At 43.4% G+C, this 57,671-nt stretch carries 36 protein-coding genes and 1 pseudogene (1 of these 37 only partly in view); 15 read left to right on the top strand and 22 right to left on the bottom strand.

All coding sequences use genetic code 11. The features are described from left to right. On the top strand, window positions 1-3,850 hold the 3' portion of the coding sequence (locus HUW51_RS19810; RefSeq protein ID WP_185271353.1) for an Ig-like domain-containing protein. It extends 491 nt beyond the left edge of the window; 3,850 of the gene's 4,341 nt are visible here — the last part of the coding sequence; the start codon falls outside the window, past its left edge; its stop codon occupies window positions 3,848-3,850. A gap of 160 nt (window positions 3,851-4,010) precedes the next feature. Here HUW51_RS19810 and mce read toward each other — a convergent pair whose 3' ends face one another. Continuing rightward, on the bottom strand, window positions 4,011-4,412 hold the full coding sequence (gene mce / locus HUW51_RS19805) for a methylmalonyl-CoA epimerase (protein ID WP_185271352.1): 402 nt from the start codon (window positions 4,410-4,412) through the stop codon (window positions 4,011-4,013). An 84-nt stretch (window positions 4,413-4,496) separates the two neighbouring features. Here mce and HUW51_RS19800 point away from each other — a divergent pair, with 84 nt between their 5' ends. After that, window positions 4,497-5,657 carry an IscS subfamily cysteine desulfurase gene (locus tag HUW51_RS19800; RefSeq protein ID WP_185271351.1) on the top strand — a complete coding sequence of 387 codons (1,161 nt, stop codon included), beginning with the start codon at window positions 4,497-4,499 and terminating at the stop codon, window positions 5,655-5,657. Window positions 5,658-5,682: 25 nt separating this feature from the next. Here the strand turns inward: HUW51_RS19800 and HUW51_RS19795 are convergent, their stop codons facing one another. Beyond that, window positions 5,683-6,495, bottom strand: coding sequence for a M48 family metallopeptidase (locus HUW51_RS19795; protein WP_185271350.1), 813 nt, complete (start codon window positions 6,493-6,495; stop codon window positions 5,683-5,685). Window positions 6,496-6,984: 489 nt separating this feature from the next. After that, complete coding sequence (locus HUW51_RS19790; protein ID WP_228466770.1) at window positions 6,985-7,776, bottom strand: murein L,D-transpeptidase catalytic domain family protein; 792 nt, start codon at window positions 7,774-7,776, stop codon at window positions 6,985-6,987. Window positions 7,777-7,933: 157 nt separating this feature from the next. On the opposite strand from HUW51_RS19790, the gene HUW51_RS19785 reads away from it, so the two are divergent. Then, a complete protein-coding gene (locus tag HUW51_RS19785; protein WP_185271349.1) occupies window positions 7,934-8,302 on the top strand; it encodes a hypothetical protein in 369 nt (122 codons plus the stop codon). 57 nt (window positions 8,303-8,359) lie between these two features. Here the strand turns inward: HUW51_RS19785 and HUW51_RS19780 are convergent, their stop codons facing one another. Further along, entirely contained in the window at window positions 8,360-8,827 is a 468-nt protein-coding gene (locus tag HUW51_RS19780; protein WP_185271348.1) for a DUF4199 domain-containing protein, read from the bottom strand. Between the two features lie 346 nt (window positions 8,828-9,173). On the opposite strand from HUW51_RS19780, the gene HUW51_RS19775 reads away from it, so the two are divergent. Both HUW51_RS19775 and HUW51_RS19770 read left to right on the top strand, forming a co-directional pair. Beyond that, window positions 9,174-10,790: an ABC-F family ATP-binding cassette domain-containing protein gene (locus tag HUW51_RS19775; RefSeq protein WP_185271347.1), complete on the top strand. Its 1,617-nt coding sequence runs from the start codon at window positions 9,174-9,176 to the stop codon at window positions 10,788-10,790. A gap of 79 nt (window positions 10,791-10,869) precedes the next feature. Continuing rightward, on the top strand, window positions 10,870-11,706 hold the full coding sequence (locus tag HUW51_RS19770) for a hypothetical protein (protein ID WP_185271346.1): 837 nt from the start codon (window positions 10,870-10,872) through the stop codon (window positions 11,704-11,706). Window positions 11,707-11,778: 72 nt separating this feature from the next. On the opposite strand, the gene HUW51_RS19765 is transcribed toward HUW51_RS19770, so the two are convergent. Together HUW51_RS19765 and HUW51_RS19760 are read right to left on the bottom strand one after the other, a co-directional pair. Next, complete coding sequence (locus HUW51_RS19765) at window positions 11,779-11,931, bottom strand: lmo0937 family membrane protein (protein WP_115372857.1); 153 nt, start codon at window positions 11,929-11,931, stop codon at window positions 11,779-11,781. Window positions 11,932-11,972: 41 nt separating this feature from the next. Then, the gene (locus HUW51_RS19760; RefSeq protein WP_185271345.1) at window positions 11,973-12,125 is read right to left on the bottom strand and encodes a lmo0937 family membrane protein; all 153 of its coding nucleotides are present in this window, start codon (window positions 12,123-12,125) and stop codon (window positions 11,973-11,975) included. Between the two features lie 398 nt (window positions 12,126-12,523). On the opposite strand from HUW51_RS19760, the gene HUW51_RS19755 reads away from it, so the two are divergent. Next, the gene (locus tag HUW51_RS19755) at window positions 12,524-13,411 is read left to right on the top strand and encodes a 3-hydroxyacyl-CoA dehydrogenase family protein (RefSeq protein WP_185274598.1); all 888 of its coding nucleotides are present in this window, start codon (window positions 12,524-12,526) and stop codon (window positions 13,409-13,411) included. Window positions 13,412-13,604: 193 nt separating this feature from the next. On the opposite strand, the gene HUW51_RS19750 is transcribed toward HUW51_RS19755, so the two are convergent. After that, window positions 13,605-14,420, bottom strand: a complete 816-nt coding sequence (locus tag HUW51_RS19750; RefSeq protein WP_185271344.1) for a 2,3,4,5-tetrahydropyridine-2,6-dicarboxylate N-succinyltransferase — start codon at window positions 14,418-14,420, stop codon at window positions 13,605-13,607. 53 nt (window positions 14,421-14,473) lie between these two features. On the opposite strand from HUW51_RS19750, the gene HUW51_RS19745 reads away from it, so the two are divergent. The 6 genes from HUW51_RS19745 to mnmE all read left to right on the top strand — a co-directional run bounded on the left by HUW51_RS19745 (window position 14,474) and on the right by mnmE (window position 21,570). Continuing rightward, a complete protein-coding gene (locus HUW51_RS19745) occupies window positions 14,474-15,610 on the top strand; it encodes a glycosyltransferase (RefSeq protein WP_185271343.1) in 1,137 nt (378 codons plus the stop codon). 90 nt (window positions 15,611-15,700) lie between these two features. Then, window positions 15,701-16,702, top strand: coding sequence for a 3-oxoacyl-ACP synthase III family protein (locus tag HUW51_RS19740; RefSeq protein ID WP_185271342.1), 1,002 nt, complete (start codon window positions 15,701-15,703; stop codon window positions 16,700-16,702). Between the two features lie 166 nt (window positions 16,703-16,868). Further along, a complete protein-coding gene (locus tag HUW51_RS19735; protein ID WP_185271341.1) occupies window positions 16,869-17,525 on the top strand; it encodes a metal-dependent transcriptional regulator in 657 nt (218 codons plus the stop codon). Between the two features lie 26 nt (window positions 17,526-17,551). Continuing rightward, on the top strand, window positions 17,552-19,438 hold the full coding sequence (locus tag HUW51_RS19730) for an Nramp family divalent metal transporter (protein ID WP_228466768.1): 1,887 nt from the start codon (window positions 17,552-17,554) through the stop codon (window positions 19,436-19,438). A gap of 140 nt (window positions 19,439-19,578) precedes the next feature. Beyond that, the gene (locus HUW51_RS19725; RefSeq protein WP_228466766.1) at window positions 19,579-20,169 is read left to right on the top strand and encodes a thioredoxin family protein; all 591 of its coding nucleotides are present in this window, start codon (window positions 19,579-19,581) and stop codon (window positions 20,167-20,169) included. A gap of 15 nt (window positions 20,170-20,184) precedes the next feature. Then, window positions 20,185-21,570, top strand: coding sequence for a tRNA uridine-5-carboxymethylaminomethyl(34) synthesis GTPase MnmE (gene mnmE, locus HUW51_RS19720; RefSeq protein WP_185271340.1), 1,386 nt, complete (start codon window positions 20,185-20,187; stop codon window positions 21,568-21,570). 230 nt (window positions 21,571-21,800) lie between these two features. On the opposite strand, the gene HUW51_RS19715 is transcribed toward mnmE, so the two are convergent. The 11 genes and pseudogenes from HUW51_RS19715 to HUW51_RS24950 all read right to left on the bottom strand — a co-directional run bounded on the left by HUW51_RS19715 (window position 21,801) and on the right by HUW51_RS24950 (window position 39,475). Beyond that, on the bottom strand, window positions 21,801-22,928 hold the full coding sequence (locus HUW51_RS19715) for a DUF3387 domain-containing protein (RefSeq protein ID WP_185271339.1): 1,128 nt from the start codon (window positions 22,926-22,928) through the stop codon (window positions 21,801-21,803). Between the two features lie 21 nt (window positions 22,929-22,949). After that, window positions 22,950-24,740: pseudogene (locus HUW51_RS19710) on the bottom strand (type I restriction endonuclease subunit R); the annotation flags it as partial. Between the two features lie 102 nt (window positions 24,741-24,842). Continuing rightward, window positions 24,843-28,322 (bottom strand): NACHT domain-containing protein, encoded by a 3,480-nt coding sequence (locus HUW51_RS19705; protein WP_185271338.1) that lies wholly within the window; start codon window positions 28,320-28,322, stop codon window positions 24,843-24,845. A gap of 36 nt (window positions 28,323-28,358) precedes the next feature. Beyond that, complete coding sequence (locus HUW51_RS24800; protein WP_262891339.1) at window positions 28,359-28,511, bottom strand: SAM-dependent methyltransferase; 153 nt, start codon at window positions 28,509-28,511, stop codon at window positions 28,359-28,361. Window positions 28,512-28,558: 47 nt separating this feature from the next. Continuing rightward, on the bottom strand, window positions 28,559-29,908 hold the full coding sequence (locus HUW51_RS19700; RefSeq protein ID WP_262891296.1) for a type I restriction-modification system subunit M: 1,350 nt from the start codon (window positions 29,906-29,908) through the stop codon (window positions 28,559-28,561). Between the two features lie 595 nt (window positions 29,909-30,503). Beyond that, window positions 30,504-32,513, bottom strand: coding sequence for a heavy metal translocating P-type ATPase (locus HUW51_RS19695; protein ID WP_228466764.1), 2,010 nt, complete (start codon window positions 32,511-32,513; stop codon window positions 30,504-30,506). After that, entirely contained in the window at window positions 32,510-32,896 is a 387-nt protein-coding gene (locus HUW51_RS19690) for a DUF3703 domain-containing protein (RefSeq protein WP_185271337.1), read from the bottom strand. Before HUW51_RS19690 ends, HUW51_RS19695 begins: the two co-directional genes overlap by 4 nt. A 57-nt stretch (window positions 32,897-32,953) precedes the next feature. Then, the gene (locus tag HUW51_RS19685; RefSeq protein WP_185271336.1) at window positions 32,954-33,373 is read right to left on the bottom strand and encodes a Fur family transcriptional regulator; all 420 of its coding nucleotides are present in this window, start codon (window positions 33,371-33,373) and stop codon (window positions 32,954-32,956) included. 11 nt (window positions 33,374-33,384) lie between these two features. After that, window positions 33,385-34,593, bottom strand: a complete 1,209-nt coding sequence (locus HUW51_RS19680; RefSeq protein WP_185271335.1) for an efflux RND transporter periplasmic adaptor subunit — start codon at window positions 34,591-34,593, stop codon at window positions 33,385-33,387. 25 nt (window positions 34,594-34,618) lie between these two features. Further along, complete coding sequence (locus HUW51_RS19675) at window positions 34,619-39,013, bottom strand: CusA/CzcA family heavy metal efflux RND transporter (protein WP_185271334.1); 4,395 nt, start codon at window positions 39,011-39,013, stop codon at window positions 34,619-34,621. Window positions 39,014-39,160: 147 nt separating this feature from the next. Continuing rightward, window positions 39,161-39,475 carry a DUF6660 family protein gene (locus HUW51_RS24950; protein WP_394353941.1) on the bottom strand — a complete coding sequence of 105 codons (315 nt, stop codon included), beginning with the start codon at window positions 39,473-39,475 and terminating at the stop codon, window positions 39,161-39,163. A 389-nt stretch (window positions 39,476-39,864) separates the two neighbouring features. Between HUW51_RS24950 and HUW51_RS19670 the strand changes: the two genes are divergently transcribed. Further along, complete coding sequence (locus HUW51_RS19670) at window positions 39,865-40,722, top strand: DUF2306 domain-containing protein (RefSeq protein WP_185271333.1); 858 nt, start codon at window positions 39,865-39,867, stop codon at window positions 40,720-40,722. Window positions 40,723-40,789: 67 nt separating this feature from the next. On the opposite strand, the gene HUW51_RS19665 is transcribed toward HUW51_RS19670, so the two are convergent. The 3 genes from HUW51_RS19665 to HUW51_RS19655 all read right to left on the bottom strand — a co-directional run bounded on the left by HUW51_RS19665 (window position 40,790) and on the right by HUW51_RS19655 (window position 52,304). Further along, window positions 40,790-42,472, bottom strand: a complete 1,683-nt coding sequence (locus HUW51_RS19665) for an ATP-binding protein (protein ID WP_185271332.1) — start codon at window positions 42,470-42,472, stop codon at window positions 40,790-40,792. A 446-nt stretch (window positions 42,473-42,918) separates the two neighbouring features. Continuing rightward, on the bottom strand, window positions 42,919-51,036 hold the full coding sequence (locus HUW51_RS19660; protein WP_185271331.1) for a PAS domain S-box protein: 8,118 nt from the start codon (window positions 51,034-51,036) through the stop codon (window positions 42,919-42,921). A gap of 221 nt (window positions 51,037-51,257) precedes the next feature. Then, window positions 51,258-52,304 carry a chemotaxis protein CheB gene (locus tag HUW51_RS19655; RefSeq protein ID WP_185271330.1) on the bottom strand — a complete coding sequence of 349 codons (1,047 nt, stop codon included), beginning with the start codon at window positions 52,302-52,304 and terminating at the stop codon, window positions 51,258-51,260. Window positions 52,305-52,510: 206 nt separating this feature from the next. On the opposite strand from HUW51_RS19655, the gene HUW51_RS19650 reads away from it, so the two are divergent. Continuing rightward, window positions 52,511-52,915, top strand: a complete 405-nt coding sequence (locus HUW51_RS19650; protein WP_185271329.1) for a hypothetical protein — start codon at window positions 52,511-52,513, stop codon at window positions 52,913-52,915. Window positions 52,916-53,242: 327 nt separating this feature from the next. Here the strand turns inward: HUW51_RS19650 and HUW51_RS19645 are convergent, their stop codons facing one another. Further along, window positions 53,243-55,411, bottom strand: coding sequence for a malectin domain-containing carbohydrate-binding protein (locus tag HUW51_RS19645; RefSeq protein ID WP_185271328.1), 2,169 nt, complete (start codon window positions 55,409-55,411; stop codon window positions 53,243-53,245). 765 nt (window positions 55,412-56,176) lie between these two features. On the opposite strand from HUW51_RS19645, the gene HUW51_RS19640 reads away from it, so the two are divergent. Further along, window positions 56,177-57,058, top strand: coding sequence for an SMP-30/gluconolactonase/LRE family protein (locus HUW51_RS19640; protein ID WP_228466762.1), 882 nt, complete (start codon window positions 56,177-56,179; stop codon window positions 57,056-57,058). The last annotated feature ends 613 nt before the right edge of the window (window positions 57,059-57,671 follow it).

Raw genomic sequence — 57,671 nt, 5'->3', positions numbered from 1 at the left:
TGTTAGATCCGACGCAAATGGTGGCATAATATCGGTAGCAACTGCCAATGGCAACGGAGTCTGGTCTATTGATATGTCTTTATATGGTTTTACACTAAATGATGTAGTAACTGTGAAAGCCAAGGAACCAGGGGACCCTGCTACTTATTCTTCTGGTTTTAAAGGCCTTTCTGCTCCTTCAAATGGTGTTACTATTGGATCAACTTGCGGCGTACCTTCTATGGCCCCAGCTATCACTGGTAATTATTGTACATCTACTTCTATTATTTCTGTTACAGGTACTTCCTCCGAAGCGGCCGGAACTACTATTACTATTTATAAAACTGGGGTAAGCACTGCTTTAGCTACTGCAACGGTTAGTTCCGCTGGTTATTGGACGGCGACCATTCCAGCAAATCAATTAACTGGTGGCTCTACTTTTTATGCTACGGCAACGGCACCCAACAAAACGGTTAGCAGTAATTCGACTACTACAAGTGTATCAAGCAAGCCTAGTGGCAGTGCTATTACGATAAATGCAGTTACGGAAGGAGCAACTTCTATCACTGGATTCATTACAGGAACGGTTACTAACCCCAGCACTATCCGGATATATATTGATGGAACTCCTATCAGCCAAACTGCCACAGTTGCCGCAGCAGGAAACTGGACAGTATCGGGTATTCCGGCCAGCGAGGTGGCAGCTGGATTGCGGGTAACTGCAACCATTGCGGCTAATGCGAATACGGGTTGTTTAGAAAGTGACCCATCTACGGCTGTAACAATTTCCTGTACCCCCCCAAGTACAACTATCCCGTCCACCACTCTAACTTCGGCTAATACTTTTTGCAGCAATGGCGCTGCTAAAATATCTGTTGCTAATTCTGAAAATGGAGTGGTTTACGAAATGTACAATGTCAATACAAACATGGTAAGTGGTTCATCAGTTTTGGGAACAGGTGGTACTATTATTTTAACCTCCGCTGATTTAACTTCCAGTGCAACCCTTACGGTGAGAGCTTATAAAATAGGGGCTTCTTGCGGAAATGTAACTATAGCAAACAGTACGTATTCTATCACCGTTAATTTTCCACCGACTGTTTTTAATGTTTCGCCTTCTACTCAATCTACTTGTAATGGAGGCACGGCAACATTAACCTTATCTGGCTCTCAGTCCGGAGTTAATTATCAGCTCTATAATGGCAGTACACCCACCGGAAATCAGGTAACTGGGAATGGGGGAATCTTAACCCTGATTTCCGGCCCTTTAACTACCAATGCTACTCTTACGGTGCGGGCCATAGCACCCAGCGCTTGCAGCGACGTTACCATGAATGGATCTTCGACAGTAACTCTTTTTACCCCACCATCTGTTTTTAATGTAACACCATTAAGCCAAACAATTTGTACCGGCGGTACAGTCCAACTTTCCTTATCTGGTTCACAAAGTGGAATTAAATATCAAATATATAATGGCACCACTCCGAGCGGAGCCCAAGTAACAGGTACAGGAAATGCAATTACCTTAACTTCTGAAACACTGAGTTCTACCTCAACTTTAACGGTGCGGGCTATAGATCCAAATGGCTGTAACAATGTTGCTATGAATGGCTCTGCAACAATTACCGTAAATATTCCTCCAACCAAATTTGATTTAACTCCATCCAGCTTAACCATTTGTAAGGGCGGCACAGCCCAACTTTCCTTATCCGGGTCCCAATCTGGAGTTCAATATCAAATTTACGACGGTAGTACAGCAACTGGAAATTCAGTCACTGGGACAGGCAATGCCATCACAATTACTTCTGGAAATTTAAACACCAGCACCACTTTAACCGTGCAGGCGACAGCTCCTACTGGTTGTACCAATGTGACTATGGCGGGCTCCACTGTTGTAACCGTAAATAACCCACCCAATGTTTTCAGTATTACCTCTGGTAATAAAACTATATGCAGTGGAGGCACGGCCCAAATTACTATATCTGGTTCCCAGTCCGGTATTCAATATCAAATCTTTAATGGCAGTACGCCAACGGGAAATCCTGTAAATGGCACCGGAAACGCTATTACCCTTAACTCAGCCGCTTTATCGGCTAGTACAACATTAACGGTTCAAGCTATAGCTCTTGCTGGATGCAGCAATGTAACCATGACTGGATCAGCAGTTATTACCGTAAACTCTCCTCCTATTGCTTACAATGTATTAACCAGCAATTTAACAATTTGTAGCAGCAGCTCAGCAACTATAAATATTGCAAACTCCCAGTCTGGAGTTCAATATCAAATTTTTAACGGAAGTTCCCCTACCGGATCGGCAGTATTAAGTTCTGGAGGCGCAATAAACCTTATTTCAGGCCCTTTAACCGCCAACACAACTTTAACCGTTCAGGCAATTGCTCCTGGTGGGTGTAACAATGTTACCATGAATGGCTCTACTGCTGTTACAGTTAATAAACCTGCTTCGCTATTTAATATTTCTCCTAATAACCAAACCATTTGCAGTGGGAGCACCGCTCAGCTTACTTTAACTGGTTCTCAGTCCGGTGTTCAATACCAAATTTTTAATGGAACTACGCCCACAGGAAATCCGGTAAATGGTACTGGAAATAGTATAACTTTAACATCCGGAAGTTTAAGTGAAAACACCAGCTTAACGGTACAAGCTGTTGGTCCTACAGGTTGCAGCAATGTTACAATGTCTGGCACATCAATTATTACGGTTATAAAACCTGTTGTGCCTACCATTTCCAGTACACCAGCTTCTTTTTGCGGAAGTGGTTCTACGGTAATTTCAGTCACTAACCCACAAACCAATTATACCTATCAGTTATTCCGCAATAACAGTACTACACCCGAAGTTACCTGGGGAACTTATAATGGTTCAGGACTCCTGGATTTTTACGTTAACCTTAATCAAAATGCGTCCTTCACTGTTAAAGCATTCATTGGTACTTGTGCTGTTGTTACTTCTAATTCGGTTTCTTTGGCAGTTACTAATTGTGCCATTAATTACACAGTAAGCCCGGCTTATGCCCGGAGCGAATACGTTTTTAAAGAAATAATTGCTACACCTAAATTACAAAATGGTAAACAATATACTTTTACCGGTACTAATTTTTTACCAGGTACCAGTGTAGATCTTACAACCGGTAAAATTTATGTTTCGGATTTATCTACCTTAACTTCCGGAACCCGAACCGTTAATATTACCGCTACTGAAGCTGGTACCGGAATTATTACGGAAATTCCGGTTACGTATAGTGTAAGTCCGGATGGTAATCCTACGGCTGCCACACGTTTTAATCCACCAGTTGTTTTGCCGGTTTCTTTGTTGTATTTTAAGGGTACTCTTCAAAATGGCAAGGTCCATTTAACCTGGGCTACTGCTACGGAAAGAAACAACCAGTACTTCGTCGTTGAAAGAAGTTTAGATGCCATAACTTTTAACCATATTGGCCAGGTTGAAGGTGCCGGAAATAGTAATGCTTTACTTACATATTCTTTTGAGGATACCTATGCAACAACCTCAGCAATTTATTATCGCTTAAAGCAAGTTGATTTTGATGGTAAATTCAAATATAGCCAAATTATAGTCCTGAATAGCCATGGTGGAGCAAAAGTTGAAAAAGTATTTGCTTATCCGAACCCGACCCAAAAGGATGTAAGAATTTATGTACCTGAAAAGCTGAATTTTAAAACAACTATCCAGATTTGGGATGTTGCCGGCCAATTAATAAAAACTGAGTCGAGAAATGACGTAGCTGGCCGGCAGTATATTGATCTGGACTTACAAAGCTTTGCAGTTGGTACTTATATTGTTTCGATACAAACCGGATCAGAAAATTTCATTCTCCGGATTATCCGGCAATAATTCCATAGGAGAAAGGACTAATTTTTAGTCCATAGAAGATTAAAATCAAGCTAAATTCTAAGTAAAATAATAACTTAACTGAACCTATTTTTAAATTTTTCGGAAGCAAAAATGGAGTAGTGTGCCTTTTAGTTAATAGTTAATGTAAGGGTTAGTATTTTCAGGTTCTCTCCTGGCATAACTCAATAAGCACGCCGTTGGTTTCTTTAGGATGAACAAAGCAGATTAACTTATTGTCTGCTCCTTCCTTAGGCGTTTCATTTAGCAAGGTAAAACCGGCTTGCTTTAAGCGTTGCATTTCGGATTGTATATCGTCTACAGCAAAAGCAATGTGGTGGAGCCCTTCGCCTTTTTTTTGAAGAAACTTAGCAATAACGCTGGTTTCGTCGGTAGCCGCCAATAGCTCGATTTTGGTTTCTCCGGTTTTAAAAAAAGAAGTAATTACTTTTTCCGATGGTACTTCCTCGGTTTTGTAAGGTTGGGTGTTCAGCAGTTGCGCGTACAATTCGTTAGCCCGGGCCAAATCCTTAACCGCAATACCAATATGTTCTACTTTTTCCATTTTTACTTAATTTTAAAGCAAGTTAAAACTAAAACCGGCTAATGGTGTTTTTTTAGCGGCCAGTAAATTCTAGAATACACTTTGATGTTAAAATTTCCAATTTATTTAGATAATAACGCGACTACGCCGGTAGATCCCCGGGTGCTGGATGCGTTGTTGCCTTATTTTACGGAACACTTTGGTAATGCCGCTTCTCGGAATCATGCATTTGGCTGGGCCGCCGAAGAAGCTGTGGATTTCGCCCGGGAACAAGTAGCCGCTTTAATTAATTGTAAACCCAAAGATATTGTTTTTACCTCGGGAGCTACCGAATCGGTGAACCTGGCCCTAAAGGGCGTATTTGAAACCTACGCCTCTAAAGGGAATCATATTATAACGGCAGTAACGGAGCATAAAGCCGTGCTGGATACTTGCAAACACCTTGAAAAACTGGGCGCTCAGGTTACCTATTTACCAGTAAATTCCGAAGGGTTAATTGATTTACAAGAACTGGAAACCGCCATTACCCCGAAAACCATTTTAATAGCGGTAATGTATGCGAACAACGAAACAGGTGTTATCCAGCCGATCCGTGAAATTTCTACTATTGCCCATCAACACGGCATTTTGTTTATGACCGATGCTACCCAGGCTGTAGGTAAAATTCCGGTGGATGTAGAAGCTGATCAAATTGATTTATTGGCTTTTACCGGGCATAAAATTTACGGACCAAAAGGCGTGGGCGCTTTGTACGTGCGGCGAAAAAATCAGCTGGTTAAAATTACCGCGCAAATGGACGGGGGCGGCCACGAACGCGGCCTGCGCTCGGGCACCTTAAATGTACCGGGCATTGTGGGTCTGGGCAAAGCCTGCGAATTGTGCCTGCTGGAGATGCCCAACGACCACACCCGTTTAAAAACCCTCCGCGACCACCTGGAATCCGAACTACTACAGATTACTGATACCCAACTCAATGGCTCTAAGATGTACCGCTTACCCCACGTAACCAACCTTACATTTAAACACCTGGAAGGCGAAAGTTTAATGCTGGGCTTAAAAGATTTGGCAGTATCTTCAGGATCAGCGTGTACTTCGGCGGCCATCGAGCCCTCTTATGTGCTAAAAGCCTTGGGTTTAAGCGATGATTTTGCTTATTCTTCTTTGCGATTTGGTTTAAGCCGTTTTACAACGGCTGAAGAAATAGAATATGCCATTACGCACGTGCGCAACGTAGTAGATAAATTGCGGCAAATAGCGGCGCATTAAACCTATTTTTTAAAAATTTTAAATTCTACGGCGTTAAACCACCCGGTAAACCCTGCGGAAATTCCTGGTTAATGGCTTGTTCGATTTTGGTAATCCGGTTTTCCGGGTTAGGGTGCGTTTGGAAAAATTCGGGCGTGCTGGAAGCCCCGCCCCGCGAGGCCGCCAGAATTTCCATTACCTGCACCATGGCCCGAGGGTCGTAACCCGCTGCCGTGGTAAATCTTACCGCCAGATTATCCGACTGCAATTCATCGTCGCGGCCGTATTTTAAGGTCATTAGTTTTGCAATGGCCGCCGCCGCAATAGGACCGGCTACGCTGCGTGGGTTATCAGGGTCGTAGGTGGCAACACCGGCGGCTCCCGCTAATCCTTGAGTTAGTTTAGCTTTGGCTAATTGCTGTGCGGAGTGGCGGGCAACTACGTGGCCAATTTCGTGGCCCAAAACTCCCGCTAATTGCCCTTCAGTTTTTAGTTTGTTTAAAAGGCCAGCCGTAATAAATACCTGACCGCCCGGCAACGCAAAAGCATTTATAGTTTCTTCGTCGGCGAGTAAATGAAAATCAAACTGGTACGGGGTTTTACCGGCATCGGTTTGTTGCACAATACGCTGGCCTACTTCTTTTACCATAGATGCTTTTTGTTGATCAGGATGTAATCCGCCGTATTGCGCGGCCATTTGTGGAGCCGCTTGCAAGCCCAGGGCAATTTCCTGGTCTACGGTCATATCAATGTGTTGCACCTCGCCGGTAATGGTGTTTTCTTCCCGCTTACACCAATACGTAACCAGCGAAAAGCCCGCAATCAGCAAGGCAATAATGTATTTTAAAGCATTTCCCATAATAGTGCTGTAATCAGAATAAATTATTGGTTAAACCAACCTTGTACGCAAGAATTGTAACCACAGATTGAAAAGATTTAAGGCAGAGAGGTGGGTACTCCCGGTACAACCAATACAGACATGAGGAAGTGGCTTCTCGCCTATCTTCCTACATCAACGGCTAAAAATGCCGGATAGTTACACCGCACCTTCAGAGAATTTATGCTGCGTAATCCGGCTTATGAAAAGGGTTTTTAATTTTAAGTTGGTAGTTTACTTTCAATGATTTATATAGCTACACAACAAAAATACTTTAGATATTTTATCAATGCTTGTACCGCCCCAGTTGCTGTTGTTTTGAGTAAGAGTAAAGCCAATAAGCCGCCTTAAAATGGATTTTTTAAAAAATTTCTTTTCCAGCAACAAGATTATCTTCAAAAAAATATGGTAAATAAAAAAAGCCGTTCCAGGCGGTGCAGGAGCGGCTTCAAAATAAATTTTATTTCTAATTCAGGATGTAGCTTTCATCGGAAAAAACTGGGCGGCAAAAGTATCTATGGCTAATGCTTCGGTGAGGTACGGGGAAGCGTAATTTTTATCGGCACCGTAAATGTACAAACACGAATTATTTTTTATGGCACCTATAATGGCCTGGGTTTCTTTTACCGGCAAAGCCGGGCAGCCTAAACTGCGGCCCAACCTACCGTATTGTTTAATAAATCGCTCGCTCACGTAATCGGCTCCGTGAATAACTACGGCCCGCGAAAGCGCATTGGTATTAAAATTTTTATCGAGGCCGTTTAATTTTAATGACAAACCGTGTTTGCCCTGGTAAGTTTGGGCGGTTAAGTAAAATCCCAGGCTGCTTTTAAAAGAATTAGGCTTATTCGAAAAAAAGCGGGCATATTCATCGCCGGTGCCTTTGCCGTGCGCTACATAGGTGTAATACAATAATTTCTGATTTTTTAAATCCAGTACCCACAAGCGTTTCTGCCGGCTCGACCGGCTGAAATCCACAATAGTGACAATGGGCTTAATAGCAGTTCCGGCTTTGGCTCGCAAGTTATAATAACCCACCAGGGCTTTGCGGTAAACCGCTAAATTTAAACTGGTTTTAGCTAGCCCGGCTTTTTGGTATACCTGCCATAAATGCGTTTCGAAAGCCTGGGTTTTAACCGCCGTTGATATTGCGCCGGAGCCCGATTTAAGTTTGTTACCAGAAGAAACAGCCGCATAGCTAGTGGCCATATAGGCACCTAAAATACAAAAGAAAAAAGCCGCCCAACCTAATTTTTTATGCATACCCCTTTATAAAATGGTAAATTATGAACGACCAACAGTCTTTTTTATTTAATTTGTTCCAGTAAATAAAAGCGGGCAGTACATAAAACCGCTTTAAAACAAATTTTTATCCAGGTCCGGACCGCGCATGTTTTATAAATTTAAAATAATCATTTTTTTGATTTTCCTTTTAAGTCAGGTTATTACGATTAGTTGCCGGACAAAGAAAACCATTCCGGATTTTGATTCCCAAGCCTGGAAAAACGATGCGTTTGCCTGCCAGGATATCCGGAGTAAAATGGTGCCGAAGTTAAAAATTATCCGGCGCGATTTACGGGGATTAACGATACGGGAGTTGATGGATGTGCTGGGTAAACCAGATCTGGAAACTTTGCTGGCGGGCAATCAACGGATTTACCATTATTATTTATTTCCGGGCGATCAATGCCAGAATAAACGAAAAATGTCATCGGCTAATAAGTTAACGGTGCGCTTTAATGCCTTAGAACAAGTAAGCGAAGTGCTTTTTGAACAACCATTGCCCTAAAACAAAAAGGCCAAAACTTTGCAGTTTTGGCCCAGAAATTAGTAGCAACTGTAATTTTTAAAAATCTTTAGATTCGTGGCGGCTCCGGTCGAAATACATCATGGTAATATAACCGGTAAAGGTACCTATTATAATACCCAATAAAGAGTTAGCACCAAAAATCATTAAAGGCGAATAGTTAGAGCCAAAAAAGTCCATTAATCGCAAAGAAGACAAAAAGCTTTGGTCGATGAAGTAAGAATATACAAATAAGAATATCCCGAAAAACACGGACCCAACCAGCCCTACCAAAAAGCCAATACCTAAGCCGTTGAGGTAAAACATGCCCTTGGTTTTATGTTTCGAGAAATAAAAGATAGCCATAGCCGAAGCAATAACCACAAAAATCATGGATAAAAAGCGCACGGTATCGTTTTTATCTAAGCCTATTATTTTTAAAATTATAAAGTAAATAACCATGGCAATACCTCCGTAAATACCATAACGGAGCCCGGTTTTTTCAACTGAAGGATTAATAGCGTTCATATTCTAAATATTTTAATTTTTTTAAGTTAAATCTTTTTGCTTAACACCTGATAGCAAAATATCATTAAACCCATATACTTAAAACAAGCGCCATGCGTTGTGTTTCACCGGAAAAAATTCTTGTTTTTTATTTAAGTAAATTGTTAATCAAGGAAATAAAAATTTTAATTTAAGCTTTATAGAGGCTATACCTTAAAATTAACCTTATAAAATTTAGAGGAAGCAATTGCAATTTTTCCGCCCGATAGAGCTATTAAATAGCACCAAAATTTGCATTTAGCTGGACAAACCCGAATAAATTTTGTATTTTTGCACCCAAATTCAGAAATAATAAGCAACCAGATATATGATTAGTACTTCCAATGTAAGCTTGTCTTACGGTAAGCGGACATTATTTGAAGATGTTACCATTAAGTTTGTTCCGGGTAATTGCTACGGATTAATTGGGGCAAATGGCGCTGGGAAATCTACTTTTTTAAAAATTTTGTCGGGCGAGATTGAACCGCGCACGGGCAAGGTAGAAATACCGGCCAACCAGCGGATGGCCGTGTTACGCCAGAACCACTTTGAGTTCGATGAGTTTCCGGTAATTCAAACGGTAATTATGGGTCATAAACGTCTTTACGATATAATGCAGGAGAAAGACGCCATTTATGCCAAACCAGATTTCAGCGAAGAAGACGGTATCCGGGCTTCGGAGTTGGAAGGTGAATTTGCCGATCTGGAAGGTTGGAACGCCGAAAACGATGCCGCCACTTTGCTCAGCGGTTTAGGTATTGGCGAAGATTTGCATTATGCTTTGGTGAAGGATTTAAGTGGTAGCGAAAAAGTACGGGTTTTACTGGCTCAGGCTTTGTTTGGCAACCCTGATATATTGCTGCTCGATGAGCCTACCAACCACTTGGACTCTGAATCTATTTTGTGGTTAGAGAACTTCTTGGACCAGTTTAACAATACTGTAATTGTAGTATCCCACGACCGCCACTTTCTGGATTCGGTTTGTACGCATGTAGCCGATATTGATTTTGGTAAAATTAGCTTGTTTGCCGGTAACTACACGTTCTGGTATCAATCGAGCCAGTTAGCTTTAAAACAACGCTCCGAGGCTAACAAGAAAACCGAAGATAAACGCAAAGAACTCGAAGAATTTATTCGGCGGTTTAGCGCCAATGCTTCTAAATCCAAGCAGGCTACTAGCCGCCAGAAGTTATTAAATAAGTTAACCCTCGACGATATTAAACCATCGTCGCGGAAATACCCGCACGTGCAGTTTAAACAAGAGCGCGAAGCCGGTAACCAGCTTTTAACCGTAGAAGACCTGCAAAAATCGACGGAAGACGGTACGGTATTGTTTAAAGATGTATCCTTTACGGTAGATAAGAAAGACAAGATTGCAATTCTGGGACGCAATGATTTATCGGCATCTACGTTCTTTAAAATATTAATGGAAGAAACGCAGCCCGATAAAGGTACTTTTAAATGGGGAACTACAACCAACGTGGCCTTTTTCCCGAAAGACAATGCCGAATATTTTGATACCGATTTAAACCTGGTAGACTGGCTGCGGCAATATTCCGAAGAAAAAGACGAAAGCTTTATCCGCGGTTTCTTGGGTCGTATGTTATTCTCGGGTGAGGAATCGCTGAAAAAAGCCAATGTGTTATCCGGAGGCGAAAAAGTACGTTGCATGTTATCGCGCATGATGCTGCAAAGCGGAAACGTTTTAATACTCGACGAACCAACCAACCACCTGGACCTGGAATCGATTACAGCTTTAAACAACGGATTAAAAGATTTTGCCGGTACAGTTTTATTTGCTTCGCACGACTTACAATTTGTTGATACCATTGCCAACCGCATTATTGAATTAACGCCCAAAGGCATTATCGACAAACGCATGAGTTACGAAGAGTATCTGGCCGACGAAGCCATTAAAGATTTAAGACAAAAAATGTATGCCTAATGGCTTGTGGTTAATGCAACCATTTTGTTTAAAATGGCATCTTTACTAAATCATTGTAACATAATACAAAAACTATAAAATGAATTTCCTTTATATAAATAAAAAAGCTTTCGGTATTTTACTGGGAGCTTTCTTTTTTTACTCGGCAACCGGGGTGCAAGCGCAGGTAACGGATTCTACGAACCAAAAACCAGCGCTAAACAATGAGTTGCCCGGTGCCCCGGTGCCCATGCCTACCCAGCCGCGCCAAACCGCACCGGCTACGCAGCCGGCACCTCCGGTGCAACAACCCGCACCGCAGAAACAACCAACTCCCAGAACTACCCAGCCGCAGCAAGATGACCAGGGAGCGCCCGTGTACCAAACCGATCCTAACTTGGAACCGTTGCATCGGAAACCTGCCTCCGAATTAAACCAAGCCGGGGAAGATGGCCCGCAAACTTTTCTGGATCGCACCTTTATTGGTAGCACCGGCGGTTTAGGTTTTGGTTCTAATTCTTATTCGGGCACGTATTTTAACGTGAGCTTATCGCCGTTTATTGGGTATCGTATTTTAAACCGCTGGGCGGTAGGCCCGGGTGTTACTTACGAATACGTGGGCAGTAACGGCTACCATTTAAGTACTTACGGTGGCAAAATATTTACCCAGATAGATTTATTTAAAGGCATTTTGTTGCACGCCGAACACGAAATTTTAAGTGTAGCCGACCTGGAAATAAACCCGAGTAACCAGATTGTAGAAGTACGGCGCGGCATCAGTTCTACTTTGGCAGGTGGCGGTTACCGGCAAATGAGCGGTAATTTCGGCATGGACTTGTACATATTATTTAATTTAAATACCGGCTTGTACCAATACCGGTCTAACCCGGTAGTACGGGTAGGTTTTATTTATAACCTGCACTCCCGTAGAAAATAAAAAATTTTAAAAAATGAAAAACCACCTGCGCTAACAGGTGGTTTTTTTATGCAAAATAGTTTTTTAATTAAATCAGGCGCCTCTAATTAAACGAAGCAAAATGGCTATAACGGCAATTACCAGCAGAATATGAATTAATCCACCTACCGCATCCGGAAAGCCCAGAAAACCAATTAACCACAAAATTATTAGTACAACGGCGATAAGATACAAGGTATTTCCCATAGTTTTATTGATTTTTGATTAAGGTGATGTTGATGAATAAATTAGGCTCCTCGGATAAGCCGTAGTAGAACCGCAATAATGGCAATAACTAAAAGAATATGAATAAATCCCCCGACAGCGTCAGGGAAACCTAAAAAGCCGATTAGCCACAAAATGACTAATACCACAGCAATAATATAAAGCAAATTTCCCATAGTTTTATTTTGTTAGATTGGTTGGTTTTTATGAAAGTAGCTGGTTTATTAAACAGCTACTTTCCTTGTATAATGGTAAGTACGTACAAGCATCAGAAAAGATTTATATAGGACTATTTTCTTAATTAAAATTTATTTCAAACTCAATACAATATACAAAAATGGTATTCTTGCAAAATTTTGAACAAATATTTTCTTAATTTAAATTATATAGGAAGAATAAACCATTGATAAACTTATTTTATTGAAAATTTTTTAAAATATTATTTTTCTTATTGTAAAACTACTTTTTCACAATTTTAATAATCTGGTAAAAACCAGCATTTAAAATTTAGCGCAATAATCCGGAAAACGATTAAAGCAATGCTGCTTATATTTACAAAAAATATAGTGGTATGATAAAAAAAGTAGCCGTTATCGGATCAGGTACCATGGGCAATGGCATTGCTCATGTGTTTGCTCAACACAACTACCAAGTAAACTTAATTGATATATCGCCAGAAGCTTTACAGAAAGCTCAGCAAACCATTACGAAAAACCTGGATCGGATGTTGGCGAAACAACAAATTACCGAAGAACAAAAAAACGCGACCATTAAAAATATTACCCCCTTTACTGCATTAGCGGAAGGAGTAAGTGCCGTTGACCTGGTAGTAGAAGCGGCCACGGAGAATAAAGCAGTAAAACTGCAACTGTTCCGGGAATTAGATCAGCATTGTGCTCCCGAAGCTATTCTGGCTACGAATACTTCCTCTATTTCCATCACCGAAATAGCCGCGGTTACCAACCGGCCGGACAAAGTGATTGGCATGCACTTTATGAACCCGGTTCCCATAATGCCATTAGTAGAAATTATAAATGGCTACAATACAGCCGCCGCGGTTACCCAAACGATCTTGGAAATAGCCCGAAATTTAAAAAAAACGCCCACCGCAGTAAACGATTATCCGGGCTTTGTGGCTAACCGCATTTTAATGCCCATGATCAACGAAGCCATCTACAGCTTATACGAAGGAGTAGCTGGTGTAGCAGAAATTGATACGGTAATGAAGTTGGGCATGGCGCACCCGATGGGCCCTTTACAACTCGCCGATTTTATAGGCTTAGATGTGTGCCTGTCTATTTTAAGAGTATTGCACGAAGGTTTTGGCAACCCCAAATATGCTCCCTGCCCTTTATTAGTAAACATGGTACAAGCTGGCCACAAAGGCGTAAAATCCGGCACCGGCTTTTATGTTTACACCCCCGGCAGCAAAGATTTAGTAGTAGCCGAGCGGTTTAGGTAGTTGGTTGGAAGGTTGGAAGGTTTAAAAGTTGGAAGATTGGAAAGTTGGAAGGTTGATAATTTTTAAATTTATAAGTGCTTTAAGGGATACATCTTTTAAAGCACTTTTTCAATTATTAGCTTAATGTAAGATTTATATTATAGCTATTTAAATATAACTTTTCAACCTTCCAACCTTCTAACTTTCAACTAGATTACACCGCCACGCCGTTGTCGCGGAGGGCTTCGTTGAGGGAAGTTTTTAGATCGGTGCTTTCTTTGCGCTGACCGATGATTAAGGCGCAGGGCACCTGGTAATCGCCGGCCGGGAAGTTTTTGGTATAAGAACCCGGTATTACCACCGAACGAGGCGGTACGTAGCCGTTGTAAATAACCGGCTCGGGTTGCGTTACGTCAATAATTTTAGATGAACCGGTAATACACACGTTCGCGCCAATAACGGCCTCTTTACCAATGTGGCAACCTTCTACCAATATACAACGCGAACCAATAAAAGCGCCGTCTTCCACAATAACCGGCGAAGCCTGCACTGGTTCCAATACGCCCCCTAAACCTACTCCCCCACTTAAATGCACATTTTTACCAACCTGCGCGCAAGAACCTACGGTAGCCCAGGTATCCACCATGGTTCCTTCGTCTACGTAAGCGCCAATGTTAATGTACGATGGCATCATAATAACGCCTTTAGCTACGTAGGCGCCATAACGCGCAATCGCGTGCGGCACCACCCGTACTCCTAATTGTTCGTAGTTTTGTTTTAAAGCCATTTTATCATGGAACTCAAAGGGACCCACTTTAATGGTTTCCATTTTTTGTATTGGAAAATACATTAAAACCGCTTTTTTTATCCACTGGTTTACCTGCCATTTGCCATCAGCAAGCGGTTCGGCCACCCGCAGTTTGCCTTTTTCGAGCTGTTCTATTACTTCCCGTATGGCATCGGTGGTAGCGTTTTCATGCAATTTTGCCCGGTCTTCCCAAGCTTGTTCAATTAGTTCTTGCAACATCATGTTAGTCGTATATAAAAGTATATTCGTAGCGTAAAAGTAGCAGAATATACCTAATGAAGAAAACCCGAATTTTAATTGCCTCGGTTCTAAAGCCCGTAAACGATACCCGCATGTTCGAAAAAATCGGATCGTCATTGGCTCATTTACCCTATACCGATGTGCATATTGCTGGTTATGCGGGAGTTCTGCCCAAAACCAACTTACCCATTACTTTTCACCCTTTTAAAGAATTTAAGCGCTTAAGTTGGGGACGGGTAAAAACGCAATGGGAAATGTGGCAACTGCTGCGCCGGATCAAACCCGACTTACTTATTGTGAGTACCCACGAATTGTTGCTTGTAGCTTTAGTATTTAAGCTTTTTTTTAAAAAAAAGATCTGGTACGATGTCCGGGAAAATTATTTTTTAAATTTAACTACCCAGCAGTTTTACGGCGGCCTAAGCAAACGCATTTTAGCTTACACCATCCGCCTGATAGAAAGATTAAGCGCGCCATTTATTTCGCAGTTTTTACTGGCCGAGCAATCGTATGCCCAAGAGCTTTCTTTTGTACAGCACCGGTTTGTTATTCTGGAAAATAAATTTATTCCTCCGGCAAATAACTTTGCAGCCAGAAAAACTTACCCCGTAAAAATTAATAATAACCCGATAAAGTTGTTGTACTCCGGCACCATTTCGGAAATGCACGGCATTTTTGAGGCCATCGAGCTTTGCCGCCAACTGCACCAGGAGCATGCCAGCGTAACTTTAACCATTATGGGGTACTGTGCTATTCCCGAAACACTAGTCCAAATACGCGATCAAATAAAATCAAAACCCTACATAACCTTAATCGGTGGCGACAAATTAGTACCGCACTCGCAGATTGTAAACGAAATTAGTACCAGTCAGGTCGGACTGTTGCCTTACCAGCCGCATCCGAGCACTTTTAGGTGCATCCCCACGAAATTGTTTGAATACCTGGCCAATGGATTACCCGTACTGGTGCAAGAAAATCCGTATTGGGTGGAACGGGTTAATTCCAATCAGGCCGGTATTATGTTACATTTTAAAAATTTTAACGCTGCCGAAATTTTAAAAAAATTAAAAAGCCAGGAGTTCTACCCAGCCGGTCCACCCGAAGAAGCTTTCTGGAAAACCGAAGAAATTAAGCTAATCAGCTTATTTCGGCAAGAATTTAAACATCTTTAATCTATTAAACCCGTATACTACAAACTATTTTTAGACTAATCTAAATTTTTATTTTTAAATTATTATATTTGCTAAGGCTACCATAATGCTATGAGAAACTCGAAAATTGCCGGTGTGGGCCACTACGTACCCGAGAAAGTAGTTACCAACTTTGATTTGGAAAAGCTGATGGATACCTCCAACGAATGGATCCTGGAGCGAACCGGAATTGAAGAAAGGCGTTATTTTGAACCCGGCAAAGATACTACCGCCAACATGGGCGCTAAAGCCAGTTTAAAAGCTTTAGCCATGGCGGGTTTGCAAGCCTCGGATGTAGATTTAATTGTATTTGCCACCCTTAGTCCGGATTACGTGTTTCCGGGTTCGGGGGTGTTGCTGCAACGCGAGTTAAACATAAAAGAAATTCCGGCTTTAGATGTACGTAACCAATGTTCGGGGTTTATTTACGCCTTATCGGTAGCCGATCAGTTTATTAAAACGGGCATGTACAACAACGTACTGGTGGTTGGTTCCGAAATCCATTCATCGGGTTTAGATATGAGTAACCGGGGGCGGGCGGTTTCGGTAATTTTTGGCGATGGTGCCGGGGCCGTGGTCCTTACTCCAGCCGAAAGCCCGGAGACCGGTATTTTGTCGACGCATTTACACGCCGATGGCGAACTGGCCGAAGAGCTGGCTTGCCTTACTCCTACCAGCAACCAGCCCGAACGCCTGACGCACGCCATGATTGATGATGGGTCTATTTACCCCGTTATGAACGGTCAAACCGTATTTAAAAATGCCGTTGTCCGTTTTCCGGAGGTGATTATGGAAGCATTAGCCCGGAATAATTATAAACCCGAAGATCTGGACATGCTTATTCCGCACCAGGCCAACTTACGGATTACCACATTTATTCAGCAAAAGATAGGCTTACCCGCCGAAAAAGTTTTCAGTAACATTCAGCGCTACGGCAACACTACGGCCGCCTCGGTGCCTATTGCTTTAAGCGAAGCCGTGGAACAAGGCAAGATAAAAGCGGATGATCTGGTATGTTTAGCCGCCTTTGGTAGCGGTTTCACCTGGGCATCGGCCTTAATCCGGTGGAGTTAGGTTTAGTTGATGGTAGATGGTCGATAGTCTACAGACCATTGTCATTAGTTCGTAGTCAAATTTAAAATTATGGTAGGGAAAAAGAAGTTTAGGGCTACACACTTTTCATAATCCTAAACTTTATAACTTTTCAACTTTTCAACTCTCTAACTTTCCAACCAAAACAGTGCTTAGTTACACCGAAGAAAATTATATCAAAACTATTTACAAGCTATCGCAAAATGGGACGAAAGAAGTAAATACCAACGCTATTGCCGAAACCCTTCAGACCAAAGCGGCATCGGTGAGTGATATGCTCCGGAAATTAAGCAGTAAAAATATTATCTCTTATGTTAAATACCGGGGTGTTTCGTTGTCGCCGGAAGGCAAGCAAATGGCCTTGCAGATTATCCGCAAGCACCGGCTTTGGGAAGTTTTTTTAGTGGAGAAATTACGTTTTAACTGGGACGAAGTACACGAAGTAGCCGAAGAGTTGGAACACATTAGTTCGCCGTTATTAGTGCAACGCCTGGATGAATTTCTGGGCTATCCGCAAACCGATCCGCACGGCGACCCTATCCCTTCGGCTGATGGCATCATGCCCAATCCTGAAAAAGTACTGGCCGCCGACTTAGCGGTAAATGCCTCCGGCGTAGTGAGTGGGGTAAATGACACGCAGCCTTTGTTTCTGCAGCATTTAGATAAAATTGGCTTACGTCTGGGCATGAAAATCACCGTACTGGAGCAGATCGCTTACGACAAATCCCTGGAAATAAAATTAGAGAATAACAAAACGCTGATTATTTCGCACGAAGTAGCCCGCAATTTACTTGTTTCGGTTTAAAATTTTAAAAAAATCAAGTTCGGCGTATGATAAAACAAGACTCCATGCCTATGGGTAAATCTTTAGAAGAAGTAAATGCCTCCGTAGACACTACCCAGCAAACGGGTTTCTGGCGCAAGTTACTTTCTTTTATGGGTCCCGCTTATCTGGTAAGCGTCGGGTACATGGACCCCGGCAACTGGGCCACCGACCTGGCCGGAGGTAGTCAGTTTGGCTATAAACTGCTGTGGGTTTTGTTAATGTCCAACTTAATGGCTTTGTTGCTGCAAAGCTTAAGCGCCCGCCTGGGAGTAGTGCGCGGCAAAGATTTGGCCCAGGCCTCCCGCGAAACCTATCCCCGGGCGATAAACGTGCCTTTGTACATTTTAGCCGAAATTGCCATTGCGGCCTGCGATTTAGCCGAAGTATTGGGGATGGCGATTGGTTTGCAATTATTGTTTGACATACCGCTGATCTGGGGCGTAAGCATTACGGTACTCGATACCTTTTTGCTGTTATTTTTGATAAACCAGGGCATGCGTAAAATGGAAGCCTTTATTCTGGTATTAGTAAGCATTATCGGGGGGGCTTTTGTGCTCGAAATGTTTTTTGCGAAACCAGGTTTAAACGAAGTTGCTTCGGGCCTGGTACCTTCTATCCCCAATAACGAAGCCTTGTACATTGCCATCGGGATAATTGGGGCAACGGTAATGCCGCATAACTTATACTTGCATTCATCGCTGGTGCAAACCCGTAAATTTGAGCGTAGCGTAGCAGGCATCCGGCGGGCCATTAAGTTTAATTTTATCGATTCGGCGGTAGCTTTAAACCTGGCTTTTTTTGTAAACGCGGCCATTTTAATTTTAGCGGCGGCTACGTTTTATAAAAATGGCATGCACCACGTGGCCGAAATTAAAGATGCGCATAAGTTTTTAGCGCCCTTACTCGGTAGTAAATGGGCGCCCATTTTGTTTGCCGTAGCTTTAATTGCGGCAGGCCAAAGTTCTACCCTTACCGGCACCCTGGCCGGGCAAATTGTAATGGAAGGTTATTTAAATTTCCGGATACAACCCTGGCTCCGGCGCATGATTACCCGTTTACTGGCGGTAGGCCCGGCCTTGTTCGTGATTATTTACTTCGGCGAAGAATATACCGGTAAGTTATTGGTATTTAGTCAGGTAGTACTTAGTATGCAACTAGGTTTTGCCATTATTCCTTTAATTCATTTTGTGAGTAGTAAAACCCGGATGGGCGATTTTGTCATTGGCAAATGGCTTAAAGTATCCGCGTGGTTGGTGGCCAGTACCATTGTTATCCTCAATATAAAACTGGTTTACGAAGAATTATCCGGTTGGCTGGCTTCCTCCTCCTACCCTACGGTAATCTGGTTAACCGCGGTTCCGGTAGCGGTAGCTTGTTTGTTTTTACTTTTGTATATCACCTTTCAACCGTTGGTGGTAAAAGCCCTGCAGCACCATCCGGTAGGTTCCCATTTTCAGCCGGTAGAATACCAACCGCTGGCAAAACCCATTTACACGCGGGTGGCCATTGCCCTGGATTTTAGCGAAGTAGATAAACACGTTATCAATAATGCCTTGGCCATTGGTAACCAGGCCGCCGAGTACGTAATTATTCATATCGTGGAAACGGCCGGCGCTTTGGTGATGGGGCCCGACATTAAAGATTACGAAACCAGCTCAGATCAGCTAAACCTGGACCGGTACGCCAAAGATTTACGGGGAAAAGGATATAAAGTCACTGTGAAATTAGGCTATGGTAATCCTAAAAAGTGCATCCCTAAAATCGTAAAAGAATTTAATGCCGAGCTTTTGGTAATGGGTTCGCATGGCCACCAGCTCATGAAAGATTTAATTCTGGGTACTACCATCGATTCGGTACGGCATTCCGTTAAAATTCCGGTTCTGATTGTTTAGGGTTTTGTTCCGAGGGCTTCCGAAAATCAAATTTTTTAAAAATTTATCTTTTAACCAGCTTTTTAAAGCCGGAACGAATACCGTTTAGTCCGATGTTCTGTTAAAAATTAATATCTTATTTTTGCTGTAAAGCTTAAAATTTGAAATCATTGTTACGGATGCGCCTTTTTCGTTTTGCTGTTATTTTGTTTTTAGCGCTTATGTGCGCCGGCGGCCAATCTATGGCGGCAAATACCACTGCTTATAATCCACCCGTAAAAGCCAAGAAAGGTGCCATTAAGTGGTTGACTTTTGAACAGGCTATTGCCCAATCTAAAAAAGAACCTCGCAAAATTTTTATCGATGTGTACACCGATTGGTGCGGTTGGTGCCGGAAAATGGAGAAAGGTACTTTTACCGACCCGGCTTTGGCCGAGTACGTGAACAAAAATTTTTATGCCGTACGTTTAAATGCCGAAGGCAAAGAGCCCATTACCTACGAGGGAAAAACGTTTACCTATAATGCGCAGAAAAGAGCCCACGAGTTAGCATTTGTTTTACTGCAAGGCCAGCTTAGCTTCCCCACTACAGTGTACCTCGACGAAAATTTAAAAATGCTGGCTCCCGTACCCGGCTACCTCGACGTACCCGCTTTCCGGGAAATAATTACCTTTTTCGGCGACAACCATTATAAAAAATTAACTTTCCCGCAGTATACGGCTAGCTTAAAACCTGCTAAAAAAGCAAAATAAAACTTTTTCTCTCTCTTGGTTCATTCATCCTTACTTCATTCTACCGATACCATTGTGGCTTTAGCTACTGCCGCGGGTAAAGGTGCTATTTCGGTCATCCGGTTATCTGGTCCGCGGGCCATCCACATTTGCCAATCGGTTTTTCATGGTAAAAACTTATTAGAGCAAGCATCGCATACCATTCATTTTGGTACCATCCGCGACGGCTCGCGGGTAGTAGACGAGGTATTGGTTTCGTTGTTTGTGGCGCCCCACTCCTACACCAAAGAAAACGTGGTGGAGATTTCCTGCCATGGTTCCGATTTTATTGTTCAGGAGATTATTAAATTATTACTTCAAAAAGGTGCCCGGTTAGCTTCAGCCGGCGAATTTACCAAGCGGGCTTTCTTAAACGGCAAGTTTGACCTGGCTCAAGCCGAAGCCGTGGCCGACTTGATTGCCGCGGATTCATCTAAAGCGCACGAAGTAGCCATGAACCAGATGCGGGGCGGTTTTTCAGCGGAAATTAAAGCCTTACGTACGCAACTCATTCATTTTGCTTCGCTGATTGAACTGGAACTGGATTTTGGCGAAGAAGATGTGGAGTTTGCCGATCGTTTGGCCCTCGAAAATTTGATACTGGAATTGCAAAGACTCATCCGTAATTTATTGCAGTCGTTTGCTTTGGGTAACGTGATTAAAAATGGGGTACCAACCGTTATTGCGGGCAAACCCAACGCCGGAAAATCTACTTTACTCAACGTTTTACTAAACGAAGAAAAAGCCATTGTGTCGGATATTCCGGGTACTACCCGCGATTTTATTGAAGACGAAATTTCCATTGAAGGCATTTTATTCCGGTTTATTGACACCGCCGGTTTACGCGAAACTCAGGATAAGGTAGAAGCCATTGGGGTGGAACGCTCGCGCCAAAAAATAGAAGAAGCCGCCCTGATTCTGTATTTATTCGACGTAAACGAATTGAGCCCGGAGGCATTAGCCCTGGAAATTCAAAGCTTAAAAGCCGGCTATAAACCCGTGCTGGCCGTAGCCAACAAAGTAGACTTAGCCGCCACTATCGATAGAACGGCTTATGAGGCCGTAGCGCCGGTGTTGTTTATTGCCGCAACAGATAAAACCGGAATAAACGAGCTAAAACAAGAATTATTAAAAACGGTAAACCAAGGTAACCTGAATACCGGTTCCGGCACCATTGTAACCAACCTGCGCCATTATGCCAGCTTAGAGCAAACCTACCAGGCCCTCGACTCAGTCTTAGTGGGCCTCTCGTCCGGCATTACCGGCGATTTTTTAGCCGCCGATATCCGCCGCGCTTTGTACGCTCTGGGCGAAATAACCGGCGACATCACGACGGATGATTTGCTGGATAATATTTTTAGCAAGTTTTGCATTGGCAAGTAACCCCGATAAATAAACGAATACCAAACTAGTAATAATTAGCCTTTAGCATATTGTTAAAGGCTTTTTTGTGCATTTTTAATAATATATATTTATTGTCACTATTGGTTTATTTTGTTGTTTATGTACCTAGGTTGTACCTTAATCCATTGGCATTCTATGAGATACTTATTATTAGGTAACAGTGGTATCTTCATTGTAATTAGTACTTTCTACTACTTTAATTAAAATTCCTACGCCACCGAAAATGACCACTCCCGGTACCGCGACTCGGCTTGTTCCATAATCTCCGCTAAGATTTCCTGAAGTTCCTCGGTGATACCTTTGCGGCGCAGGATACTTTTTACAGAAAGCATAATTTGCGCTTTGGTATCGGTTTTTTTGTACCAATCGGGTTGTTGAGCGTTTTTCCGGATAACTTTAGTAACATCCTTAACCACTTCTTTTATCAACTCAAAATCTTGAACGGCGTTTGGGTGTTTGGCCAGGATTTCGTAAAATGCTTCTTCGTCTTCTGTAAGGCCAAGTTGCTTCCGGCGAAGGTCTTCTTCCTGCATGTCGCGGGCTACATCGCGTACTTTTTGCAGGGCAATTAAGCTATCGAAGAAGTGGTCGTGGTAATCCCGGATAATCTTTTCTAGTTCTTCTTTTAGTTTGCGGTACTTTACCAGGTTCTTGCTGGAGCGCACTTTAATTTCATCGTTCAGGATTTGGCGCAAGAGCTCGAGTTTAAGCTCATTACCGCTTTTCTGTTCTTTGGCGGTGGCCAGGAAATCGTCGTTGATGATGGAAATATCGAAGCGGTCGATACCGGCCATCTGGAACACATCTACCACCTCTTCGCTTTCGATGCTGCGGTGGATCAGGTCTTTTATCTGGCTTTCTTTTTTCTTGATGTTGTTTTGCGGGTATTTTACTTTGCGTACCGCTGCTCCTACGTGCTGAAAAAACAAAATATCCACGGCAATGTCGCTAACGGCTTGATGGTTTTTGATAATGGGTACTAAGGCGCTTAGCTTCTTTTCATTTTGCATGAACGCTTTGGAGTCTTCCTCATCGGCCACAATAATGTTTACCGCCCGCGTTACCAGCTTAAACTTATCGCCTTCCTTTAAATAAGGCCAGCTGTAATAACTCCACCCAAACTGTTCCAGTAATGATGCACCATTTAGAACCACATAGGCCGGGGTTGCCGATTGTCCCCCTTCGGAGGGGGTTGGAGGAGGATTTTTCCTTTCAGTACCTGTGTTCGCAAATTCCGAAGAAGAAGTATAATTCGCCAGCGATTCTGCTGCCGATGACAGGGTAGTTAGTTCTTCGGGGGTGATTGTCCTCCCCCTACCCCCTCCGAAGGGGGACATTTCGAGTGATTTGTAAAAATATCAGGGCAAATGGACTTTTAAGGCCTGGATAACTTCTTTAGTTAGCTCAAATGCTTCTTCTACGTCGATGGTTACGGCACTCTGACCACCGGAGCCGGTGTATTTTTTGGTGGCATCGCGGAGTTTGTCGCCGATGCCGATGTAGTCTACAATCAGGCCGCTAGGTTTGTCGCGGAAAACGGTGGCGACGCGGTTTACGGCCTGGATGAGGTTGTGGCCGCTCATGACTTTATCGACGTACAGCGTGTGAAGGGCCGGATTATCGAAGCCGGTGAGCCACATATCCCGCACAATTACTATTTGCAGTTCATCATCGGGGTTTTTGAAGCGGGTTTTTACTTCTTCCATGGCCTCCTTGGTGCGCACGTGCGGGTTCCACTCCTTCGGGTCTTTGGCAATGTTGGTGGTCATAATCACGGCAACTTCGGGGCAATTGGGCAGGGCCGTAAGTGCATCGTACATTTTCACGCAGTTGCGGCGGCTCATGCACACTACCATGGCTTTACCGGGCAGGTTAGCGGTGCGGTTCAGGTAGTGGCTGAGGATATCGCGGGCAATGGCTTCTACGCGTTCTTTGGCCCCGGCGGCATCTTCCATGGCCGCCCACATAATTTGGTTTTTATCGCTTTCTTCCAGGCCGGTAGTAATTTCTTCGGCTTCTTCTTCTATCTGCTCGTTGCCCAGGTGCAGTTTGGCCAGGCGGGGCTCGTAGTAAATCGGCACCACGGCTTTATCGGCGGTGGCTTGTTTAATATCATAGGTATGAATAATTTCCCCGAAAACGGCTACCGTATCGGCGTCTTTGCTATCGACGGGGGTGCCGGTGAAACCAATAAAGGAGGCGTTGGGCAAAGCTTTGCGTAGGTTGTTGGCAAAGCCGGTTATCAGGCCGTACTGGGTGCGGTGGCACTCATCGGCAATCACAATAATATTTTCGCGCTGACTCAGGATAGGGTGTTCGGCTTCCCGTAGCCCATCAGTGGTATCTTTTAACCGGAATTTCTCGATGGTACTGAACACCACGCCGCCACCTTCGCCGCCCAGGAGCTGGCGTAACTCGTCGGTGGTTTGGGCCAGGGCTACATCCCCGACCAAGTCTTTGGCGGCCACAAAATCATCGTAGAGCTGCTTGTTTAAATCAAAGCGGTCTACCTGCACCACAATGGTGGGGTTTTTTAGCTCGGGTAGCTGGCGCAGAATACCGGCATAAATGGCCATGGTAATGCTTTTGCCCGAACGGGTGGTATGCCAGATAACACCAATGCGGCCATCGCCGAGCGGACGAATGGATTTTTTGGTTTCGGCGAGCGCGTATTGGATGCCGAAAAACTGGTGGTATTTGGCGCCCTTTTTTATAAGCCGGCCGTTATCCAGCTCGTGGAAAATATAAAACCGGATGTAGGCCAGCAGGCGCTCCGGCACCAGTAAACCTTTTATGAGGGTTTCGAGGGCAAAATCGTCTGTAACAACTTCGCCCCCGTCGGTGCTTTTCCAGGCAGCAAACCACTCCAGGCCGCTGCTGAACATGCCGTGCAGGGTGGTAAAGCCATCGCTGATAATACACAGGGCATTGGTTTCGAATACCCGCGGAATATCCTGGATGTAATGCTGCACCTGGTTAAAAGCGGCTTCTACGGTGGTATCCTGGTCGAAAGGGTTTTTAAACTCGAACAGCACCAGGGGCAAACCGTTGATGAAAATAATTAAATCGGGACGGCGGTTATTTTTGCCTTGTACGGTAAACTGGTTTACGACCAGGAAGCTGTTTTGCGCGACGTCTTCGTAGTTGAGGGCGTAGAAATGCTCGAACTGCGGTTGGCCTTGCTCGTTTTCTAATTAATTTTTTAAAAAGACCTTCTTTTTTGATCAAAGAAGGTCTTTTCAAATTTCTTATTACATTTTTTTTATTAATCTCTTATCATGACTAATCGTGTTTATGTCATCATTGATTTCTGAAGGTTTAATCCAATGCCAATTAATTTCTCTAAACATTGCAACGAATTCAGGGTTATCAGAAATTATCATTGAAATTATTTCATCTGATTTAGAATCACTACTATAAATTAAATCAAAAATATTTACGACCAATTTAACAGGTGCTAAATCAGATTTCCTTGCATTTTCTACCAAATCAAGAAAATTAGAATTTTCAATTACTGAAGGGTTTCCAAAAATGCTAATCCATAAATTAACCAATATTAATAATGCCTCATGATATCCGTTATTTGAAAAAGAAGATGCAGTATTTGAATATAGTATCTTGTCTTCTAAAATATAATCATTTGAGAACAAGTTTGTTTCAGGAATTTTAGGCAAAAATCCAACCCTTAAAGCTTCAAACCATAATGCCCTAGGTTCTAATTCAAAACCATCACATAGAATATTTAACAACGGGGTGATTAATTTAATATTTGATTGGAAAAGCTTCCAAGTATCATCCATATTTGAATCACGGATAATTGCAATTTCTCTATCAAATAGTCTTGACGAGTTACCTAGTCCTAATAAGTTGTCTTTTTTTAAACCAGAATTTAAAATCTCATTATGTAAAATCTTTCTAAAATAACTTGAATCAGAAGGATGTACCCTATTTGTTTTCTTTTTACCTTCACTATTTTCGCCTTTCATGTGATCAAAGGCAGATTGCAAAGTCTTATCTATTTTTGAAAATAAGTTTGGTCTTAATTTGTTTTTATTTGTCCGAGATAATAGCCTCTGATCCGTTATAAATTTTAATTTTGTTTTACCATCTAAATTTTTATTCTGGTTTGAAATAATCAAAGAATTGTAGGTAAAATCCTCAAAAGGCCCATATGCTGCACCTGTTCGCAAGGGTGATAAGAATTGGTTAAAAGCGTTTTTGTAACCAAATTCTTTATTAAAATAAAAAAATATTGAATGCAAGGTGGCAGCAATAAAGTTTGAATAAGGAGAGGTTATGGAATAATAAGATTGAACTTTGCTGAGTAAATTCATTTGAGACTTAACAATATTGGAAAATCCACCTTTGTGTTCATTGTGATTTAGGAAAAATAACTTTAAATACTCGTTAGAATCATTTTTAATATAAGAAACTATTTTTTCTGTAATTATGTCATTTTCCAATCCCGTAGAAATGAAAAATAGAATTAATCGTAATATTTGCTCATTATTCTTTTCATTTTCCCATAATTCAAGAAATACTTGGCTAATAATCTCAGCATTTGATTTTTCCTTGGCTACATAACTTCTTATTATTGAAATTAGGGGCCTTAGTTCATTAGGTCGGGAGGCTTTTGTACTACATAAAATAATATTAGAAAGAATTTCCTCTTTACGATCTTCAGCGGATAATACTCCATCAAGTAATAACCCTCCTAACAATATTGGACTTTTTACATATCTCTTTTTGTCTCTTTCTACTAATATTTTATCTATTAGAAATTCTTGGCTTTCGTTTGATTTTAAACCTGCAATTAATAATCTAATTACTTCATACCATCTAGGATCTCGTGCGTATGCTTCTAAAGTTTTCCAAATATTAACTAATCCTTCCTTTTCACTGCTCGTAATAATGTAAGTTGAAGTAAGATATTCTTGGAATGTTAAATGGACAAAACTGTATTTCTGATCCCCAACCTCAATTAATAATCCTGCTCGCTTTTTAATGAAATCAATAAAATTATTCGCAAGGTCTTGAGGATCATCTTCCGATTCACTAGGTTTTTCTACTTCGCTTATATGTTCTGTTAAAAATTTTAGAAGTTCATTATATGGGACTATTGATCTTTGGGTTCTACCCGTACCTGTACTTTGGTTATGCATCCAATTTGCAATAACTTCCATTCGTAGTCGGTTTCGCCTCTCAATTTTTCCTTTATTTTTAATTTCAGAATCTTTAAATTTCCAAGTTTGCCAAGTATTTAATAAAGTTTCGGTACATTTTTGATACAATACTACTCTTTCATCAGGTAAAACTGCATCTATTCTATGGACTAAAGTCACTATAGTTAATAGTAAAGGGTTTTCAGCTAATTCTTTTATAGCTGTATGATTTTCATCCCTTACAATTCGAATCAAGTCATTGATATTTGCATTTCGTTCTTTATCACTTTCAATTCGTACGGAATACCAATCTTTTACGAATTGTTCAATCTCAGGAAGTTGTAGTTTAGATACTTTTGTATGATTAAATTCTTTATCATCAAAACGGAAAGGATTATCATAACCAACAACTCTTGAAGTTACAATAACAGTATTACCCGGAAATGTAGTAATTAATGACCTAATTCTATCTCTAACAATATGTTTAAAGTTTGAATCTGGTAATTCATCTAAACCATCAAAAAGTAAAATAGCTTGACCACTTTCTAAATAATACTCAAAAAAATCAGAATCAGCACCCCTAAGATTAAAATCAGCCTGTACTGTTTCAAGAATATAATCGATTAAGGATAAATTAAGTTTAGACTTAAGTTCATCTGCATAGCTTCGTAATACAACAAAGATTGGTAACCTTACATCTTGTTTAGTATTATATCTCTTTTGAACGGGTTTAGAAATGCCACACAATGATAGGAACCTTAATAATGTAGATTTTCCAGAGCCTGGATCTCCAAGAATTACTGATTTAGCTCCTGGATTTAGCAAATAAACAGGATCCATAAAAATATTATTACCACTGTGATCATCCGCAGCTTCAGGTATTAATTTAACAGGGATATAAATATTCTCCATTGGAATACCTTTTGTTGCTTCCTGTTTATAAATTGACATTCCTACAAATTCAATGTTTTTATATAATGAGAGTAGATTATCATTATATCTAGCCCTTGTTTCATTAATAGTATTTTTTAACTTGAATCCTTCATTTATTAATTCAGGATAATAAAACAAGCAAATAGATGGTGTTTCAAGAAATAAAGCTAGTAATTGCTGATGTCCCCAATGTTCAATTTCAAAGTTAATATTCAACTCAGTTCTTAAATTTTCAAACCAAGTAACGTCTCCAAAATCTTTTCTTGTACTTGATTCTGTTAAATTTTCAGGTGTAACTAAAATCCATTTTTTTATTTTACTTTCTTTATGTTTTTCTGCAGCCTTCCTTAGACTATTGGCTATTTCCTTACGGTGGGAAGCACTTAACGGAGAAGGGAAATATTTATATTGATAACCTGTATGACCTTCTTTTCTAAAACCGTCTCCTTCGAAACTATCTAATCCCATGTAATCTCCAGCTGCATCACTAAATATTGTAAATTTTTTATTACTTCTTCTACTATCATGAAAAAGTAATAAATCAACAATACGAGCAAACTCTTTTCCTCCTGCAGTTCCCTTAGGAAGAATAGAAGCTAAGGTTTTTACCTCTGGGAGACGTTTGGATATAGACATATAATTTTAGATTTATATTAGGAAAATAATTAAAAACTATGCTGCAGCATTAAAAATAACATTTGATTGAACCCTCAAAGGAACGCCATTGGTTTCTTTGGCTTCGGAACCCACGTAACGGCCCGGCGAAAGCACAAAATTATTGGCTTCTATTTCCGGGAGGGTAGCGGCTTTGCAGAATCCATCAATATCGGTATAGTTGCCGTTCAGGTTACGCCACTGGTGGTAGGTATCGGCTATACTTTGGCAATATCTTCGTCGTGGAATACGCGCAGGCGGCGGCTGGCCAACTGGCCCAGTTTGCGGGCATCAATAAACAAAACTTCCTGCTGGCGCTGGCGGTGTTCGCCGTCGCGGCCGTCGCGGTTTTTACTTAAGATAAACAAGCAGGCGGGTATGCCGGTGGTCAGGAATAATTTATCGGGCATTTGTACAATGCAATCTACCATTTGGTGGCGGAGCATGTATTCGCGCACGTTTTTTTCGCCAGCCCTCCCGGAGGTCATGGCACCGTTGGCCATTACCACCCCACCCGTGCCGCGCGAACTTAAATGGTGCCAGATGGTCAGGAACCACATGTAGTTGGCGTTGCCGGGGGTGGTAAACAGGTCTTTGGCCCCAAACAAGCGCGGGTCGTTTTCGGGCAACAGTTCAGGATGCCAGTTCGAAATATTAAACGGCGGGTTCATGAGGGCGTAATCGGCCTTCAGGTCGGGGAACCTATCGTTCAGGAGCGAGTCGCCGAGCTTTACCTCAAAGGAGAGGTTGCGCAAAAGCAAGTTCATATTGCAGAGGCGCAGGGTGCCTTCGTAGCGTTCCTGGCCGTAAATAGAAATATCGTTTTTGTTGCCGCCGTGGGCCAGCCCAAATTTTAAGCTTTGCACAAACATGCCGCCGCTACCGCAGGCCAAATCCAGGATGCGGCCGCGCAGGGGTTCTATCATTTCTACGAGCAGGCGCACCACCGAGCCCGGCGTAAAAAACTGCCCGGCACTGGAGCCTTCGGCCATGGCGAATTTGCCAATGTAATATTCGTACACCCGGCCGTAAATATCGCTTTCGGGATTATTTACCTCCGAGAACTTTTCCTGTGAAAATAAATTAATCAGGCCCGCCACCTGGGTAGGCGATAACTGGCTTTTTACAAAAATGGGTTCCAGCACGCCGGTGTAATCGGGGTTACGAACACTCAGAATGTCGTTTATGGCTACAAAGGCTTTATCAACCTTTACTTTTATATCGTCTTGTTCGGCGTTTACGCGCAGGTAGGTCCAGGTAGCTTCCCGGGGCAAGCGGTACACGTTTTTAACCTGGTATTCCAGTTCATCGTCCAGCACGTAGCTTTGCTCTCTGGCGTCTATGTTATAATAATCGCTTTCGGGGTCCTGGAAAGATAATTGGATTTCCTGCTTCCGGATTTCGTAGCGCTCCGACAAATGCTTCAGGAACAGCAACGAAAGCACGTAATCTTTATACTGGTTTTCAGCTACAGCACCGCGCAATTCGTTAGCGGCATTCCATAACTCGTTTTCAAAATCTATATCGGCTTTGGGTTTGGTAGTAGTAGCGGTATTCTTTTTGGCCATTCGGTTCTTGGGTGTTTTTTAAGCGGTGCTTTGGGTAAGGAGTACTTCGGCACGTTAAGTATAAGCAGAAGTTAGCAAATAGTAACCTCTGGTAGTAAATAGTAGATTAACTTTTCTGAAATATAAGAAAAGAATAATATAACAAGATACCACCCGAATGAATTTTGTTACCAGTATTGGGAAATTTTTAAATTTTTAAAATTCAGGATACGATACTTGTTTTACGTGAGTTCGAGATAGGCCATTTAGCCTTTTGTACGTCATCCTGCAGAATCTAATGGAAAGAAAAACCTGACACTTACCTAAATACAAGTCACGGAAGTAAATCCGCGCGATAGTAAAAATGTTAAATGAGTACTTATCACGAACTTCTGTTATTTAGCCTTCGTCTATGTAGCTGCCGCTAACAACACACCCTACGAAATTGGTCGTTTTAGTAGGCTATGGATAAATATATTTTCGGGCCAAGCATTTTCTCTAATTAGCATTGATATATCTAAGAAGAAGCACAATGGAAAGAGAAATCCGCAATACTAGAGTTATAATCAGAAAATATAAAACCAAAGGCTACCATTACTGGCCGCCTTTACCTTGCTTAAAACTTCATCCGCTGAATGCGAATGGCGTTGAGAATAGCTAGAAAGGCAACTCCTACATCGGCAAAAACTGCTTCCCACATGGATGCCACTCCAAAGGCACCTAACCCCAATACAATAGCTTTTACGCCAAAAGCTAAACCGATATTTTGCCAAACAATTTGATTGGTTTTCTTCCCTAGGTTAATAGCCGTCGCAATTTTAGATGGTTGATCGTTTTGGATCACGACATCGGCTGTTTCAATAGCTGCATCCGATCCTAAACCACCCATCGCCAATCCTACATCGGCTAAGGCAATAACCGGAGCATCGTTGATACCATCACCCACAAACGCTACAGTTTTACCCTGTTTCTTTAAAGCTTCTACTTGGTTTACTTTATCTTCCGGCAACAAGCCGCCAAAAGCCTGATCTATTTGCAAGAAAGCTGCCACTTTTTGCACGATGCTATCCTTATCACCCGATAGCATTACAATCGTTTTAATGCCTAACTGGTGCAGCTTCGCTATTGCTGCTTGGGCATCAGCTTTAATTTTATCGGCAATGGTAATGTAACCGGCGTATTGATTATTAATAGCTACCAAAACAATGCTTTCTAAAATAGAATCAATTTTAACAGGATAAGCAACTTTAAATTTTTTTAAAAGTTTACCATTTCCGACTAACAGCATTTTGTCATCTACCGTGCCTTTTAAACCATGTCCGGATATTTCTTCCACGTGGGTTACCTGCCTCTGCTGGTAGCTTTCGCCCGCATATGCGACTACGGCTAAGGCCATAGGGTGCGTCGATTTGCTTTCCAGGGCGGCGGTTAAGGATAAAAACTCTGCTTTATCTAAACCATTTACTTGCACTTCCTGCACCTGAAAAACACCTTCGGTTAAGGTGCCCGTTTTATCCATTACCACGGTATCTACCTTGGTCATTAAGTCCAGGTAATTAGATCCTTTAAAAAGAATTCCGTTTTTAGAAGCGGCCCCAATACCACCAAAGTACCCCAAAGGAATAGAAATTACCAGTGCGCAGGGGCACGAAATCACCAAGAAAATTAAAGCCCGGTAAAGCCAATCATTAAACACGTATTCCGCGACAAAAAAGTAAGGTAACAGCGTGAGGGCAATAGCTAAAAACACGACTACCGGCGTGTAAATACTTGCGAAACGAGTAATAAATTGCTGCGTTTTTGCTTTGCGGCTACTCGCTTGTTCTACTAATTGCAAGATCTTAGAAAGGGCACTGTTTTCGTAAGTGGAAGTTACTTCCAACTGAATTACCTGGTCCAGATTAATCATGCCCGCTAATACTTTTTCCCCCTTGGTTTTAGTATCCGGTTTAGATTCCCCGGTCAGGGCGGCGGTATTAAAAGAAGACCGTTCGGTGAGCAGTATTCCATCTAAAGCTACTTTCTCGCCAGGTTTAACCTGAATGGTATCTCCTACTGTAACCTGTTGCGGATTAACGGGGCTTATATGCCCTGGTTGTACCAGGTTCACGATTTCCGGCCGGTTATCAATTAAAGCCTTAATTGATTTGCGGGATCGCGCCACGGCTGCTTCCTGGAAGTGCTCGCCAATTACGTAAAATAACATTACTGCTACGCCTTCCGCATATTCGCCAATGTAAAAAGCGCCAAGCGTAGCCATACCCATCAGCAGAAATTCATTAAAAATACTGCCTTTTGCCATGTTTTTAGCTGCGTGCAGTAATACTTTACCCCCTACAAGGATATAGGCAAAGCTATAGAAAGCTAACCGGGTATAATCCGTAAACCAGCTCCCTTTAAAATAATCGAAAGCAATACCGGCTAGTAATAGAACCAGGCTGATGATCGTGGGTAAGTAAGAAGTTTCTTCGTGTTCTTCGTGTTCAACCGTATCTGCATCTGGTGTTACGTCACAACAGCCTTTCGCATCCGTTTTCGTCGGACCTGGTTGCTCCGCGGTACGGGGAGAAGTAATCTCCATGGGCTTTAAGGGAGCACTCGGGTTACTATCTTCGTTTGTTTTCATTGTATCGATCTAACTTTAGAATTTGCTTGCCGAATAATCTCCTGCAAGTCGTCCGGAATGGGCATCGGTTTCCAGGCCGCTACATTCGCCCCACCGGTATTCCCGACGGGTATGGTACCCGCCCAGGATTTTATCCCGCCCACCAGCAGCCGGGGTAACTGCCCTACTACTTCTTTGGTATTACGGGATTTAATGCCAAAAGCCAGCATCTTGCCGTGTACAACGGTATGTTCTACTGGGTAAGGCTGCCCTAAAATATGAGCTCGTTCCAAATGGTACCAGGCCTTTACCAGTTGCTGCTTTTGCTCATTTTGCTGATATTCCTTTAATTCCTGTTCGTAATAAGGCCGAAGCGTACGGGGCATTTTCCAATTAAACCACATCGTTTTACTTTTTTAACAGAACAAAAGTAGCACGGGGTGGTCTGCAACTGCATTGCATTATTTACCACTACAACTACCGCACGTACCTTTTACTACCAGGTTAATTTCTTCGGTTTTAAACTGGCTAGGTAAGGCAATTTCCGGAATATGAGATTTAGGTAAGCAAAAGGTTTCCCGGCATTGATTACAAACAAAATGCACGTGTAAGTCGTGATGCTCCTGGGTAGAACAATCCTCCGGACATAAGGCATACTTCACCGAGCCGCTACCGTCATCAATGTGATGCACCAAGCCTTTTTCCTCAAAAGTTTTTAAGGTCCGGTACATTGTAATCCGGTCGGAACGTAGAAAATATGATTCTAAATTACTTAAAGAAACGGCTACGGTTTGCTGAAGCAAATAATCCAGCACTAATAAGCGCATGGCTGTTGGCCGGATTCCTTTTTGCAACAACGTTTTATCTAATTCTGGTAACATAGCTATAAAAATTAGTGGCCGTGTTCTTCGCCTTCTTCTTCGGTATTTTTCATTTTAGCCAGTAAGGAATAAGCTCCTTTTACCGCAATTGGGGCTTTAATAGTAGCGGGCTCTACTATTTCCGTAAAGCCGCTTTCCGTTACCCCTTTTCGTACTTCTACCATCTCAAAATTGCGCATTTTATTTCCGGCTTCCTGGCGTTCGCCTTTATAAACAAAGATGTAATCCTTTCCTTCCGATTGCACCAGGGCTTCCTGTGGCAAGGCAGGCACCGTGTTCTTATTTAGTTCAATAAAAGCCTTTACGTACATGCCGGGTATGAACTGCGGCTCTTCTTTATCTAAGTGCGCGTGCACGCGAACAGTGCGCTCGGTACTAATCTCCCGGCCAATCAGGTGTACGGTTGCGGTGCGTTCTTTTCCCGATTCATTAGGAAGGTAAAACCGCACTTTCTGACCAACTTTCAGCTTGGTAATATCTTTTTCAAACACGGTTAATTCCACGTGTAAGTGCTCGGTATCAACAATTTTAAAAAGAACATCCGTGGGCGTTACGTAGCTGCCGCGGTTGGTATTTACCTCCGTAACGTAGCCGTTGATCGGGGAATGAATGGGTAAGGTCCGGGTAATATTGCCAGGTTGGAGCTGACTGGCCGAAATACCCAAATGCGCTAATTGTTGTTTTAACCCGTTTACCCGGCTTTGCATGGCTTTATATTGCGCCGTTACTTGTTGCAAGTTTTTAACCGGACCTACTTTTTCGGAGGCTAATTCTTTTTGCCGTTCGTACTCCAGCGTTAAATACTCCAACTGACTGGTACTTTCCAGGTAGTCCTGCTGTATCGTTACAAATTCCGGGTTTTCAATAATGGCTACTAGCCGCCCTTTTTTAATGCGCATACCTTGCAGTAAATCTGTACTTTGCACAAACCCACCCAAAGGAACACTCACCGATACTAAATTTTGGGGCGGCACATCCAGGAGACCGTTTACCGCTATAACATTGCTTAAGTTTTTAGGGGTTATTTTTCCAAGCTCTACTTTCCCAATGATAAATTGCTCCGGGGTAAGTTCAACCAAAGTTTGGCTTTCTTCGTGCGTGTCTCCTTTTTTGGTTGTTTCCACCACCTCGGATTTTTCTTTTTCTGCTCCCGTATTTTCCTGCGCGCAGGCGCTTAACAGAAAAAGGCTGCTAATAACTATATATAAACTAAATTTCATTTTCTTGCGATATGATACATTAAAATTACTGGCCCGAGATAAATTCTAGTTCCACGACTTCTTCGTTATATTTTTGTAAGGCTTCTAAATGATTCGCTTTAATGGCTAAGGCCCGACGGATACTTTGCACGTATTCCTGATAATCGATCACGCCATTCTGAAAACCTTTTTCCGCGTGTTTAATTAATAACTCTGCCAGCGGCAACCCTGTTTTTTCGTAATAGTCCAGGTTTGCTTCTTGTTTGCCGAGGCGCTGAATCGCTAATTTTAGTTGTGTGGCGAGCTGGGCCTGCTGAAACTGATAAGTAGCTTCCGCTAGTTTTTCCTGGTATTGGGCCGCTTGGATACGAGCTGCACCAGCCCGAAACCATAAGGGAAAAGAGATTCCTACCTGAATACCGGTAAACCGGTCGCCGCTGGTAAAGATTTGTTCCACCCCATTTACATTTTGCGGTCCGATCAGGGATTGATTAAAATAGCCCAGGTTAAATTCCGGCAGTAACCGGGCTCTTTCTAACTTTGTTTGGATGCGAGCTACTTCCTTTTGCTGCTGGAACAGCGCCACTTGGGGTTGACCAAACAGTATGCTGGTATCCGGCACCGCTACGTGTAGCCGCGTAAACACCGTAGTAGCAATAGTAAGGGGTACCTGGTTGTGTAGTAAATGCTGTAATTGGGTGCGAGACAATTCCTGATCTGCCTGAGTTTGCTCCATCGCATTTTTTACTTCTACCTGCTCTGCCTGGGCGGTAGCTTGCTCCAGTAAATTAGTTTCACCGGTACGTAAGCGAATGGAACTAGCCCGTAAGAAATTGGTATACAAGCTATCCTGGTATTGCAAGAGTCGCAATCTGGCTTGCTGATAGACCAAGCTGTAGTAAGCACTTTTAACTTCCCGTACCAGTTCCCGCTGCCGAACCGATAAATTGAGCTCACTACCCCGGATATTGGCTTTGGCTAAGCGCACCTGGTTAGCGTAAACCGATGGAAAAGCAAATGATTGCGTAATCGTAAAATTATTATCCTGATTGACGGAATTTAGCTGGCCGTATACTGCTTCGATGTTCGTTTTGCTAATATCTACGGCGGCCCCACGCAAGCTTTTATGCATTGAAATTTGAATATTAGCCGCCTGGATGCTTTTGTTTTGGGTTAATGCCAGGTCTATAGTTTGTGATAAGGTTAATCCGGGTTCTGTTGCCTGACCTTTGGTGTGAATAGGCAAAAAGATGCCCGTACCTAACAGTAAAAGAATGAAAGATGCCGTACCCAGGCGAGAAGCATTAGGCTGACCACTAGACATTCTGCTCTCCAGGAAACGCTCTAATAAAATATACAGGATGGGCAAAACCACTAACGTTAGTAAAGTGGCTGATACCAGCCCCCCAATTACCACGGTAGCCAAGGGCTTTTGTACTTCGGCTCCCGCGGTATTAGACAAAGCCATGGGTAAGAAACCTAAGGAAGCTACCAGAGCCGTCATAATCACCGGCCGTAGGCGGACTTCCACTCCTTTTAAAACCCGTTCGGTGATATTAGTAATACCTTCGGCCTTAAGTTGGTTAAAATAGCTAATCAGCACGATACCGTTTAATACCGCTACGCCAAATAGGGCAATAAAACCTACTCCGGCCGAAATACTAAAAGGCATGCCGCGCAGCCATAAAGCTAATATACCCCCAATAGCCGATAAAGGAATAGCTGTAAAAATTAGCAAGCTTTGCGCTACCGAACGGAACGTGAAAAACAGTAACAAAAAGATTAAAAATAAAGCTATGGGTACGGCAATGGATAGGCGTTCTTTGGCTTTTTGTAGATTTTCAAACTGTCCGCCGTAGGTAACGTAATAACCGGGCGGTAGTTTTAGCTGACTGTTTACTTTCTCTTGCAGTTCCGCCACAATGCTTTCTACATCCCTACCGCGAACGTTAAAACCAATGGTAATCCGGCGCTTGGCAGCATCGCGCTGGATCTGGCTGGGTCCGGTTTGAAAGTTGATTTGGGCAACTTGCTCCAGTGGTACCTGGTCCCCGTGCGGCGTAGTAACATACAATCCGCGCACATCCTCCAGGCTTTGGCGATTGGCAGAGGCTAACCGCACGACTACTTCAAAGCGTTTTTCTCCTTCGTAAACTACTCCTGCGGCTTGTCCGGCAAAACCCGTTTGGATAGTTTGGTTTACGTCTTCGATGTTAAGGCCAAACTGAGAAATTTTATCCCGGTCGAAGGTAATCACAATTTGAGGTAAGCCGGTAATTTGCTCCACGTATAAATCTTCGGCTCCTGTTACCGTAGATACAATTTTTCCCAATTTTGCGGCTTGCGCACTAAGTACCTCTAAATCTTCCCCGTAAATTTTTGTTACCACATCCTGCCGTGCCCCGCTCATCAACTCATTAAACCGCATCTGAATGGGCTGTTGGAACCCAAAAGTAACTCCTGGTATGGCTTCCAATGCTTTTGCCATTTCAGTAGCTAATTCTTCAGAATTAGCCGCTTTTTTCCAGTTATCTTTATTTTTTAAAATAATCATTAAATCACATGCTTCTAAGGGCATAGGATCTGTTGGAATCTCGGCTGAACCAATTTTTGCTACAACTTGTTTTACTTCGTTCGGGAAATTTTTAAGAATTATTTCGGAAGCTTGTGTAGCGGCTTCAATCGTTTGGGAAATAGAACTGCCACTCATTACCCGGGTTTCTACGGCATAATCCCCCTCATCTAACGAAGGAATAAACTCCCCTCCCATCCGTAAAAACAGAAATAAGCTTCCCACTAAAAGAATAAATGCACTAATTAAAACCACCGCTTTACGTCTCAGAGAAAAAGCTATCAGTGGCTCGTATAATCGGTGAAAGAAACCCATAATGCGGTCCGCAATAGTTTGCTTAGGGTCCAATTTCTTGCTTAAAAACAAAGCAGAAACCATCGGCACATAGGTCAAGGAAAGAATAAAGGCCCCTAGAATGGCAAAAGCTACCGTTTGCGCCATGGGCCGGAACATTTTTCCTTCCACGCCCACCAAGGCCAAAATAGGTAAGTAAACTATTAAAATAATGATTTCGCCAAAAGCTGCCGAACTCCGGATTTTGGAAGCCGATTCGTAAACTTCCTGGTCCATTTCTTCCTGGGTTAAAGGCCGCAAAACTTTTCGAAGGCCTAAGTGATGCAGGGTAGCTTCCACAATAATCACCGCGCCATCTACAATTAAGCCAAAATCAATGGCGCCCAGGCTCATGAGATTACCGGATACGCCAAACAGATTCATTAAGGAAATAGCAAAGAGCATGGCCAAAGGAATAACCGAGGCCACAATTAATCCGGCTCGCCAATTACCCAGCAATAATACCAGTACAAAAATAACAATAAGGGCTCCTTCTGCCAGATTGCGGGTTACCGTACTAATGGCATTATTAACCAGTTTTGACCGGTCCAGAAATGGTTCAATGACTACGCCTTCCGGTAAGGTCTTTTCAATGGTAGCTACCTTTTGTTTAACCGCTTTAATTACCCGGGAGGCATTCGCTCCCTTCAACATCAATACTAAGCCTCCTACTACTTCCCCTTCGGTATTCCGGGTCATGGCACCGTAACGAACCGCGCTGCCAAATTGAACGGTGGCCACATCGCGAATGAGCACGGGCACCCCGTTTTCATTGGACTTAACTACTATCTTTTGAATGTCTTCGAGACTACCGGCTAAACCTTCGCTCCGGATGAAATAAGCATTTGGCTTTCGGTCAATGTAAGCTCCGCCCGTATTTTGGTTGTTTTTCTCCAAGGCGGTAAAAATATCACTGATGTTGATATTCGTACTACGAAGCCTTTCCGGATCAATGGCTATTTCGTATTGCTTCACATGGCCGCCAAAGCTACTTACATCCGCTACGCCAGGCGTTCCTAAGAGCTGCCGGCGCACCATCCAATCCTGAATGGTGCGTAAGTCCGTATCCGTAAATTTGTTTTTATAACCTTCCTTGGTGTGAAGTACATATTGATAAATTTCTCCTAAGCCGGTGGAAAGAGGAGCTAATTCGGGCGAACCTACCCCCGCCGGAATTTGGTTTTCCGCTTCCTTTAAACGTTCGGAAACCTGCTGCCGGGCCCAGTAAATATCTACCTGGTCTTTAAAAACAATGGTTACCACCGACAAACCAAATCGGGAAAATGAACGGATTTCTTCCATATCCGGAATGGTGGACATGGTCACTTCTACCGGAAATGAAATAAGTCTTTCTACTTCCTGCGCTGCCAGGGAAGGACTTACCGTAATAATTTGTACCTGGTTATTGGTAATATCCGGCACGGCATCCACCGTCAACTGGGTTACCGAATAACTACCCCAAATAATCAAGGCCATGGTAAACAGGCCGATAATTAACTTATTATGAATAGAAAAATGAATAATGCGATCGAGCATAATCGAAACTTTTAAAAATCAAAAAACAGAAATTATGCTGCTAGGGTAAACCAATCCCTTTATACAGCGGCGAGGCTGAACATAAAATACAAGGCATGGTCTAAAGCTTCCTTGCGGAACTTTACCAAGCAGATAAGCCTAAAATGATTAAAGTTGCGGCGGTTGCCAGATCGAAAAAACAGGATGGGGAATGCTAACCGATTGGTAAACGGGAACCGGAATAGTTACTAGAACGGGCGTAAACTCGACCTTACTAGCCGGGTAAACCAAAGTAGCTCCGGTACAGCACCTACAAAGACACAAGGGAGAACATAGATCCACATCGGAAGAGGGAGATCCTCCTTTATTGTGTACTGCCGAAATAATGGTTTGAGCAGCATGATCCTGTGGTGCAGCATCCGCGCAAGGTATGCAGGATAGCACCAACAGGTAAAAGCTAAATAGTATTGCCACCCATTTCATGAAGTGCAAAGATAACAATAAAATAGATGCAATAGGATTGCAAAACTACAAAGCTTAACAATAAGGATATTCAGAGATTAGCTGTTTACAATTCCCCCTTTTAAATGCATTTTTAAAAATTTAAAATTTTAAAAATGCATTACGCTTTAATTTGGACAACTACGGCTACATTCTTGGTATGTGGTAATAATCCAGAAAACATATACCAGCCGGAACATTGCCAAGGTTAAAATAACCGGTACGTTGGTTTAATTACCCGTTTGTATTTATACTACGTCGTTCTTTTTCCTATTTTATTTTACGGTATTGCTCTACTGAGGTCATTCTCTTTGTGGTATAAAGAAAATTGTGTATTTTAAAGTTGCTAAATCATTGTATAATAAGCAACTATGAACCAAGCCACCCAGAAGCTACCGCCGGCTACCACCAACTACACGCTCTTTCATAACTTTAGTGCGGTAGCGCTACGCTGGTCTGCCCGGTTATTGGTGGCTACCGTTTGGCTAAGTGCTGCCTTGTTTGGCTTATACATTCTGGCTTTTTACGCGGCTGCGCTTTACGAGGGCAATACAAACCGGTGGAACGAAGTTTTGCCGGGTTTGTACGAGAAAAATTCGGTGGCTACTACCTCGGGGATTGGTTTGCATTTTGCGGCGGGCGGAATTATTCTGGTATTGGGCAGTATACAGTTAATAGATAAAGTACGGGTTCGTTTTCCGGTTTGGCACCGGTGGATTGGCCTGATATACGTAAGCGCTTCTATTCTGGCGGCCGTGGGGGGTTTAATATTTATTTTGCTGAAAGGTACCATTGGGGGCTTTATAATGGACCTGGGCTTTGGCCTGTATGGGGTGCTGATGTTTGTAGCGGCACTGGCAACCTACCGGCATGCTGTAACCAAAAGCTTCGAAAAACACCGGGCCTGGGCTTTACGCTTGTATGCTTTAGCTATTGGGTCGTGGTTATACCGCATGGATTATGGTTTCTGGTTGCTCTTAACCGATGGGCTGGGCCATACCCGTCAGTTTACCGGCCTTTTTGACCAGGTAATGTTCTTCTTTTTCTATTTACCTAACCTGGTAGTAGTAGAGGCTTTTATCCGGGCGCGGCGTTATAAAGCACCGGCTGGCTTAAAATTACTTACATGCTTTATCTTGTTAGGGGCTGCTGGGTTTTTAGTAATTGGTACTTACTATTTCACTATTTACTACTGGGGCCCGGCTATTGTAAAATGGCTTTCTTTTTAAAAATCCTACCGCCATACGTAACAGGCCGGTAAGTTTACGGGTTATAATCCTTCAGAAAGACTGCAGGTTACGCATTCCGTTTAAAGTATAAGTTAAACGTGGTACCCACATCGAGTTGGCTATCTACCTCAATGTAGCCTCCATTGTTTTTAATGATCCGATTAACAATGTATAAACCTATTCCGGAACCGGGTACATGATCGTGAAACCGGGAAAACATCTGAAATAATTTATGTCCCCGCTGGGCCAAATCAATCCCGAGCCCGTTGTCAGAAACGGAAATTTTTAAAAAACCGGGCACCAGACTGCTGGTAACCGTAATCTCCGGAGTTCGTTTAGGGGAGCGGTACTTTAATCCGTTGCTGATCAGATTATACAGAATGCTTTTTAAGTTTACCCGATTAAATGCCAATACCGGCGCTTGATCCAGGTGCGTTATTATGCTGCCCCCGGTTTCGAAAAGAGCCACTTGCAGACTAATCTTTACCTCCTCGATGAGCGGGGCTATTTCTAAGTTTTCAATGGTGGTTTCCTGGTCTTTTTGCACTTTCACGATTTCAGACAAATCCTGAATCGTATGCTGTAATTGCTTTAAAGATTTATTCAGTAGCTCTTGCAATAATTCGGCATCTTCTGTTTGAAATTGGGCGCCCTCGTGCAAAACTTCAATTAATTGTTGAATATGAATAACCGGGGTTTTCAGGTCGTGCGAGGCGGTATAAACAAAATTATCGAGGTCCTGGTTAATCCGTACCAACTCTTCATTTTTCTTGAGCAAACTTTGCTGCGCTTGCTTTACCTCGTCTACGTCGGTACATGTACCTACCCACATTAATATTTTACCAGCCGGATCCTTTACAACCGTAGCGCGGGTTAAATGCCACCGGTAACTATTATCGGAAGCCCGGCGCAACCGCATATCGAGTTCAAAAGTTTCGCCGGTAGCCATGGATTGCTGCCAGATAGTACCCGTACTGATTAAATCATCCGGATGTACAATGCTTTGCCATTCCTGACCACTTATTGGTTCCTGGGGCAGTCCACTGTATTCATACCACCTTTTATTAAAATAATTGATTAACCCATTGGGTAAAGCCGTCCAGGCCAGCAGCGGAATAGATTCTAATACCAATTTGGTGCGCTGCTCGGCTTCTAAATTAGACTGAAACAACCGTGCATTATCCATGGCAATGGCCGCCTGCGCGGCTATCCCTTGTACCAGATCTTCTTCGTACTGGGTAAATATGCCCGGTAACCTATGGCCGAAAAATAAACCGCCCAATACGGTTCCGTTTTTTGATATTACCGGCACCGCCAGATAACTTTTCAGGGGTAAATGCCCCTTGGGCATGCCGTTGTGTGGTTTGTTTTGACCGTAGCGGGGATCCTGGGTGATGTCATCGGAGCGGATAATACCTTCGCCGTTAAAGGTGGGTGCCAGCAACGGGGTATCCCGGAGCGTATGCATGCCGGTAAAATCTTTTTTATCAGCCCCCGAAAGCGTGTAAAGCGTGTGCTCCTCTCCTTGTTCGTTTACTTTTTTGTAAAATAAAGCGCCGAACTGGGCTTTGCTTATTTGGGTAGCAATATCGGTAACTTTCTGAACGAGTTTATCCAGCTCCAGTTCCGAAGTTAACATAATGCCAATCTGATTGATTAGCTCCAGTTGTTGGTTTCTTTCTTCTAACCGTTTTTTTGTTTCCTCTAACTGATGATGTAAGGATGATTGACTAACTGCTTCCCGCTGCATGCAAATTTATTTTAGTTCGGCTTAAAATAACTTGGTTCAGGAACTACTCTGTTTTTTTTTTGATTAACGAAAAAAGTGCCTAAACAAAGTTGTTAAGTAACCTAATAATGGATTTTTTTAAAAATAAATAATTTTAACTGAACGTATCTTTTTAGCATTTACTACTCAAATTAATAATAAGCCTTTATTAGTATAATGCAATTATTTAGGATTATGCCGGCAAATATAGAAACAAGTTTTACATTTGGCTTAAAAATTAAGTGTTGATTTTAAGCCGCTTAGGTATCAGTACAAATACTTATTTATTCTGTTTGATAGAGGGCTTTTCTCTGGAGCCTTGCAAAGGCTCCAAAGAAAAACAGCAAAGTCCGGTTCAGCAACTACTTCTAACTATTTGGTATACTTACTTAAATGCCAATTTTTAAAAATTTTCTAATGTAGAGGAGTTAACCTGCGTTAGGAAGTTGAATTACCACTAAAGTACCTTTCCCGCTAGCAGGGGTGGAAACTGTAAAGGTGCCATTTAGCAGATTTACCCGGTCGCCAATGGTGCGTAAACCAATTCCTTTGGGTTTGCCGTTTTTCAGATTAATGCCTTTGCCGTTATCCCGAACCTTTAACATAATGTTTCCTTCTTCTTGCTCTAACAATAAATCTGCCCGGGTGGCTTGGGCATGCTTAGCCACGTTGGTTAATAGTTCCTGAGCGATGCGGTAAATGGCGAGCTCCAGGTACGATTCTAAACGCCCCTCCAGATCTACATCGCAGTTTACCTCAATGGAGCTTTGTTCGTAGGAGCGGCATAATTCCTGCAGGGCGCGGGTTAAACCAAAATCCTGCAATACCATAGGTACCAACTCATGCGATACCCGGCGGGTTTCCTGAATGGCTTCGGTTAAAAGTTTGGCAGTCGGCGATAATACCTCTTTTGGTATCTGGTCGGCTAACTGGTTCAGATTTAATTTAGTAGCGTACAACAGTTGCCCTACCCCGTTGTGCAACGATTCCGATATTCTTCTTCTTTCTTCTTGTTGCGCATCCAGGATAGCCAACAAAAGGGCTTTTTGCTGTTCTAACCTCATTTCCAGATTTTCCTGTTCCAAATGTTTTATCACCGAAACATCCAGATCTACGCCCAGCATTTTGTATGGCCGGTTTAAGTCGTCGTGCAATACAATAGCTTTAATTTTTAAAGAAACAAGCTGACCATTTACCCGAACCCGGATAATTTCCTCTAAAGGCTGTGGTTCCTGCTTTATAGAATTTACCAACTTTTCCGCAATATGCCGGTCCTCCTCAATAACGTACTCTAGGTAAGTATCCAGGCTTTTTTTACTACCCACCGGCAGGCCAAACAAATGGTACATGCCTTCGGACCAGTAGAAGTTGTGCGTATTATAGTCGTACTCCCAACTGCCTATACCAGCTACTTCTTCCGCTTGTTTTAAAATAGTAAAGTTGCGGCTTAGTTCGGCCTCGGCCAGCTTGCGTTCGGTAATATCTAGGTTGCTGGCCACCAGGCCATCATCCATTTTTACGAACATGGCCGCGTACCATTTATTAAAATTTTCGTGCGGGTAATAATATTCTACCTGGCCGGGTTCCCCGGTTTCTACTACGCGAAGCATCAGGTCAAATAAACCCGCTTGTTTAATACCGGGGTATTCTACGGAATATAATTTACCAACCAAATCCGTACGGCCGGTTTCCCGTTCCAGTTCTTTGTTGATTAGCCGAATTTCAAAATCTATAATCTCACCATTTTCATCCCGTACGGCTTTCAGAATAGACAAGCTTAATAAGGTAGTATCAAAAACAGATTGCAGCATGTCGCGGCTTTCGCGTAAAGCTTGCGTGCGGTCAGTTACTTGTTTCTCCAGCATTTTATTAAAATCCTGAAGCTTTTCTTCGGAGGCTATGCGTTCGGTAATATCCAGGGCCATGCCTACAATAAAACGACGCCCATCGGCTAACCGGCCCGGTGAGGATGCGCTGAAACTCCAGTACCGGAGGCCTTTGACGCGCGTTTTTATCGGAAAATCAATATTTAAGCTTTCTTTATCGTTTTTAAACAATTGCTGCATGTGCTGGCGCACCATATTCGCGCCTTCGCCGTAGGCATGGGTAAGCCAATGGTCGAAGGTGGGTACTTCTTCCGGTTGGTAACCGGTCAGTTCCGTCCAGGTACGGCTAATTTGCAGCACTTTCCCGTCTTCGGCGTGCATTATAATTGGGATTGGTGCATCCTGAATGGCCCGCCGGAATTGTTCTTCCGATTTTATTAAGGCTGCTTCGGCATTTTTGCGCTGGGTGATATCGTTAAAAAGTACGGCAACTTTACGTTCTTCAGGTATTCCTACCCGGAAGGCGTACAAACTAAACCAGCGGTTTAAGGCCGGGGAATCTTCTTCAAAACGGTTAGGTTGGCCGGTGGTGGCTACGCGGCCGTAAATTTCAAACCATTTTGGCTCAATATTGGGCGTTAATTCCAAAATGGTTTTACCGGTAGCATTGCTTAAACCATTGTTTTTCTCGAAGGCTGGGTTTACTTCTAAAAATATCCAATTGTAGGGTTCGTTTTCTTCATTGTACAACATTTGGATAATGCAGTAGCCTTCATCCATCGAATTGAAAAGCGTTCGGTATTTTTCTTCGCTTTTTTGTAATGCTTTTTCTGCTTTTTTAATATCGGTAATATCAATAGAAGCACCCACCAGCTTTATTACTTGCCCATCTTCACCAGTGAGTGAATCAGCTCTTTCCTCAAACCAGATAGTTTCTTTAGTATCCGGACGAACGATCCGGAACATGGAGTAATAACCTCCGCCTTCCTTAGATGCTTTTTGAACTTTTTGCAAATGTGCTTCTTGGTCATCGGGATGTAGAAGTGCAAAACCCTGCTGTGTAAACTCGATGACCGAAAGACCATAAACCTCCGAAAAGTTTGGTGTGGTTTCAATCCTGTTTTCTGCCACATCCCATTCCCACACGACCGTTCTTGCTGTATCAACGGCAAGTTGCAAACGTTCTTCGCTATTACGCAAGGCTTGTTCAGCGCGATTGCGTTCCGTAATGTCGACTGAAAATCCAACGAAGCGGTTTTCGCCGAGCGGATGTCCCGTGTTGAGCAGCCAACGGTATTCGCCATCAGCGCGGAGAAAACGACATTCGTAAGAATACGGCTCGCGCTCCTCGAACGCTTTTTGGTAGGCCGCGAAATACCCTTCGGCATCTTCCGGGTGCAGAAATTTCGTCCAGCCCATTGCGAGGATTTCTTCTAAAGAAACGCCAAAGAAATCTGTATAATATCGGTTGGCAAACGTCCCGCCGCTTTCGTCGGTTTCCCAAATCAGAACCGGCGCATTATCTGTCATGGTGCGATACCGTTCGTCAGCGCGGCGCAAAGCATCTTCGGCTTTTGCTCTCTCTATTGCTGCCCAGGTGCGTTCAGCCACTTCAGCTAATAAGGCTTCATCATAAGTTGACCAATTACGAATTTTTGTATCGCCAATGATCAATGACGAGATCAAGCTGCCTTGCCTAACCAGCGATGCTACCAGCATAGATCGGAACCCCGCGGCTGTATATCGTTCACGGATGGTTGGACTTAATAATTCGTAATTTTCGTAGTCGCTTACATTTAAGATGTGCCCGGATTTTAAAAGATCCAAAAACTCCGGAATGTCTGAAACATCATGTGTACCCGCAAGAGACAAAAGATCATCCCTTTTAGAATCATACTGCACAAAACTGGAGTTTTTTTCTTCATCCCATTCCACATAATAGCACCAACCTGCATCGTAATGTTTGCGCAGCGAATCTGTTACCGTAGTCTGAACATCTTTAAGACTATTGGCATCGCGTAATTTATCGCTGAGATTAAGTAGAAATTGCTGGTGTTGCTCCCGCTGTTTGCGTTCAGTGATATCTTCAAACACAGCTGCAAGAAGATTGCTGCCGGGCTCTCCCATACGAAAGCGATAAAGACGCAACCACCGGTTGACGTCATGGATATATATTTCCGACAGTGTTGTTTCACCTGTTTCGCTAAGCTGTTGGTAATCTTTAAAGCGGTTTGGGTCTTGGTTTGGAATGAGCTCGGTTGATCTTTTTCCGACGACATTGGCAAGACCCGTGTGACGTTCGAAAGCCTTGTTTACTTCCCTGAAAATAACATCTACCACATCGCCCTGCTCATCCCGTACCATTTCCATGATGCAAAAGCCTTCTTCAATGGTTTCAAATAACGTACGGTATTTCTCTTCGCTTTTCCGTAATGCATTTTCTGCTTTTGCCCTTTCGACTGCCGCCCAGGTACGTTCGGCTGTTTCCTTGACGAGCGCAATGTCTTCCGCTGTCCACTGGCGCGCTTGTCCGTGCTGAATACCTAAATTGGCGACCCAGCGACCCGCTTTGATGAGCGGGACGCCAATGCTCGCGTATACATCGTGGGCGATAAACGCTGCCCGTTCCTTTTCGCTCAACCGCTCCTCCGAAGTCATGTTCTCGATGGCGAACGCTTCGCCCGAGCGTAACCCCTTGCTCGCTGCGCCGAAATTGCTGGTCGGAAAACGACCAAGGAGTTTGGGATACGCTCCGCGCACGTAATTGGCTGAAATACTATATGTCTCCCCGTCATCGTCCACTTCGGCATACAGCACCCGGTCTACCTGCAACTGTTCGCCGAGCACGCGCATCGCCGCGTCTTGTATTTCCAGTGCACCCGACAGTGGGCGCAGGGCATCGCCCAATTTTATCAGGTAAGATTGCTGTTGCTCCCGTTGTTTGCGTTCGGTAATGTTTCTAAAAAGAACACCCAGATTCTTACTTCCTTCACCACCAATTCTTGCAGCAGTTACCTGGAACCACTGACCACCTAAACCGTCAATGCTATATTCAAAATGCAGCGGTTCACCTGTCTTGGCTAGGTGCTCATATTTTTCGAGAAGAAAATCTTTCTTATCCAGGAAAAGTTCTGATCTCCGCTTCCCCTGCACATCCATACCTACATGCATGGGTAAAGCAGGATTAGTTTCCTGATAGATGAAGTCTACCAGTTTGCCTTCTTCATCATATAACAGTTCAATGATAGTGAATCCCTCGTCAATTGAATTAAAAAGTGCCTGGTATTTATCGGTTGCTTTCCGGGCTAATTCATCTTTCAGCCGAATAATTTCTTGCTCGGCTATTTTGCGTTGGGTAATATCGGCGGTGGTAGTGGCCACACCGTCGCCCAGCTTCACGGCCGATTGATGAAACCAGCCATTAAATTGCTCGTGCACATAGTGTTTTTCGTACTGCTGCGGTATACCGGTTTCGGTTACTTCTTTAAAGGCGGCAAAAATTCCTTCTTCTACCACCCCGGGCTGTATTTGCAACAAGCTTTTGCCTAATGCATCGGGCATATAGCGTTCCGCTTCGTTGTTAAGCAGTACATACCGGAAGTCAATTATTTCTCCTTCCGCATTACGGACGGCCTCAAACACCTGGATCATGTTTAAGGTGGCATCCATGGTGGCCTGGAGCAAGTCTTTACTTTCGCTTAATTCGGCGGTGCGGGCTTCTACCTCTTGCTCCAGTTGGGTCCGGTATTTTTCTTCGGCTTGCCGCAAAGCTTCTTCCATTTGCCGCTGCTCCGTTAAATCGCGCATAATTTTTACGAAACCAATGGTATTTCCCTGGTCGTCGCGCAGCGGATGCGTTAATCCGGAACCCCAAAAGCGGGAGTTATTTTTGCGCAGGTGCCACCGCTCGTTTTCGGCGCGGCCTTCTTTTTGGGCCTTCTCCGCTTCCTTTTCGGGAGCTTTGTTTTCGCGGTCTTCGGGTACAAAAACAATATCCCCCGATTGGCCTAAAATTTCGGCTTCGGTGTAACCAAAAATTAACTGCGCTCCGCTGCTCCAACTAATTACTTTCCGGTCGGCATCCAGGGTATAAATGGCGTAATCTTTGGCACTTTCAATTAACAGGCGCAGGCGTTCTTCGGATTGCTGTAAGGCTTTTTCGGCGTGTTGCCGCTGGGTAATATCATAAAAAGTAATTACTACCCCGTTTATGCGGTCTTCGGTGGTGCGGTAGGGCAATACCCGCATCATAAAAGTGCGGTGGTCGGTGGTAGTTACTTCCCGTTCCAATACCGTTAATTTATCCAGCACGGTTTCGGTATCCGTTAGTAAATTGCCGTACTCCAGGCGGTGGGTAATATCTGAGAGTGGCCGGCCGTAATCCGAAGGTATTAAATTAAAAATTTGCCGGGCCGCCGGGGTGTATAGCCGGATGCAAAAGGCCCGGTCCAGGAAAATGGTGGCTACATCGGCCGAGTTAATCAGGTTTTGCAGATTATTGCTGGTAACGGAGGTTTCCTCAATTTTTACTTTTAATTCCTGATTAACCGTGCGCAGCTCCTCGTTTATAGATTGCAGTTCTTCTTTGCTGGTTTCCAGTTCTTCGGCCGCCGAACGCAATTCTTCGTTCATGGCCTGCAACTCCTCGTTCGAAGCCTTTAATTCTTCGGCCTGGTATTCGTACTGCTCGGCAGCACTTCTTAACTGCGCTTTCACCTGAATCAGCTCTTCTTCCAGGTGGCGGGCAACCGGCTCATCGGCCGAAATAATGATACTTTCGTCGGAGGGAGTGTGTTGGCTGGGTTCAAAAATAATCAGGATAAAACCTTTTACGCTTTCGCCTTCTTTGGTTACTGGCCTTACCAGCAAATTAATAAACTGGCGCTCGCCATTGTTACTAAAGGGTATGTTGCGGGCTTCGATGGGCGTTTGCCGCTGCACTGCCTGGTACAAAGCGGAGCGCAGCTCCAACCGTAATTCGGGTTTGATTAATTTTAGTAAATTCTTGGTGGGTTCGCCGCCCGAAAACTCTAAATAACTGCCCACCTTCTCCGACAGGTGCATAATTTCATAATCCTCGTTTACCACTAAAGAGGGGGGCGCGTATTGCTCCAGCATTTTCTGGTGCAACTCCCCGAAGGATATGCGGTTTACCGACCGGTTATCCGGATCGTTTAATTTACCCAGGGGCTGTTCGCGTAACTGAAAATTAGGCACTGATTCGGGTACCGGAAAATTGCGCATGCTTACTTCCCGTTTCTGGTAAATATGGTGTTCCCGGCTAATAATGGCGTACAAATCACTGGCCCCTTCTACCGATTCGGAAGAGCCCAGAAATAACACCCCGCCCGGCCGCAAAGCAAAGTGAAACGTTTCCATCACCCGCTCCTTCGCAGTTTCGTTCAGGTAAATAAGCACATTGCGGCAGGTTACCAAATCGAGGCGCGAAAAAGGCGGGTCTTTTAAAAAATTATGATTGGCGAATAAAACCATTTCCCGGATTTCGCGCTTGATGCGGTAATTATCGCCTTCTTTATTAAAAAACTGCCGCAAGCGGTCCGGGGAAACATCGGCGGCATCGTTGAGCGTGTACAGGCCTTCGCGGGCCACGGCCAAAGCGGCTTCGTCGATGTCGGTACCAAATATTTGTACTTTTGGCGCATCAATTACACTCTGAGTGCGTTCGGCTAGTAACATTGCCAGGGTGTAGGCTTCTTCGCCGGTGGCGCAACCCGCCACCCACACTCTTATTTCATCTTTGGCCGACCGGTTTTTTAAAATTGCCGGTAAAATTTCCCGTTCCAGCGCCTCAAACGATTTTTTATCCCGGAAAAAGTTGGTTACCGAAATTAATAGGTCTTTGAGTAAGGCATTGGCTTCGTCCAGGTGTTGGTGCACAAAAGCAGCGTAGCTGGGCAAATCGGGAAGGTTATGAATGTTTATGCGGCGCTCGATGCGGCGCAGCAAGGTGGGGCGCTTGTAGTTCGAGAAATCGTGGCCGGTACGCACGCGCAATTGCGTAAAAATTTCGCGCAAGGCTTGTTGTTGCTGCTCTGGGCGCGTGGCCGATTCCGCTACAATTTCGACGGTGCCAATGCTCTCGCGATAGGCCATGATCCGGGCCGGAATTTCGGCTACGGGCAACACTTCATCTACCAACTCGGTGGCAATGGCGTTGCGGGGCATTTCGTTAAACTCGGCTTCGCGGGGATTTTGCACGTAAACGGCGCCGCCTCGTTCTTTTACCCGTTTTAAGCCCATAGAACCATTGGCCCCGGTACCCGATAAAACCACCGAAATAGCCCGTGGGCCATGGGTATCGGCTAAGGACCGGAAAAAAATATCTACCGGGGCCCGCCGTTCTTCCACAAACAAATTAACCGAAGGGGCAATAAAGCCATCTTCCAGAATTAAATGCTGATTGGGCGGCACCACGAAAATATGATCCGGTTGAATCTTGGTTTTTTCTTTTACCTGCGTTACCGGAATGGTAGTTACCGATTGAATAACCTGGGCTAACTTGCTGTCGTGATCCGGCGAAAGGTGCAGGATAACCACGTAGGCTACTCCGGAACCGGCGGGTACATGCTGGAAAAATTCCTGCAGCGCCTGAATACCGCCCGCGGAGGCCCCAATGCCCGTTATTAGGAATCCTTGCGGCTTCTCCGTTATAAACTCAGAAGCTTTACTGGACTCCATTTCGTTCCTTTCCTTATCCATTATTCCCTAACCGCTTTACTATTTTAAATTTTTAAATTTTCTCTTTTATCTATTGTGAACCCGCCACCAAAGTCAAAATTTTAAAAAACTGCTTTTTACCAACATCATCGGGCTTCAAGGCTTTTAAAAAAGTGGTAAAATTATAAGTCCGTAAAAAACTGGTTTAAAGTCGTTTATTAGCAAGAATAAACGCTGCAAGCAGGGATTTACTAAAATTCTGATTAAGCATTATCGTCTTCTTCGGCAGCTTGCCGGCTTATGCTTTCGTTGGTTAGTTGTTCGTGGTTTAAAACTGCTTGTCGCACGATGTTAGCCCGGTCACCAGCTTCTTTGGCTTTTTTAAAATACATAGCCGCTAGTTTGGGCTGGTTTTTTTCAGCGTAATGGTCGCCCAGGTTATTGAGTAAAATAACGCTTTCTTCTATTCCCCGGATGGTTCCCCATAAGCTATCTTCAATGTTTTCGGTAATAGAAGTTAACAAACTATCCGCAGAATAGGCGTGCCCCGTGTGGCAACGGTAGCGGATAATGTTCCCTTCTTTAATGGCCGACAAAACCCCGTGGCACTCCGGACACGCATAAGGTGTAAGCTGGCCTAAATCCTGCACCCCTTGTTCCAGGGCTTTATCCTGCAGCGCAATCCGTACTTCGGTTTTAATTTTGTTTTGCTCTTCCATGGGTACTTGCTTTTCTTTCGGAGCGATTTCGGAAGTTAATTTTACTAACAAAGATGCTATTTCCTGCACTGGTAAACAATAATCTATTTGTACTGCCTCTAAGGCGCTTTGGGGCATCGAAGGTACTTCGGCTTCTTCGGGTTGCTGCACAATGGCCAGGCCGCCGCGGTGTTTAATAGTCCATAACCCGGAAGTGCCATCGTCGAGGGCTCCCGACAGCACAATGCCAATTACCCGGGAACCGTACATATAAGCCGCCGACCGGAACAAAGGGTCTACCGCCGGCCGGAACCGGTTTTCTTTAGGGCCGCGGATTACCCGTACCACGCCTTTGTCGAGCATTAAATGCCGGTCGGGCGGGGCCACGTAAACGCGGTTCATTACAATGGGTTCGTTATCTAGGGCGTTGGTAGCCATTAAGGTTTTCTGCCGGTTAATTACTTGTGGTAATACGCCTGTTACATCCGGCGACATGTGCCAAACGATAAAAATAGCGGCTTCTAAATCGGCCGGTAGCGCCGCCATTAATTGCCGGATTGCCTCGAAACCACCCGCCGAAGCCCCAATAACTACGATGTCTCTTTTTGCCATAATTTACAATATCCGGTTTTCTTCTTATAAGTTTATCTACTTACGCTTTTTTTAACTACCAAGCGAAGAAGTAAAAGTATATTTTGCGGAACAAAGAAGAAATGCGGATTATTTTGCCGAATTCCTTTTCGGAATACTAATTTTTAGGTTTTTACCTTTGAATTACCAGTCATCTGCTTTATATTTCTTAACTCACGTTACCGGCAATGGCAGAACCTTCTCTCTCTGTGATTAAAAAAGATTATATAGAAATTAATTATAATTCTGAAAACGAATGGCTTTACGTTAATTGGATAGGTACCCCCAGCCATGAATCAAGCATGGCCGGATGTGAAGATATTCTCCGGACTTTAGCCAAATACCCTGTTTTTAAAATTATAAACGACAACCGGAATGTGGCAGGTAGTTGGGATAAAGGTATTTCCTGGGTAATCCGCTCCTGGCTTCCCCGCTTTATGCGTTTGGGGTATTTTTATATGGCCTGGGTGCAATCTCCTTGTCCGGAGAGTCAGAAATCTTTGCAGCAATCCTTAAGCCACGAGCTGCCCAACATGACGATTCTGGTATTTGAAGATTTGGAAACTGCAGCCGCCTGGTTAAAAGAAGTTTAAGAGTTATTTATTTTCCGGTACTTTTTCGTTGCCACCTTTCCTGAATTTACCTGCACCTTTTGTAAAAAAGCTCTTTTTTGCTTACATAAAATACTTGTTGTAACAACAGTAAATTTTTAAAATTTCACGATTTTCGCCATCTGCTTACGCAAGCTTTATAGTCTCTTCCTCTCGCAAAACTTTATATTGATTTTACTTTAAAAGAATTTTACTCCGTTTTTTTCCGAGACTAGTCCATATGTTGTTTGTGAGCTAGAAAACACTGATTAGTTTTTTATATGAACTATTCCATATAGAACCTGATTCCCATAACCCTGAAAATTTCCCTTAATGCTGCACCAACTTGGTTTGCACTTCACCAGACAACGCGCGCGCTTTTAAAACATAAGTACCTGCTTGTAATTTGGTAGCATTGGGCAGCTTCACCAGCGCCTTGCCCGATTGGTTAGTAAGCACGGTAGTTGTATACATTGTTTGGCCGAGCAAACTGTATAATGTAACGGTTACTTTTTCGTTTTGGCTAAACCCACGCACTTCCATCGAAAACGGTTTGTCTTTTACAATGGGGTTTGGAAAAACTAAGATTTGCCTGTTTTCCGGATTATTTTCGGGCTGCGGTATAGCCGTAACCGGACCAGTAGAAATTTCCGGAGTACCCTGAAAAGTGGTGCTGGTGCGGGAACCGCCGGTATAATACAGCAGCCCATTTAGTACCCCGGCCACGCCGGAATACCGGCCCTGGGGCAAAGCGCTTACATTTTGCCACGTATCGGTAGCCGGGGTATACGCCGAAACCAGGTTGGTATGGCCGCTGTTGCCGTGCACTACCTGGCCCCCCAACACAAATATCCGGTCGCCCAATACTACCACCGAAGAACTAATATGCCCCCGGCCCGTACGCCCGTCTGGCACAGGTAAATCAGCTTTCTTGGTCCAGGTGTTGGTGCTGTAATCATACACGTGCACGGCTTTTTTGGCTATTAACTTGGCATCGTGGCCGGTTTGGCCGCCGATGTAATAAATTTTTTCTTTAAAAACGGCCGAGCCGGCATGTTGCCGGGGTTCCGGTAAAGGCGCCAATTTTTGCCAACCAGCATCTAAATTATCCAGGTCCAGCACATAATGGTCACTTAAGTCTATGGTTCGGGCTTTATTGGTACCGCCAATGTGGTGGAGCCGGCCATTCACGTATTCCATTTGGCCGGCGGCTACAATAATGGGTAAATCGGGCAAACGCACGTAGCGGTTTTCGGCTACCAGGTATTTGTACACTTCTTTCGTGCCGAATATTTGCCCCTTTCCGTCAGAACTAGAAGTGTAACCGCCTGCAAAGTAAATATCAGTGCCGTCGGTGGCCATGGCGGTATGGGTAGCGCCGCCGTATTTGGTGTTATTCATGGGAGGCATGGGCGCCATGGCCGTCCAGGTATTTGCGGCCGGATCAAACACGTACGCGCGGCTGGTAGGCGTAAAGCCGGATTTCTGACTATCAAACCCCCCGAAGGTATACAGTTTATTGTTCACGCTTTTTCCCTGAGCTTCGTTCACCACATAAGGCTGATTGGTTTTGGTGCTCCAGGTTAAATTGGTAAAGGCAGGCACCAAAGGAGCCGGATTAACCTGAATGGTGATAATTGCTTCGTCGAAACCACCGGCCCGGTCAGTAACCCGTGCTTTTAACGTAAATTTACTTTGGGCATGGTGGTTTAATGGTTTAGTTAAAGTTAGTTCGCCGGTAGTGGCATTAAGCGTAAAAGTTTGGTTGGTGTTGCCCGCCGTTAAGGTGTACGCAAGCGCATCGGCGGCATCTGGGTCGGTGGCTTGCAAGGTGCCCAATGCTGTACCCACTTTAGTGGTTTCCGAAAGTGTATAAGCCAAGGTTTTAGTCGAAAATACCGGAGGCTGATTAGACGAATTCGTTACTTTTACTACTTCTAATCCGGCAATCTGGGGACGGTTTACGCCGCCATCGCTAACCAGCGCACTAAAATACAAGCTCAGCGTGCCGTCGGCCACGTTAATGGTAAATGTTTCGGTGGTAGCGGTGTTCGCGCCGGTTTTTTTAAAAATATCAAAATTATCCAGCACCTTGGTGTCTTCAGCCGTAACATCGAAAACCCGTTGCCCAGCCCGGGTCCAGTAAGTTTCGGCCAGATGAAGCGTTACCTGGTATGCCCCATTCTCGACCGGTAAATTATAGCGGAACGTTCCATTATTGGTGGTGGCCCCCCGCTGTTTCTGATAAAAATCAGCATTGGTAGTATTGGCAATCGCATTGGAAGAGGTGGAAATATAACCAGGATCTGGCAAAAAATAATTATCCGCCGTGAATAAGCCAGTAGTAGTCTGAAGATCGCCGCCACCGGAGTTAATCCGGTAAATAACTTCGTTGGCTAATACAACACTTTGGGCTAAAAAACTGAAAACGAAGCTAAAAAGCCACTTCCCCAAAGTAGGTTTTCGAATAGTAAAATAAAGTGCAATAAAAGTGGACATACCAATAAGTTTGTAAATAGAATAAGCAAATTCGGCAGGAAAAGCATAAAATAGTTGGAATAGTTGAAAACCAAATTGGATTAAATTCCCAATCAGGAACCACTATCGAGTATTTTGTTTTCTGCTTGCTTTTTCAAGGTACTAATTATTTAAACGCTCTTCGCACCGGAAAGTTAGAACAACTAATCTGTGATTCTTTTTTGCAACCGCTTCAATTGTTTTATTCTTCTGATTATCCCCTGGAATTTTAAAAATTTAAAAAATGAGTGGCCGGGCCCGGTATTCCTATTACTCATTCCGAAATATCGTTAAGCAAGACCAATCTGTATTTAAAATGTTTCATTTTTAAAAGCTCTATTGCGGGCTTTAATTGATGTAAATCATAAAATGTAGTAACCAATTAATCTTAAGCTTGGGAATAATGTGAAAGAATGGATAGTAAAGAAAAAGAAGTTTGATACTTGATGCGAAATAACTATTTTTCGTGCTGGTTATAATCTACAGAAGCGCTTATAGGGGCTGTATTGGTAAGGTTCGAGGCATTTTTTAAATTTTTTAAAATTCCGCCAAAATCAAAAAACTACAACAGGCAGCATTTTAAATCTTACTTGTGCGATTATAGGGGTTCATCTATCTATTTAAACAATTTATATGACGAAGTGTACGCTTTTTTTATTTTTAGTTGCTAGCTATTTTTCGGGATTCGCCCAGGAAAATAAACCCTCTGTTGGTACTATTGAATTCAGCTCAAATGAACTTTCCAGGGTGATTAAGAAAGACGCAAAAATTGAAGTACTAGCCGAAGGTTTTACCTTTACCGAAGGGCCCGTTTGGATAGAGAAAGAAAAAATGCTGTTGTTTTCGGATGTGCCGGCTAATACCATTTACAAGTGGACCGAGGCAAAAGGGAAAGAAGTTTATTTGAAGCCTTCGGGTTATACCGGCCAGGAATCCCGGGGTGGTTTTCTGGGGTCAAATGGGCTGCTTCTTGGTAAGGATGGAAAATTGTTGCTTTGCCAGCACGGTGACCGAAGAATAGCCCAAATGGACGCTCCACTGAATGCGCCAAAGACGAACTATGTTACCGTAGCAGGGGAATATAAAGGCAAGAAACTAAACAGCCCCAATGACCTTTTCCTTACGGCTGCCGGCGATCTGTATTTCACCGATCCTTCTTATGGTTTTGAAGGTGGTGATAGTGACCCCAAAAAAGAACTTTCCTACCAAGGCGTATATAAAATGAATAAGGCAGGAGCTGTAACTCTTTTAACCGATACTATTGCCCAGCCAAACGGAATTGGTATTTTCCCGGGCGGCAAAACTTTACTCGTATCTAATTCGGCTGAAAATAACAATGGCTGGTACACGTATGATATTGCGGCGAACGGGTTTTTAACCAACGGCAAAGTATTTTATAATGCAAAACAGGAAAAAGAACCGGGCGGTTGCGATGGTTTAAAAATAGACAAAGCGGGCAATGTGTTTGCTACCGGACCGGGCGGGCTTTGGATATTTAATAAAACCGGCAAGTTGCTCGGTAAGATAAAGCTAAACGGAATAGTGGCGGCTAACTGCGCTTTAACTCCCGATGGTAAAACCATTTATATCACTGCCTCTAATTACCTGCTCCGCGTGAAAATGCAGTAATTCTTTTTTACTACTAAGTCAACAAGCCTAGTATTAGAAATGCGTAATCATTTATAAATTCCTATTACCTGATTTTTTAAAATATTTTGGTAAAGAGTAGTTATACCGAATAGCAAAAAATAGCGTCCAAAAAGGGGAAAGAACATTTACTAAAGCTGATCTTTGGAGCCTTTACAAGTCCCCATGCTCGGGTGCTATCTAACTTGCAGCCTACAAGTATTGCCTCATGGCCGGCGGGCCCCGTTTGGCTCTTACGGGCTGGTCTAAGCTTCCTTTGCTCGTGCCTGGCAATGCTGCGCACCGGAACCTTAGAAGGCCCTTCACAGCCAAACTGATGTCAACTGCCCTTAGCTGCGTCTACTACCCTGTTTAGAGTTAGTGAATGGGCAAAATGACAGAATAGTATTATCCAATGGCATGATCTAACAACCAACTAGGTGCGGGAAGAAAGTAAAGAAATTAAACTTATTTCCGCTGATTCTGGTGGTTGGTTGCACCTAAAGAATATTACTACTCCTTATAACTACTGAGTGCGAATGAAAAGCGGAAGCTAAGAGCAACTGACACCAGTTTGGCTGTGGAGCACCTGCTAGGGTTCCGGTGCCGGAGGCAT

It is taken from the genome of Adhaeribacter swui (assembly GCF_014217805.1).
GTDB lineage: Bacteria > Bacteroidota > Bacteroidia > Cytophagales > Hymenobacteraceae > Adhaeribacter > Adhaeribacter swui.
Note: the sequence above shows the minus strand (reverse complement) of the source record. Positions and strands in the feature narration are given on the sequence as shown.

What these genes read in the sequence shown, in the direction of transcription:
- mce (WP_185271352.1), bottom strand. Translation starts at nt 4,412, where the DNA reads ATGGAAAAAGTAGAACATATTGGTATTGCGGTTAAGGATTTGGCCCGG.
- HUW51_RS19800 (WP_185271351.1), top strand. Translation starts at nt 4,497, where the DNA reads ATGTTAAAATTTCCAATTTATTTAGATAATAACGCGACTACGCCGGTA.
- HUW51_RS19795 (WP_185271350.1), bottom strand. Translation starts at nt 6,495, where the DNA reads ATGGGAAATGCTTTAAAATACATTATTGCCTTGCTGATTGCGGGCTTT.
- HUW51_RS19790 (WP_228466770.1), bottom strand. Translation starts at nt 7,776, where the DNA reads ATGCATAAAAAATTAGGTTGGGCGGCTTTTTTCTTTTGTATTTTAGGT.
- HUW51_RS19780 (WP_185271348.1), bottom strand. Translation starts at nt 8,827, where the DNA reads ATGAACGCTATTAATCCTTCAGTTGAAAAAACCGGGCTCCGTTATGGT.
- HUW51_RS19775 (WP_185271347.1), top strand. Translation starts at nt 9,174, where the DNA reads ATGATTAGTACTTCCAATGTAAGCTTGTCTTACGGTAAGCGGACATTA.
- HUW51_RS19770 (WP_185271346.1), top strand. Translation starts at nt 10,870, where the DNA reads ATGAATTTCCTTTATATAAATAAAAAAGCTTTCGGTATTTTACTGGGA.
- HUW51_RS19765 (WP_115372857.1), bottom strand. Translation starts at nt 11,931, where the DNA reads ATGGGAAATACCTTGTATCTTATCGCCGTTGTACTAATAATTTTGTGG.
- HUW51_RS19760 (WP_185271345.1), bottom strand. Translation starts at nt 12,125, where the DNA reads ATGGGAAATTTGCTTTATATTATTGCTGTGGTATTAGTCATTTTGTGG.
- HUW51_RS19750 (WP_185271344.1), bottom strand. Translation starts at nt 14,420, where the DNA reads ATGATGTTGCAAGAACTAATTGAACAAGCTTGGGAAGACCGGGCAAAA.
- HUW51_RS19745 (WP_185271343.1), top strand. Translation starts at nt 14,474, where the DNA reads ATGAAGAAAACCCGAATTTTAATTGCCTCGGTTCTAAAGCCCGTAAAC.
- HUW51_RS19740 (WP_185271342.1), top strand. Translation starts at nt 15,701, where the DNA reads ATGAGAAACTCGAAAATTGCCGGTGTGGGCCACTACGTACCCGAGAAA.
- HUW51_RS19730 (WP_228466768.1), top strand. Translation starts at nt 17,552, where the DNA reads ATGATAAAACAAGACTCCATGCCTATGGGTAAATCTTTAGAAGAAGTA.
- HUW51_RS19715 (WP_185271339.1), bottom strand. Translation starts at nt 22,928, where the DNA reads ATGTCCCCCTTCGGAGGGGGTAGGGGGAGGACAATCACCCCCGAAGAA.
- HUW51_RS19705 (WP_185271338.1), bottom strand. Translation starts at nt 28,322, where the DNA reads ATGTCTATATCCAAACGTCTCCCAGAGGTAAAAACCTTAGCTTCTATT.
- HUW51_RS19700 (WP_262891296.1), bottom strand. Translation starts at nt 29,908, where the DNA reads ATGGCCAAAAAGAATACCGCTACTACTACCAAACCCAAAGCCGATATA.
- HUW51_RS19695 (WP_228466764.1), bottom strand. Translation starts at nt 32,513, where the DNA reads ATGAAAACAAACGAAGATAGTAACCCGAGTGCTCCCTTAAAGCCCATG.
- HUW51_RS19690 (WP_185271337.1), bottom strand. Translation starts at nt 32,896, where the DNA reads ATGTGGTTTAATTGGAAAATGCCCCGTACGCTTCGGCCTTATTACGAA.
- HUW51_RS19685 (WP_185271336.1), bottom strand. Translation starts at nt 33,373, where the DNA reads ATGTTACCAGAATTAGATAAAACGTTGTTGCAAAAAGGAATCCGGCCA.
- HUW51_RS19680 (WP_185271335.1), bottom strand. Translation starts at nt 34,593, where the DNA reads ATGAAATTTAGTTTATATATAGTTATTAGCAGCCTTTTTCTGTTAAGC.
- HUW51_RS19675 (WP_185271334.1), bottom strand. Translation starts at nt 39,013, where the DNA reads ATGCTCGATCGCATTATTCATTTTTCTATTCATAATAAGTTAATTATC.
- HUW51_RS24950 (WP_394353941.1), bottom strand. Translation starts at nt 39,475, where the DNA reads ATGAAATGGGTGGCAATACTATTTAGCTTTTACCTGTTGGTGCTATCC.
- HUW51_RS19670 (WP_185271333.1), top strand. Translation starts at nt 39,865, where the DNA reads ATGAACCAAGCCACCCAGAAGCTACCGCCGGCTACCACCAACTACACG.
- HUW51_RS19665 (WP_185271332.1), bottom strand. Translation starts at nt 42,472, where the DNA reads ATGCAGCGGGAAGCAGTTAGTCAATCATCCTTACATCATCAGTTAGAG.
- HUW51_RS19660 (WP_185271331.1), bottom strand. Translation starts at nt 51,036, where the DNA reads ATGGATAAGGAAAGGAACGAAATGGAGTCCAGTAAAGCTTCTGAGTTT.
- HUW51_RS19655 (WP_185271330.1), bottom strand. Translation starts at nt 52,304, where the DNA reads ATGGCAAAAAGAGACATCGTAGTTATTGGGGCTTCGGCGGGTGGTTTC.
- HUW51_RS19650 (WP_185271329.1), top strand. Translation starts at nt 52,511, where the DNA reads ATGGCAGAACCTTCTCTCTCTGTGATTAAAAAAGATTATATAGAAATT.
- HUW51_RS19645 (WP_185271328.1), bottom strand. Translation starts at nt 55,411, where the DNA reads ATGTCCACTTTTATTGCACTTTATTTTACTATTCGAAAACCTACTTTG.